Below are 57671 nucleotides of genomic sequence, written 5' to 3' on the forward strand. Positions count from 1 at the left end.
GATTACGCTTGGGAAGAAGCAGATACTACATACGGTAAACTTGGTGTTAAAGTATGGATCTACCGTGGTGAAGTTCTTCCAGCTCGCAAAAACACTAAAGGAGGTAAATAACCAATGTTAGTACCTAAACGTGTTAAACACCGTCGTGAATTCCGTGGAAAAATGCGCGGTGAAGCAAAAGGTGGAAAAGAAGTAGCATTCGGTGAATACGGTCTTCAAGCTACAACTAGCCACTGGATCACTAACCGCCAAATCGAAGCTGCTCGTATCGCCATGACTCGTTACATGAAACGTGGTGGTAAAGTTTGGATTAAAATCTTCCCACACAAATCATACACTGCTAAAGCTATCGGTGTGCGTATGGGATCTGGTAAAGGGGCACCTGAAGGTTGGGTAGCACCAGTTAAACGTGGTAAAGTGATGTTCGAAATCGCTGGTGTATCTGAAGAGATCGCTCGCGAAGCGCTTCGTCTTGCTAGCCACAAATTGCCAGTTAAATGTAAATTCGTAAAACGTGAAGCAGAATAAGGAGAAGGCATGAAACTTAATGAAGTAAAAGAATTTGTTAAAGAACTTCGTGGTCTTTCTCAAGAAGAACTCGCGAAGCGCGAAAACGAATTGAAAAAAGAATTGTTTGAACTTCGTTTCCAAGCTGCTACTGGTCAATTGGAACAAACAGCTCGCTTGAAAGAAGTTAAAAAACAAATCGCTCGTATCAAAACAGTTCAATCTGAAGCGAAATAATAGACTAGGGAAGGAGAAATTTCAATGGAACGCAATAATCGTAAAGTTCTTGTTGGACGTGTTGTATCTGACAAAATGGACAAGACAATCACAGTTGTAGTTGAAACAAAACGTAACCACCCAGTCTATGGTAAACGTATTAACTACTCTAAAAAATACAAAGCTCATGATGAAAACAATGTTGCCAAAGAAGGCGATATCGTACGTATCATGGAAACTCGCCCGCTTTCAGCTACAAAACGTTTCCGTCTTGTAGAAGTTGTTGAAGAAGCGGTCATCATCTAATCAAACCTGAAAGGAGAAAACTGAAATGATTCAAACAGAAACTCGTTTGAAAGTCGCAGACAACAGCGGTGCTCGCGAAATCTTGACTATCAAAGTTCTTGGTGGTTCAGGACGTAAATTTGCAAACATCGGTGATGTTATCGTGGCATCTGTAAAACAAGCTACTCCTGGTGGTGCGGTTAAAAAAGGTGACGTTGTTAAAGCAGTTATCGTTCGTACTAAATCAGGTGCTCGTCGTGCTGATGGTTCATACATCAAATTTGACGAAAACGCAGCAGTTATCATCCGTGAAGATAAAACTCCTCGCGGAACACGTATCTTTGGCCCAGTTGCACGTGAATTGCGTGAAGGTGGCTTCATGAAGATCGTGTCACTTGCTCCAGAAGTACTTTAATTTTTAGAAACAAACTAGTCCCCTAGCTTCAAGCTAGGGTGCCCTTATGGGCGTAAGAAAAATCAAGGAGAAACCTAATGTTTGTAAAAAAAGGCGACAAAGTTCGCGTAATCGCTGGTAAAGATAAGGGAACAGAAGCTGTTGTCCTTACTGCCCTTCCAAAAGTAAACAAAGTTATCGTTGAAGGTGTTAACATCGTTAAGAAACACCAACGTCCAACTAACGAGCTTCCTCAAGGTGGAATCATCGAGAAAGAAGCAGCTATCCACGTATCAAACGTTCAAGTTTTGGACAAAAATGGTGTAGCTGGTCGTGTTGGTTACAAATTTGTAGACGGTAAAAAAGTTCGCTACAACAAAAAATCAGGCGAAGTGCTTGATTGATCACGAAGGAAAGGAGAAGTATAATGGCAAATCGTTTAAAAGAAAAATATCTTAATGAAGTAGTTCCTGCTTTGACAGAACAATTCAACTACTCATCAGTGATGGCTGTACCTAAAGTAGATAAGATCGTTTTGAACATGGGTGTTGGTGAAGCTGTATCAAACGCTAAAAGCCTTGAAAAAGCTGCTGAAGAATTGGCACTTATCTCAGGTCAAAAACCACTTATCACTAAAGCTAAAAAATCAATCGCCGGCTTCCGTCTTCGTGAAGGTGTTGCGATCGGTGCAAAAGTTACCCTTCGTGGTGAACGTATGTACGAATTCTTGGATAAATTGGTTTCAGTTTCACTTCCACGTGTGCGTGACTTCCACGGTGTTCCAACAAAGTCATTTGATGGACGCGGAAACTACACACTTGGTGTGAAAGAACAATTGATCTTCCCAGAAATCAACTTCGATGACGTTGACAAAACTCGTGGTCTTGACATCGTTATCGTAACAACTGCTAACACTGACGAAGAGTCACGTGCATTGCTTACAGGCCTTGGAATGCCTTTTGCAAAATAATATAGGAGGTAAATCTAATGGCTAAAAAATCAATGATTGCTAAGAACAAACGTCCAGCGAAGTTCTCTACTCAAGCTTATACTCGTTGTGAAAAATGTGGTCGTCCACATTCAGTTTACCGCAAATTTAAACTTTGCCGTGTTTGCTTCCGTGAATTAGCTTACAAAGGACAAATCCCTGGTGTAACAAAAGCATCTTGGTAATTCTAACTTTCAATCCCGTCGTGATTCGTCGTTATCTGCTTTTGCCTAACTCAAGTTATGCCTGCAAGCAGATGCCTAGACTCACTTAGGAATTGAAACCTAGAAACATATTCTGAGCCTAGCTCAATCATTAACTAGCAAGTGCAACTTGCAAACTACTAGTAAGAGGAGAAAAACAAAATGGTTATGACTGACCCAATCGCAGACTTCCTAACTCGTATTCGTAACGCTAACCAAGCTAAACACGAAGTACTTGAAGTACCTGCATCAAACATCAAAAAAGGGATTGCTGAAATCCTTAAACGCGAAGGTTTTGTAAAAAACGTTGAAATCATCGAAGATGACAAACAAGGCATCATCCGTGTATTCCTTAAATACGGACCAAACGGTGAGAAAGTTATCACTAACTTGAAACGTGTTTCTAAACCAGGACTTCGTGTCTACAAAAAACGTGAAGACCTTCCAAAAGTTCTTAATGGACTTGGAATTGCTATCCTTTCAACTTCTGAAGGTTTGCTTACTGATAAAGAAGCACGCCAAAAGAATGTTGGTGGTGAGGTTATCGCTTACGTTTGGTAATATTTAGCTCCCAATTTCTTTGTGACTCTTCGTTATCGTCTCTTGTCTAACCCAAAGTTATGCCTGCGAGACGATGCCTAGATTCACTTTGAAATTGAAACCTAAATGTTCCTTTAAATCGAGAAATCGATTTAACCCCGTGAAAACTGGCCGTTCTGGCCTGACAATCTAACAGGAGAAAATAAACATGTCACGTATTGGTAATAAAGTTATCGTGTTGCCTGCTGGTGTTGAAATCACTAACAATGACAACCTTGTAACTGTAAAAGGACCTAAAGGAGAACTTACTCGTGAGTTCTCAAAAGATATTGAAATCCGTGTGGAAGGTACTGAAGTAACTCTTCACCGTCCAAACGATTCAAAAGAAATGAAAACTATCCACGGAACTACTCGTGCCCTTTTGAACAACATGGTTGTTGGTGTATCAGAAGGATTCAAGAAAGAACTTGAAATGCGCGGGGTTGGTTACCGTGCACAACTTCAAGGATCTAAACTTGTTTTGGCTGTTGGTAAATCTCATCCAGACGAAGTTGAAGCTCCAGAAGGAATTACTTTTGAACTTCCAAACCCAACAACAATCGTTGTTAGCGGAATTTCAAAAGAAGTAGTTGGTCAAACAGCTGCTTACGTACGTAGCCTTCGTTCACCAGAACCATATAAAGGTAAAGGTATCCGTTACGTTGGTGAATTCGTTCGCCGTAAAGAAGGTAAAACAGGTAAATAATGTTGAGTGGTTGATTTTCAACCACCAACCTATTTTCCAACTTTGTGCATAGCACACGATTTAAAACTAAAGAGGTGAAAACTGTGATTTCAAAACCAGATAAAAACAAACTCCGCCAAAAACGCCACCGTCGCGTTCGCGGAAAACTCTCTGGAACTGCTGATCGCCCACGTTTGAACGTATTCCGTTCTAATACAGGCATCTACGCTCAAGTGATTGATGACGTAGCGGGTGTAACGCTCGCAAGTGCTTCAACTCTTGACAAAGAAGTTTCAAAAGGAACTAAAACTGAACAAGCCGTTGCTGTCGGTAAACTCGTTGCAGAACGTGCAAACGCTAAAGGTATTTCAGAAGTGGTGTTCGACCGCGGTGGATATCTATATCACGGACGTGTGAAAGCTTTGGCTGATGCAGCTCGTGAAAACGGATTGAAATTCTAATAGGAGGACACTAGAAAATGGCATTTAAAGACAATGCAGTTGAATTAGAAGAACGCGTAGTTGCTGTCAACCGTGTTACAAAAGTTGTTAAAGGTGGACGTCGTCTTCGTTTCGCAGCTCTTGTTGTTGTTGGTGACCACAACGGTCGCGTAGGATTTGGTACTGGTAAAGCTCAAGAAGTTCCAGAAGCAATCCGTAAAGCAGTAGATGATGCTAAGAAAAACTTGATCGAAGTTCCTATGGTTGGAACAACAATCCCACACGAAGTTCTTTCAGAATTCGGTGGAGCTAAAGTATTGTTGAAACCTGCTGTAGAAGGTTCTGGAGTTGCCGCTGGTGGTGCAGTTCGTGCCGTTGTGGAATTGGCAGGTGTGGCAGATATTACATCTAAATCACTTGGTTCTAACACTCCAATCAACATTGTTCGTGCAACTGTTGAAGGTTTGAAACAATTGAAACGCGCTGAAGAAGTTGCTGCCCTTCGTGGTATTTCAGTTTCTGATTTGGCATAAGAAAGGGGATAAAATGGCTCAAATTAAAATTACTTTGACTAAGTCTCCAATCGGACGCATTCCATCACAACGTAAAACTGTTGTAGCACTTGGACTTGGCAAATTGAACAGCTCTGTTATTAAAGAAGACAACGCTGCTATCCGTGGTATGATCACAGCAGTATCTCACTTGGTAACAGTTGAAGAAGTAAACTAATGAATTTTTAGGGGATGTGCACTATACCATCCCCTAAAACTAGATATAGTCATCTATGATGACGTCGTATAGGCGAGTTGATGGGGGAGACAACCTTTTCTCCCTTATCGGCGCTAGCATTTTACAAAAGAGGAGAAAATAAAAATGAAACTTCATGAATTGAAACCTGCAGAAGGTTCTCGTAAAGTACGTAACCGCGTTGGTCGTGGTACTTCATCAGGTAACGGTAAAACATCTGGTCGTGGTCAAAAAGGTCAAAAAGCTCGTAGCGGTGGCGGAGTTCGCCTTGGTTTTGAAGGTGGACAAACTCCATTGTTCCGTCGTCTTCCAAAACGTGGATTCACTAACATCAACGCTAAAGAATACGCAATTGTGAACCTTGACCAATTGAACGTCTTTGAAGATGGTGCTGAGGTTACTCCAGTTGTTCTTATCGAATCAGGAATTGTTAAAGCTGAAAAATCAGGTATTAAAATTCTTGGTAACGGTGAGTTGACTAAGAAATTGACTGTGAAAGCAGCTAAATTCTCTAAATCAGCTGAAGAAGCTATCACTGCTAAAGGTGGTTCAGTAGAAGTCATCTAAGAGAGGTGACCTATGTTTTTTAAATTATTAAGAGAAGCTCTTAAAGTCAAGCAAGTTCGATCAAAAATTTTATTTACAATTTTTATCGTTTTGGTCTTTCGTATCGGGACTAGCATTACAGTTCCTGGTGTGAATGCCAATAGCTTGAATGCTTTAAGTGGATTATCCTTCTTAAACATGTTGAGCTTGGTGTCGGGGAATGCCCTAAAAAACTTTTCGATTTTTGCCCTAGGAGTGAGTCCCTATATCACTGCTTCTATCGTTGTCCAACTCTTGCAAATGGATATTTTACCCAAGTTTGTAGAGTGGGGAAAACAAGGGGAAGTAGGCCGAAGAAAATTGAATCAAGCTACTCGTTATATTGCTCTAGTTCTCGCTTTTGTGCAATCTATCGGGATTACAGCTGGTTTTAATACCTTGGCTGGAGCTCAATTGATTAAAACTGCTTTAACTCCACAAGTTTTTCTGACGATTGGTATCATCTTAACAGCTGGTAGTATGATTGTCACTTGGTTGGGTGAGCAAATTACAGATAAGGGATACGGAAACGGTGTTTCCATGATTATCTTTGCCGGGATTGTTGCCTCAATTCCAGAGATGATTCAGGGCATCTATGTGGACTACTTTGTGAACGTGCCAAGTAGCCGTATCACTTCATCTATCATTTTCGTAATCATTTTGATTATTACTGTATTGTTGATTATTTACTTTACAACTTATGTTCAACAAGCAGAATACAAAATTCCAATCCAATATACTAAGGTTGCACAAGGTGCTCCATCTAGCTCTTATCTTCCTTTGAAGGTAAACCCTGCTGGAGTTATCCCTGTTATCTTTGCCAGTTCGATTACTGCAGCGCCTGCGGCGATTCTTCAATTTTTGAGCGCTACAGGTCATGATTGGGCTTGGGTAAGGGTAGCACAAGAGATGTTGGCAACCACTTCACCAACTGGTATTGCCATGTATGCTTTATTGATTATTCTCTTTACATTCTTCTATACGTTTGTACAGATTAATCCTGAAAAAGCGGCAGAGAACCTACAAAAGAGCGGTGCCTATATCCATGGAGTTCGTCCTGGTAAAGGTACAGAGGAATATATGTCTAAACTTCTTCGTCGTCTTGCAACGGTTGGTTCCCTCTTCCTTGGTGTGATTTCCATTTTGCCGATTGCAGCTAAAGATGTATTTGGTCTTTCTGATGTTGTTGCCTTTGGGGGAACAAGTCTTTTGATCATTATCTCTACAGGTATTGAAGGAATCAAGCAATTGGAAGGTTACCTATTGAAACGTAAGTATGTTGGTTTCATGGATAGAACAGAATAAAAGTATTTACTGATACTCTTCGAAAATCAAATTCAAACCACGTCAGCTTTATCTGCAACCTCAAAGCAGTGCTTTGAGCAACCTGCGGCTAGCTTCCTAGTTTGCTCTTTGATTTTCATTGAGTATGAAGCAGTAAATGCTGAGGGAGTGGAGGTTTAAACTCTGACATTTGTGAGAGTTTGGTCTCCCCTCTTCTATTTTGTTTTTAAATAGGGGTGAAAAGACTTTTTGCTTCTATTTAAAAATAAAATAAGGAGATCAAATCATGAATCTTTTGATTATGGGCTTACCTGGTGCAGGTAAGGGAACTCAAGCAGCAAAAATCGTAGAACAATTCCATGTTGCACATATCTCAACAGGTGATATGTTCCGCGCTGCAATGGCAAATCAAACTGAAATGGGTGTTCTTGCTAAGTCATATATTGACAAGGGTGAATTGGTTCCTGATGAAGTTACAAATGGAATCGTAAAAGAACGTCTTTCACAAGATGATATTAAAGAAACAGGATTCTTGTTGGATGGTTACCCACGAACAATCGAACAAGCTCATGCCTTGGACAAAACATTGGCTGAACTTGGCATCGAACTAGAAGGTGTTATCAACATCGAAGTGAATCCAGACAGCCTCTTGGAACGTTTGAGTGGCCGTATCATCCACCGCGTAACTGGAGAAACTTTCCACAAGGTCTTTAACCCACCAGTTGACTATAAAGAAGAAGATTACTACCAACGTGAAGATGATAAACCCGAGACAGTCAAACGTCGTTTGGATGTGAATATTGCTCAAGGGGAACCAATCATTGCTCACTACCGTGCCAAAGGTTTGGTTCATGACATCAAAGGTAATCAAGATATCAATGATGTCTTCTTAGATATCGAAAAAGTATTGACAAATTTGAAATAAAGCGTTTTTCACACTTGCAAAAATCCGCTACAAATGTTATACTGAGATAGTCTGACTTATAATTGTTGTCTCTGTGTCTAGAGGCATCGAATCGAAATTTATGGAGGTGCTTTTGCGTGGCAAAAGACGATGTGATTGAAGTTGAAGGCAAAGTAGTTGATACAATGCCGAATGCAATGTTTACGGTTGAACTTGAAAATGGACATCAGATTTTAGCAACAGTTTCTGGTAAAATTCGTAAAAACTATATTCGTATTTTAGCGGGAGATCGTGTTACTGTCGAAATGAGTCCATATGACTTGACACGTGGACGTATCACTTACCGCTTTAAATAATCGAAAAACTTGGAGGGATAAGAAATGAAAGTAAGACCATCGGTCAAACCAATTTGCGAATACTGTAAAGTTATTCGTCGTAATGGTCGTGTTATGGTAATTTGCCCAGCAAATCCAAAACACAAACAACGTCAAGGATAAGATAGAAAGGAGAAAACATGGCTCGTATTGCTGGAGTTGACATTCCAAATGACAAACGCGTAGTAATCTCATTGACTTATGTTTATGGTATCGGACTTGCAACATCTAAGAAAATTTTGGCTGCTGCTGGAATCTCAGAAGATGTTCGTGTACGTGATCTTACATCAGATCAAGAAGATGCTATCCGTCGTGAAGTGGATGCAATCAAAGTTGAAGGTGACCTTCGTCGTGAAGTAAACTTGAACATCAAACGTTTGATGGAAATCGGTTCATACCGTGGTATCCGTCACCGTCGTGGACTTCCTGTCCGTGGACAAAACACTAAAAACAACGCTCGCACTCGTAAAGGTAAAGCTGTTGCGATTGCTGGTAAGAAAAAATAATATAGGAGGTAAAAGTCTTGGCTAAACCAACACGTAAACGTCGTGTGAAAAAGAATATCGAATCTGGTATTGCTCATATTCACGCTACATTTAATAACACTATTGTTATGATTACTGATGTGCATGGTAATGCAATTGCTTGGTCATCAGCTGGTGCTCTTGGTTTCAAAGGTTCTCGTAAATCTACACCATTCGCTGCTCAAATGGCTTCTGAAGCTGCTGCTAAATCTGCACAAGAACACGGTCTTAAATCAGTTGAAGTTACTGTAAAAGGTCCAGGTTCTGGTCGTGAGTCAGCTATTCGTGCGCTTGCTGCCGCTGGTCTTGAAGTAACAGCAATTCGTGATGTGACTCCAGTGCCACACAATGGTGCTCGTCCTCCAAAACGTCGCCGTGTATAATCATCGCATTACACTGCTTTTCGTTTAAGAGGGAGTAACTAAATGATCGAGTTTGAAAAACCAAATATAACAAAAATTGATGAAAATAAAGATTATGGCAAGTTTGTAATCGAACCACTTGAACGTGGCTACGGTACAACTCTTGGTAACTCTCTTCGTCGTGTACTTCTAGCTTCTCTACCAGGAGTAGCTGTGACATCTATCAACATTGATGGTGTGTTACATGAGTTTGACACAGTTCCAGGTGTTCGTGAAGACGTGATGCAAATCATTCTGAACATTAAAGGAATTGCAGTGAAATCGTACGTTGAAGACGAAAAAATCATCGAACTAGATGTTGAAGGTCCTGCTGAAGTAACAGCTGGTGACATTTTGACAGATAGCGATATTGAAATTGTAAATCCAGATCATTATCTCTTTACAATCGGTGAAGGTTCTTCGCTAAAAGCGACTATGACTGTTAACAGTGGTCGTGGATATGTGCCTGCTGATGAAAATAAAAAGGATAATGCACCAGTTGGAACACTTGCTGTAGATTCTATTTATACACCAGTTACAAAAGTCAACTATCAAGTGGAGCCTGCTCGTGTAGGTAGCAATGATGGATTTGACAAATTAACCCTTGAAATCTTGACAAATGGAACAATTATTCCAGAAGATGCTTTAGGGCTTTCAGCACGTATTTTGACAGAACATCTTGATTTGTTTACAAATCTTACTGAGATTGCTAAGTCAACTGAAGTGATGAAAGAAGCTGATACTGAATCTGACGATCGTATTTTGGATCGTACGATTGAGGAACTGGACTTGTCTGTGCGTTCATACAACTGTTTGAAACGTGCCGGTATCAATACTGTGCATGATTTGACAGAAAAATCTGAAGCAGAGATGATGAAAGTACGAAATCTTGGACGCAAGAGTTTGGAAGAAGTGAAACTCAAACTCATTGATTTGGGTCTTGGATTAAAAGATAAATAAAGGAGGAATACATGGCTTACCGTAAACTAGGACGCACTAGCTCACAACGTAAAGCAATGCTTCGCGATTTGACAACTGACCTTTTGATCAACGAATCAATCGTGACAACTGAAGCTCGTGCTAAAGAAATCCGTAAAACTGTTGAAAAAATGATTACTCTAGGTAAACGTGGTGATTTGCATGCACGTCGTCAAGCAGCTGCTTTCGTACGTAATGAAATCGCATCTGAAAACTATGATGAAGCAACTGACAAGTACACTTCTACTACAGCACTTCAAAAATTGTTCTCAGAAATCGCACCTCGTTATGCTGAACGTAACGGTGGATACACTCGTATCCTTAAAACTGAACCACGTCGTGGTGATGCAGCGCCAATGGCGATCATCGAATTAGTATAAAATCATCAATTTTGTTGAGTGTTATGATGATGGAGTCTTGTGCTCTTAGTCTAGCTCTGGTCTACCGCTAGGATTTCGGTCCTAGCGGGAACACTCATCATAAGTTGGGATAGTAGACGCTTGTTTACGAAATTGTTTTTTTCTTAAGAACAACTTCGTAAGCAGGCGTTTTTGAGTATTTTAGTTGGAATTATGCTATACTATTTGAAAAGAATCCTGTTTAATGTTCAGGTTTCCTATTAAAAGAAGAATTGGAGTTTGCTTATGAAAGCGATTATAACTGTTGTTGGTAAAGATAAATCTGGAATTGTTGCAGGTGTTTCTGGTAAAATTGCAGAATTGGGTTTGAATATTGACGATATCTCCCAAACTGTCTTGGATGAATATTTCACGATGATGGCTGTCGTCTCTAGCGATGAAAAGCAAGATTTTACCTATCTTCGTAATGAATTTGAAGCTTTTGGGCAAACTTTGAATGTAAAAATCAATATTCAGAGTGCAGCGATTTTCGAAGCTATGTATAATATCTAGGAGGTGCACATGGATATTAGACAAGTTACTGAAACCATTGCTATGATTGAGGAGCAAAACTTCGATATCAGAACTATTACCATGGGGATTTCCCTATTAGACTGTATTGATCCAGATATCAATCGTGCTGCGGAGAAAATTTATCAAAAGATTACGACCAAGGCGGCTAATCTAGTGGCTGTTGGCGACGAAATTGCAGCTGAGTTGGGAATTCCTATCGTTAATAAGCGTGTATCGGTGACTCCTATTTCTCTGATTGGGGCAGCGACAGATGCAACAGACTACGTGGTTCTGGCAAAAGCGCTTGATAAGGCTGCGAAAGAGATTGGAGTGGACTTTATTGGTGGTTTCTCTGCCTTGGTACAAAAAGGTTATCAAAAGGGAGATGAGATTCTCATCAATTCTATTCCTCGCGCTTTGGCTGAAACGGATAAGGTCTGTTCGTCAGTTAATATTGGCTCAACCAAGTCTGGTATTAATATGACGGCTGTGGCAGATATGGGACGTATTATCAAGGAAACGGCAAATCTTTCTGATATGGGGGCAGCTAAGCTGGTTGTATTTGCTAATGCTGTTGAGGACAATCCATTTATGGCAGGTGCCTTCCATGGTGTTGGGGAAGCAGATGTTATCATCAATGTCGGTGTCTCTGGTCCTGGTGTGGTGAAACGTGCCTTGGAAAAAGTTCGAGGAGAGAGCTTTGACGTAGTAGCCGAAACAGTTAAGAAGACTGCCTTTAAAATCACTCGTATCGGTCAATTGGTTGGTCAAATGGCCAGTGAGAGATTGGGTGTCGAGTTTGGTATTGTGGACTTGAGTTTGGCGCCAACTCCTGCGGTTGGAGATTCTGTGGCGCGTGTCCTTGAGGAAATGGGGCTAGAGACAGTTGGTACGCATGGAACGACGGCTGCCTTGGCTCTCTTGAATGACCAAGTTAAGAAGGGCGGAGTTATGGCCTGCAACCAAGTCGGTGGTTTGTCTGGTGCCTTTATCCCTGTTTCAGAGGATGAAGGAATGATTGCTGCAGTGCAAAATGGCTCTCTTAATCTGGAAAAACTAGAAGCTATGACGGCTATCTGTTCCGTTGGTTTGGATATGATTGCTATCCCAGAGGATACACCAGCTGAAACCATTGCGGCTATGATTGCGGATGAAGCTGCAATTGGTGTCATTAACATGAAAACAACAGCTGTTCGTATCATTCCAAAAGGAAAAGAAGGTGATATGATTGAGTTTGGTGGTCTATTAGGAACTGCACCTGTTATGAAGGTCAATGGGGCTTCGTCTTTCGATTTCATCTCTCGCGGAGGACAAATCCCGGCACCAATTCATAGTTTTAAAAATTAAGAAAATAGGAGAAAATGATGAAAAAAGAAATGAAACATGCTTTAGTAGCTTTAGGACTGTCAACTTTACTAGTCCCAACTTTTGCCAGTCAAGTAGTTTCTGCGCAGGAAGAAAGCCATGAAACTACCACTAGTGTGAGTCCAGAAGAGGTTAATAAAAAAATTGAGGAAACGAAGCAATTTTTAATTGATTTGATTAAACAAAATATCTTTGAACAGGTTGATCAAGGAGACTGGGATACAGTTTCTTTTTCCAAGAGTGATGTAAGCTCTATTAGAGATAAATTAAGAGAAGAACTTAATTATAGGTTACAAGATTTCATGGGAGAGTTAGAATATATAAGGAAGTATAGTTTAGAAGGAAAAATTCCTTTGGAAGAGTTACCAAATATTTTATCAGAGTTTAAGAACAAATCTAAAAAAAACTACATTGATCGTTATAGAGAAAAAGATAATTTTTTTGGTCATAGAATGAAGTATATTGTTGCTGAACTTGCTATACTAAAGAAAATGAATCTGGTAATTTCTCAAATAAATAATGATTCTCACTATACAGAATTAGAGAAAAAAGAAATGTTAGCTAGAGTTTCAAGCTACTACGCACCTGGTTTTCATCAATCTGGTTTATATGTTGATAGTGATAAGTATTTAACTTTATTTAATAATCAAGATAATTTAAATACTTATCTTAAGAAAGTTTCTCTATTTTTATCTAACAATCATTATCCGATTTCTACAGTACCTAAGGAAAAAAATATACGGGAAATTAATGCTGTTGCCTTTATGGAGAAGACAGCTATTAGTAATGATGATACACTTTCTAAAGCAGAAAAGGTTTCTATGTTTAGTAAGATTGATGATATAGTTGAAGAAGGGATACATAAAATAAGGAAAGAAGCTGGTCTTTTACATGAGGAGAAACCTGAGTTCGTACACATGCTATCTCCTGAGGAGTTATCTGTATTTACTAAGCGTATCGAAGATGTTTACCAAGGAAAAGCTAAGCCTAAGGTGACAAAAGAAGAGGCTATTCAAGCAGTTTCCACTGTTACATCAGCCACAGTTTCATCTTCATCTCAGTCTATCGTTACCTCTAATGGAGAGGCTAAGAAAAATCATCAAGCAAGTAAGTGGTTTAAAGAGTCTGGCAAATGGTATTATAATGACCTTTCGGGTAACCTTGTAAGAAACCGCTGGGTAGGCCGTTATTATCTAAAAGCAGATGCTTCAATGGCTGCTAGTGAATGGATTTATGATGAAGATTATAAGAGCTGGTTTTATGTAGATTCAACTGGTAGTTATGTGGAGAAAGCTTGGCAGGGCGAATACTACCTAAAACGTGGCGGTTACATGGCTAAGAGTGAGTGGGTATTTGATTCTCAGTATGATAGTTGGTATTATCTGAACCAAGATGGTAAGTACGCTCGTAACCAATGGATTAAGGATGGAGATAAGTGGTATTACTTGTTAGCTGATGGGAAATTGGCAAAAAATATGACCATTAATGGCTATAAAGTAAATGAAAAAGGTGAGTGGGTATAATTTTTTAAGTTCTATTTAAGGTTATCTGTGTATACTATAATCATTAAATAAAGACCTCCTAATATTATTTGAAACAGATAACACTGATTTAGTTTGAATTTGATTTTCATCTAATATCTTTATTTAATAGAACTCCTAAACTTTTTCATAATAATCTCCTGCAAAAGTCACCTGTCTGGGTGGCTTTTGTTTTATCATCCATGATATAATAGAAACAAATGGAGGACGGAAAATGGTAAAAGTACGATTGTATTTGGTACGTCATGGCAAGACTATGTTTAACACGATTGGTCGAGCGCAAGGTTGGAGCGATACTCCCTTAACGGCTGAAGGTGAGAGAGGGATTCAAGAGTTAGGAATCGGTTTGCGAGAATCTGGTCTACAGTTTGAGCGCGCTTATTCCAGTGATTCTGGTCGCACCATTCAGACTATGGGAATTATTCTTGAAGAACTTGGTTTGCAGGAAAAAATCCCTTATCGAATGGACAAGCGGATCAGAGAATGGTGTTTTGGTAGCTTTGACGGAGCTTATGATGGTGATCTTTTCATGGGCATTATTCCTCGTATCTTTAATGTGGACCACGTTCACCAATTGTCTTATGCTGAACTGGCTGAGGGCTTGGTAGAGGTTGATACAGCTGGTTGGGCTGAAGGATGGGAAAAACTCAGTGGCCGCATCAAAGAAGGTTTTGAAGCGATTGCCAAAGAAATGGAAGAACAAGGCGGGGGCAACGCCCTTGTCGTCAGCCATGGAATGACCATCGGAACCATTGTTTATCTAATTAATGGTATGCATCCGCATGGTCTCGATAATGGTAGCGTGACGATACTTGAATATGAGGATGGCCAGTTTAGCGTTGAGGTTGTTGGTGACCGTAGTTACCGAGAACTAGGACGTGAAAAGATGGAGGAAGCCTCTATTTAATACTCTTCGAAAATCTCTTCAAACTGTGTCAACGTCGTCTTGCCGTAGATATGGTTACTGACTTCGTCAATTCTATCCACAACCTCAAAACAGTGTTTTGAGCTGACTTCGTCAGTCTTATCTACAACCCCAAAACAGTGCTTTGAGCAACCTGCGGCTAGTATCCTAGTTTGCTCTTTGATTTTCATTGAGTATAATCAGTCTAGACTTGCTTGCTCTGAACTAGGGATTTGATAAGAATATCAAGATAAGAAAAAACAGCCGAGGGTAATCCTTTCGGCTGTTTTTGATGGGGGAAACTAAAGTGTAATGCTGTTGCTTTTAGAGATTTTCATGAACAAGAGCAAGGAACCTACTGTTAGAACAGTGAGGATAGTTGACAAGGCTGCGGCTACACCGTAATTTCCTCTGAGAACTTCTGTATAAATGGCTACAGTCATTGTTCTTGTTTTGACATTGTAGAGGAGGATAGAAGTAGAGAGTTCTGAAATCATTGTGACCCAAGATAAGATGGCTCCAGAAATAATACCAGATAGCATCATTGGAGTTGTAATCTTGGCAAAGGTATTGAGACGGCTACTTCCTAAGCTTTCAGCGGCTTCTTCAATACTTGGTGCTATTTGTTGCAAGCTAGCAACAGATGAGCGAATAGTATAAGGCAATCTTCTGACAGATAGGGACATAATCAGGATGAAAGCTGTCCCAGTAATCATAAGAAATCCACTTCCAAATAGACCGGTATTGAAGGAAGAAATGAAGGCAATCCCTAGAACGGTTCCTGGTACAATATAAGGAACCATACTGAGGCTGTCAATTAAGTTTGTAAACAAATTCCGTTTTCTAACGGCTAGGTAGGAGATAAATGTTGCAAATAGAACAACTAGAACTAAGGCAATCAAAGGGATACGAATGGTATTGAAAATAGCAGAGCCCATACGATTGAGAGCTACCTTGTAACTGTTTAGAGAATAACCTTTGACAAATACCATACCTGATGTTTTTAGAAAAGAAGTATAAATCAAGTAAATTTGAGGTAAAACAGAGATAAAGATAATTCCGTAGACTGTTGCATAAATGGCAGCCATTTTTCCTTTTGTAGTTTTTTTAGGCTCAATTGGATGGAGCGAATTCATGCTGAAACTGTAGCGATTTGCAATGTATTTTTGGATAAGGAAAATTGCCAAGGCAATGATAATCGCCATAATGGCTAAAGCAGATGCAAAAGCAGAATTTCCTCCAACCTCGCTAATGAATTGGGTATAAATCAAGACGGGGAAAGTCCGATATCCTTCACCAATTAACATAGGCGTTCCAAAGTCTGAGAATGCTCTCATAAATACAAGCAAGGCAGCAGCTAGTAAGGTTGGAACGAGGAGAGGTAAAACAACCGTTACGATACGCTTAAATCCGAAGGACCCCATGCTTTCAGCAGCTTCAAGTAGAGAATTGTCAATACTTTTCATTGTCCCAGCAACGTATAGAAATACCAGTGGGAATAGTTGCAGTGTAAAGACAAGTACAATTCCTTTGAATCCATAAATATCGATAGCTGGAAGATGAAGGGCATTTGTCAGGAATTTAGTAATGACCCCGTTTCGTCCCAGTAAGAGAATCCAGGAGTAGGCTCCCACGAAAGGAGCTGACATGGAAGCAATGATAATCAATATTTGTAGAAATTTCTTTCCTTTGAAATCATACATAGAGAAGAGATAAGCTAATAAGGTTCCTACGACTAAGGAAGTGACAGTAGCGGTAATGGAAACCTTGAAACTGTTGACGAGTGTCTCAGAGTAGTAGGCTTTGCTAAAGAAAGTGACAAAATTAGCTAGTGAAAATTGTCCCTCATGTATGAGTGCTTGCTTGAGCACGGTAACGATAGGATAAACCAGAAAGACAAGATAGGTAAGAAAGATGAAGAAAGAGGAGGCTGTCCAAATATTTAGTTTTTTACGTTCCATGGTTGACTCCTTTTATCAGGTTTTGCGAACCATCTGCAGAAAAGACGTTTAATTTTTGAGTATTGATTCGTAGACGAATACGATCGCCTTTTTGTAGATCTTCTTCAAAAGTTGATTCTTCGCTAACTTGAATTTTTGAGGCAAAACCTGTCTCAATGAAATACTCCGTATTTAGTCCAAGATAGACGCTATCGCTAATAGTTCCTTCAATATCTCCAGATTCATCTTTGATAAACTCTTCAGGACGGATGCTTACATGAATAGCTTGTGCCTCAGCCTGATCAAGGGCTGGCATTCGAAGAGCATAGCCATCTGAAAAAACGATATAAGCGCCGTCACTCCGTTTTTCAAGAGTGGCAGGGATAATATTTGTACGTCCGATAAAGGTTGCTACAAACTCATTAGCTGGTTTATGATAGAGTTCTTTTGGTCGGCCGATTTGTTGGATGACTCCGTCTTTCATAACAGCAATTTGGTCTGAAATAGCCATAGCTTCTTCTTGGTCGTGGGTTACATAAACAGTTGTAATTCCCACTTCGTGTTGGATTTCTCGAATAGCTTGACGCATATCCAAGCGAAGTTTGGCATCTAGGTTGCTAAGTGGTTCGTCCATGAGGAGAACACTTGGATTAACAGCTAAGGCGCGTGCCAAAGCGACCCGTTGTTGTTGTCCACCACTAAGTTTATCGGGCTTTCGATCCGCATATTGAGCAATTTGCATGAGTTCAAGATACTTGTTGGTCTGTTGGACCAATTCTTCTTTTGGAACCTTCTTTTGTTTGAGACCAAAAGCGACGTTATCTCGAACAGTCAAATGTGGGAAAATAGCGTAGTTTTGAAAAACCATTCCGATATTGCGTTTGCTGGGTTCCATATTATTGATTTTTGTATCATCGAAGTAAAATTCTCCGCCTTCGATACTGTTGAAACCTGCAATCATACGAAGAAGGGTCGTTTTCCCACATCCTGAAGGTCCAAGAAGGGTAAAGAGACTTCCTTTTGGAATTGTAATGTTCAAATTCTCAATAACAGGGACATCGTGGTAGATTTTTTTGGCGTTAATAATTTTGATCTCACTCATAGTGAACCTCTTTTACTGTTTAGATTGGATATCTGTAAAGACTTCGTTGTATTTCTTAACGATATCTGATTTATTCTTGATGACATAATCATAATCTTCAGTGAGTGTTTTGATTTTGTCAATTGGTTTCATATTTTCGCTTGTTTTAGCATTTTTACGAACAGGACGGTTAGTAGTGGTTGTACCAAGTGTATCTTGTACTTCTTGAGAGATAATGAAATCGATAAATTTCTTGGCATTTTCCATATTTTTAGCTTTTTTAACGATAGCAGCACTAGCAGGTAGGAAGACGGTTCCTTCTTTTGGATAGACTACCTTGATATTAGCTCCGTCATTTAAGAGTTTAACTGCTGGATCTTCATAAGAGAGACCAACAGCCATTTCTCCGTCAGCGACTGCTTTATAGACACCAGATGAACTTGAACCGATTTTCCCATCAATAAGTGTGAAGAGATCTTTTACATAAGACCAAGCTTTATCGTCTTTGTAACCACCTTGAGCTTGTAGCATATTTGTTAATTGAGCAAAGGCGCTAGAAGAGTTTGCTGGGTCAGCAGTTGCAATTTTTCCTTTTAGTTCAGGTTTGAGAAGGTCGCTATATCCTTCGATGTTCATGCCTTTCGTTAAATCAGGATTGACGATTAAAACACTACCATCTAGTGTATAAGGTGTAGAGTAACCAGTTGTGTTTTGATATTCTTTGATAACATTATCATTTTCTTTTGAAGTATAGTTTTCAAAGAGTTCTCCGTGGGTAGCATATTGTGTATAAGAACCACCAAAGATGACATCAGCTACAGGAGCTTCTTTTTCTGACTCTAGTTTTTTGAAAAGTTCTCCAGTACCAGCTTGAATCAGTTCTACTTTGATACCATATTTTTCTTCAAAGGCAGGAATAGTTGCTCCGATTAAGCCCTCTGAGTTTGGTGAATAAACGACTAGCGAACCGCCGTCTCCTTTATCAGATGAACCGCCATCGGCAGATTCATTAGAAGAACAAGCAGCAAGACCAAAAAGAGCTAGTCCGCAAGCAGCATAATACATCCATTTCTTTTTCATGATGGATACCTCCGTTGTGTTATTTAAGTTTATTTTAAAACAGTGTAAGCGTTTTTAAAACCGACAATTCTATTCTATTAGAGTAAAATTCTCTACAAAAAGAAGAATAGCTTATTTTACTATTCTTCCGAGTGATTTCAATTCCTTTGGGGAAATATGGAGATACTTTTTAAATACTTTAGCAAAATATTTATAGTCTGAAAATCCAACTTGATCAGAGATGTCGCTTAGAGGGGAGTTGGGAGATTCAGCCATCTTATCTATAGCTTGTTTCAGACGATATTGTAAGATATATTCATTTAGAGTCATGGGGAAGTCTTCTTTGATCACTTTATATAGATAGCTTTCGCTATAGCTTAAAGCTTCAGCAATAGTCGCAATCGTAAAATGCTCTGCATAATGCTTGTGGACAAAGGAAATAATTTGTTGAATGATTTGGTTTTGTGTATCAACCTGTTGGATAGAGGTGAGTAAAGTTTGATATTCTTCTAAAAAAGGAGTTTCTTGATAGGTGCTACCTTGTAATCGCAAAACAATGTTTTGAAGACATTCTGTCAATTCCTTGGTATCAATTGGCTTGGATAAGAAATCAACTGCTCCGTATTGCATGGCTTTTTTGGCATTTTGAAAATCGTTATAACCTGATAAGATAACTTTTTCATAGGAAAGGGTACGAGTGGCTTCGAACATCATAAAAGCATCCATAATTGGCATTGTGATGTCTGTTAAGACAATATGAGGTTCTTTTTCTTGGATGAGTTTCATTCCCTCTTGACCGTGACTGGCAGTTCCTACGACTTGGATCCCCAAGGCAGAGTAGTCTACGGCAATCTCTAGCCATTTTCGGATGAGGTGTTCGTCTTCTACGATAATAAGCTTAAACATGAGTTAGTCCTTTCGTTATAAATTTGACCCAAGTTTCTCCTTGGCGATTGACTCCTAGATCTAGCTGGACATTAGAAAAGAAATTGCTCAATCGTTTATAGCTGTTAACGATGCCATGCTGGGTATGAGGGCTTTCTAAAGAGTCTAAAATAGCGAGTCGCTCTTGTTTGGTGAGTCCTCCAGCATTATCCTTGACTAAAAAAGTCAGAGAATCTGCTTCCAAGGTAATTTGGATATCTATATGAAGATCAATACGGTATTGCATCCCATATTTTATAGCATTTTCTACGAGAGGAAGCAAGAAAAGCTTAGGTATAGGCTGATTATCGACAGTTTCTGGACAGACAATATCATAAGAAAAGTGCTCAAAACGAATCTTATGAATAATAAGGTAATCCTCTATAATCTTTAAATCCTGACAAATGGTTGTTTCTTTTTCTAAATCGGTGATACTGTAGCGAAGAATGCGCGTGAGGTTTTGAATCAGATCTTGTGTGAGATCTGCATCCATTAAAGAAGTGATTTTAATCGTCTCAAGTGTATTGTAGAGAAAATGAGGATTGAACTGAGCTTCCAGCATTTTTCTTTCAAAAATCCACTTTTCTTTTTCGATGGTCAACATTTTTTGATGAAGTTGATCTAATTCGTACAACATATTGTTGATTTTTTCTGCCATAAACTCAAACTCATCACCTGTTTGTAGAGAAAGCCTTTTTTCTGCTTGTTTAGGAATTTCTTGAAGTTGGTAAACCAAACTTTCAATAGGAACAGCATTGTGTGTGGCAATTTTATGAGCAATTCGTCTTGCTTGCCAGAAGTAGAGGAAGAATATACATAAGGTGAGGACGGAGGCTAGACCGAGTAAGCTAGGAATGGGAAAAAAGGATTGAAAAGTATAGATTGAAAAAATAGCACCGACTTTTTCTTTTTGAACAATAAGCGGTTCATTCGCATACCAGTGGGTGCGAGAGTGTAGGAGTTTTTCATCCAATTTTTCAAGAGTGGAACGAGTAAACTGATTTGTATTGTTGGAGAACATATTTCCAAAGCTATCGGTAATGATGTATTTGGAATTGATCATTGGGAAACTTGAGATGAAATCATTCTCATTTACGAAAGCAATAGTATAGGCCTTAACTCGTTGGTTTTGAAGTAGTGGTTTGATAAAGAGTGTGTAATGTTGCTTATCTGAAGAAAGTGCAATTTTTTCTGTAACTTTATCTTGAGAAGGATTTTGAATGAGCAGTTTTAGATAGTAGGGAGATAAAATACTTTCTTGATGATTTCGATTGGTACTAAATAGTAATTCACCTGTATCACTTAGGATAATGAGGTCAGAAGTAAGTTTTAATTTAGCTTTTGTCTCGTAAAATAAGCTAAAGACTTCTCTCTCTGTGTGTTTGCCGTCCAAAAATCCAAGAATCATTTTATGGTTCATGGTAGTCAGGAGCTCATTATTGGCTTCTTTCATCTCTTGAACCTGCTTGACAATCTGTCTCGTGTCTTTGGAGAGTTGTTGCTTTTGTAAAAAATAGGAAAAACCAAAAAGTAAAATGAGTAGTAAAAGTGAGGTCACAAAGGCTGCGATAGAGCTTCTATGGAGAATTTCTTTTTGGAGAGATTTTTTAAAGGAATGAGACATCCGCTACCTCCTTGGAAGGGTTTTCTGTTATAAGTATAGCAGTTTAAAAATTCTAGAGCAAGGTAAAATAGAAAAGGTTTGGCTAAAATTTTTGGCTAAACCTTTTGAGAAGTTAAGTATGTATTATAGATGCTTGTTATCTGCAAATAGCTAGAGCATTTCAAGGAAATGAACTAGAAATAACAATTAATATGATGGTTCAGAAATACCTTTTGATAATCAATAAGATCTTCAGGATGAAGTGCGTTGACTCCATCCATTTCATATTTCCGATTTAATAAACGATATTTGTTTTCACCAAATTGATGAAAAGGGAGTAGTTGAACTTGGTCGATATTTAATGAGTTAAATAGAGTAGCGAATTCTTCTGCATCCTCTAAACTATTGTTAAAATCAGGGATAACTGGGATTCTTAAAACGATAGTTTTATGTTGAGAAAAAGCATAATGAATGTTTTTAATAATCATTTGATTAAAAACTCCAGTCACTTTTTTATGTTTTATAGAATTATAATGTTTTAGGTCTGTGTAGATAAAATCCACATATTGGATTAAATCAACAAATTTTTCATGATCAACAAAGGCAGTAGTTTCAATGGCAGTGTGTATGTGATGTTCTTTAGCTGACTTTAAGATGGCTTTAGCAAATTCAAACTGAGCAAATATTTCACCCCCTGATAAAGTTAAACCTCCACCGGATTCTTCGTAAAATTCTTTATCTTTTAATACCTCTGTAATAATTTCTTCTACAGTTTTTTCTTCACCTACTAAAGTGAATTTTTCTCGTTGAGCATCTTTCATTTTTTCAGGTTTCATTCTTTGAGATTCAGGATTAGAACACCATGGACAGCGCAGAGGACATCCTTTTAAAAAAACAGTTGTACGAATACCCGGACCGTCATGAATTGAAAAGTGTTGAATATTAAAAATAATTCCTTTAGATATTTCCATAAGAGTTCCTCCTCTTTATAATTCTATCCTATCACAAAAACGAAAGAAAAACAATTACGAACGAAAGTTTAATTTGTTGTTTTTTGCTTTTTATTTTGGTAGAATAAAACGGAGGTGTAAAATGAAAAGATTGGAACAAATTATTAAATTAGTATCAGAATATGAAAAGATTGATGTTAATACATTATCGGAAAAATTAAATGTATCGAAAGTAACGATTAGAAAAGATTTAGATAAATTAGAGTCAAAAGGCTTATTACACAGAGAGCATGGATATGCTGTGTTAAATAGTGGAGATGACTTAAATGTACGCTTGTCAATTAATTATGAAATTAAGAGAAAAATTGTTCAAGAAGCAGTAAAATTGGTATCAGATAATGAAACAATAATGATAGAATCTGGTTCAACCTGTGCTTTACTTGCTGAGGAAATTTGCAAGCAAAAAAGAAATGTCACTATTGTAACAAATTCATTTTTTATAGCAAATTTTGTAAGAGGTTATGATTCATGTCGTGTTATTGTTCTTGGTGGAGAGTTTCAGAAAGATTCACAGGTTACCGTAGGACCTTTATTAAAAGAAATGATACAGACTTTTCATGTGCGTCAAGCTTTTGTTGGGACAGATGGCTACGATAAAGAGATGGGCTTTACAGGAAAAGATTTAATGCGCAGTGAGGTAGTTCAATATATTTCAGCAGCGTCGGATAAAGTCATTGTGCTAACTGACTCAAGTAAATTTGATAAAAGGGGTACAGTAAGAAGATTTGCTTTAAGTCAAGTCTATGAAGTAATAACAGACGAAAAACTTTCTAAACAAAATATAGCTACATTAGAAAATGCTGGGATAATGGTTAAGGTAGTTTCGTAAGAGGTTAAGTGTATGAATCAAGATAGGAATAAACTGCTCTCTAAAATTGCTTATCTGTATTATATTGAAAACTTAAATCAGTCACAAATAGCAGCAAAATTAGGAATTTATAGAACCTCTATTAGTAGAATGTTAACAGAAGCAAGGAATGCAGGAATTGTTAAAATTGAAATAGAGAATTTTGATACCAATATGTTTAAGTTGGAAAATTATGTAAAAGAAAAATATGGTCTGGAAAGTTTAGAAATTATTCCAAATGAATTTGATGACAATCCAACAATTTTATCTGAAAGAATTTCTCAAGTTGCAGCAGGTGTCCTTAGGAATTTAATTGATGATAATATGAAAATTGGCTTTTCTTGGGGGAAAAGTTTAAGTAATTTAGTAGATTTAATTCACAGCAAAAGTGTCCGAAATGTTCACTTCTATCCTCTAGCAGGTGGTCCTAGTCATATACACGCTAAATACCATGTGAATACACTGATTTATGAAATGTCTAGAAAATTTCATGGAGAGTGTACATTTATGAATGCAACAATTGTGCAAGAAAATAAATTGTTAGCAGATGGTATTTTGCAATCAAGATATTTTGAAGATTTGAAAAACAGTTGGAAAGATTTAGATATAGTTGTGGTTGGGATTGGTGATTTTAGTAATAAAGGAAAACATCAATGGTTAGACATGCTTACAGAGGATGACTTTAAAGAATTGACAAAAGTTAAAACTGTAGGGGAAATTTGTTGTCGATTCTTTGATTCAAAAGGTAAAGAAGTTTATGAGAACTTACAGGAAAGAACGATAGCAATCTCTTTGGAAGATTTAAAAAATATTCCTCAAAGTTTAGCTGTTGCTTATGGTGATACGAAAGTATCTGCGATTCTTTCTGTCTTGCGTGCTAATCTAGTAAATCATCTGATTACAGATAAAAATACAATTTTAAAAGTTTTAGAAGAAGATGGTGATTTTTCTTTTCGAAATATTTTATGAGAGTGAAAATGATAGACTGATATCAGTTTATCGTTTTTTCTTTTTTCTTTTTTCTTTTTAGTTGATTGCACATTTGTGCTTATATAAATAAAAATTGTTTATTTGTTGTTTTTAGATTGACAAGTTTATTATGTAGTTGTATTCTATAGTTACAAAAGAAAATTTTAAAATTTCAAATGAAAAAAGCTTTTTACATAGTGAAATGAGGAGGAATTTATGGAAATGATTGTTCCAGATCAAATTATCATGGGTTTAATTTTATATGCTGGCGATGCGAAACAACATATTTATAAAGCGTTAGATTATATAAAAAACGGTACATGTGAACGATGTGAAGAAGAAATCCAGTTAGCTGATGCAGCTTTATTAGAAGCCCATAATCTACAAACAAAATTCTTGGCCCAGGAAGCGTCTGGTACAAAGACAGAAATAACAGCTCTCTTTGTTCATTCACAAGATCATCTCATGACTAGTATGACGGAGATTAATTTAATCAAAGAAATTATTAGTTTGAGAAAAGAACTTCAAAAAAAATAATACTAGAGTATTGTCATTGTTATTAACATAGAGGAGGAAAATATAATGGTGAAGATTGGTTTGTTTTGTGCAGCAGGATTTTCTACTGGTATGCTTGTAAATAATATGAAAATTGCAGCGCAATCTAGTGGAGTTGAAGCAGAAATAGAGGCGTTTTCTCAGTCTAAATTAGCTGATTATGCCCCAAATATAGATGTCGCACTATTGGGACCGCAAGTTGCTTATACATTAGATAAGTCAAAAGAAATTTGTGATAAGTGTAATGTTCCGATAGCTGTTATTCCGATGATGGACTATGGTATGTTAGATGGGAAAAAAGTATTAGATTTGGCCCTATCTTTGATTAGTGGGTAAGAAAAGGAGTTTTATTATGGCAAAGATGGATGTTCAGAAAATCATTGCACCAATGATGAAATTTGTGAATATGCGTGGTATTATAGCTCTAAAAGATGGTATGTTAGCAATTTTGCCATTGACAGTAGTTGGTAGTTTATTCTTGATTATGGGACAATTGCCATTTGAAGGATTAAACAAGAGCATTGCTAGTGTATTTGGAGCAAATTGGACAGAGCCGTTTATGCAAGTCTATTCAGGAACTTTTGCGATTATGGGTCTAATTTCTTGTTTTTCAATTGCCTATTCTTATGCTAAGAATAGCGGAGTAGAGGCTTTGCCAGCTGGGGTTCTATCTGTATCTGCATTCTTTATTTTGCTAAGATCATCTTATATCCCTAAACAAGGTGAGGCAATTGGGGATGCTATTAGTAAAGTTTGGTTTGGAGGTCAAGGAATTATCGGTGCTATCATTATAGGTTTGGTAGTAGGAAGTATTTATACCTTCTTTATAAAGAGAAAAATTGTTATTAAGATGCCAGAACAAGTTCCACAAGCTATTGCCAAACAGTTTGAAGCAATGATTCCAGCATTTGTAATTTTCTTACTTTCTATGATTGTATATATTTTAGCGAGCTCATTGACTAATGGCGGAACATTCATAGAAATGATTTATTCTGCTATTCAAGTTCCATTGCAAGGTTTAACTGGATCTTTGTATGGTGCAATTGGAATTGCATTCTTTATATCATTTTTATGGTGGTTTGGTGTCCATGGACAATCGGTAGTAAATGGAGTAGTGACAGCTCTGCTTTTATCTAATCTTGATGCTAATAAAGCTATGTTAGCCTCTGGTAATCTATCATTAGAAAATGGAGCACATATTGTTACCCAACAGTTTTTAGATTCATTTTTAATTCTATCTGGTTCAGGGATTACGTTTGGTCTTGTAGTTGCGATGCTTTTTGCAGCAAAATCGAAACAGTACCAAGCGTTAGGTAAAGTAGCAGCCTTTCCAGCAATATTTAACGTAAATGAGCCAGTTGTATTTGGATTTCCAATTGTTATGAATCCAGTTATGTTTGTACCTTTCATTCTTGTTCCTGTACTTGCAGCTGTGATAGTATATGGAGCTATTGCAACAGGTTTCATGCAGCCATTTTCAGGAGTTACATTACCTTGGAGCACCCCAGCTATTATATCAGGATTTATGGTTGGTGGATGGCAAGGAGTTATTACTCAGCTGGTGATATTAGCGATGTCTACATTAGTTTATTTCCCATTCTTTAAAGTACAGGATCGTTTAGCTTATCAGAATGAAGCATGATAATTCTAAAAAAACATTTGTGTATTGTCATTAAACACACACATTTGTGCTAAAAATTAGAGAGTTAAAGTTTTTCTAGTTAAAAGCTTGAAATTCTCTAAAAAATCAGGTATTATATTTTCGAAAGAAACAAAAATATTTTCGAAAGAAAGGTGCTTACGATGGTAAATACAGAAGTAGCAAGAACAACAATCAAGACAGAATATTTTGGCAGCCTTACTGAAAGGATGAACAAATATCGAGAAGATGTTTTAAATAAAAAACCTTATATTGATGCTGAAAGAGCAGTTTTAGCAACACGCGCTTATGATCGATATAAGGAACAACCTAATGTCCTAAAACGCGCCTATATGCTCAAAGAAATTTTGGAAAATATGACTATCTATATCGAAGAAGAATCTATGATTGCGGGAAATCAAGCTTCTTCCAATAAAGATGCTCCTATTTTTCCAGAATATACGCTAGAATTTGTTCTCAATGAGTTGGATCTTTTTGAAAAGCGTGATGGAGATGTTTTCTATATTACTGAAGAAACAAAAGAACAACTTAGAAGTATTGCTCCGTTTTGGGAAAATAATAATTTACGTGCGAGAGCTGGTGCCTTATTACCTGAAGAAGTGTCTGTTTATATGGAAACAGGATTCTTCGGTATGGAAGGTAAGATGAATTCTGGAGATGCTCACTTAGCAGTTAACTATCAGAAATTGTTGCAATTTGGTTTAAGAGGTTTTGAAGAGCGGGCTCGTAAATCGAAAGCAGCGCTAGATTTAACAGATCCAGCAAGTATTGATAAATATCATTTTTACGACTCTATATTTATCGTAATCGATGCTATTAAAGTATATGCAAATCGCTTTGTTGCTCTTGCTAAAAGTTTAGCCGAAAATGCAAATCCTAAACGTAAGAAAGAATTACTTGAGATTGCAGATATTTGCTCTCGAGTCCCATATGAGCCGGCAACTACTTTTGCAGAAGCTATTCAATCAGTCTGGTTTATTCAATGTATTTTACAAATTGAATCTAATGGCCACTCTCTTTCATATGGCCGTTTTGATCAATATATGTATCCATATATGAAGGCTGATTTAGAAAGTGGTAAAGAAACAGAAGATAGCATTGTTGAACGTCTAACAAATCTTTGGATTAAGACAATTACAATTAATAAGGTTCGCAGTCAAGCACATACATTTTCTTCAGCAGGAAGTCCTTTATATCAAAATGTTACAATTGGTGGACAGACTCGAGATAAGAAGGATGCTGTTAACCCATTATCTTATTTGGTATTAAAATCAGTTGCACAAACCCATCTACCGCAACCTAATCTAACTGTACGTTACCATGCAGGTTTAGATGCTCGTTTCATGAATGAGTGTATTGAAGTGATGAAACTTGGTTTTGGTATGCCTGCATTTAATAATGATGAGATTATTATTCCTTCTTTTATTGCAAAAGGAGTATTGGAAGATGATGCTTATGATTACAGTGCCATTGGATGTGTTGAAACGGCAGTTCCAGGGAAATGGGGCTATCGTTGCACAGGTATGAGTTATATGAACTTCCCTAAGGTTCTACTTATCACGATGAATGATGGAATTGATCCGGCTTCGGGTAAACGGTTTGCACCAAGCTTTGGTCATTTTAAGGATATGAAGAACTTTTCTGAATTAGAAAATGCTTGGGATAAAACACTAAGATATTTGACACGAATGAGTGTTATTGTTGAAAATTCTATTGATTTATCATTGGAACGAGAAGTTCCTGATATTCTATGTTCAGCATTGACTGATGATTGTATTGGTCGTGGAAAACACCTTAAAGAAGGTGGAGCAGTATATGATTATATATCAGGTTTGCAAGTTGGAATTGCAAATTTGTCGGATTCATTAGCTGCAATTAAAAAATTGGTATTTGAGGAAGAACGTATAAGCCCAAGTCAGCTTTGGCATGCACTGGAAACAGATTATGCCGGAGAAGAAGGTAAGGTCATTCAAGAAATGTTGATTCATGATGCACCTAAGTACGGTAATGATGATGATTATGCTGACAAATTGGTTACTGCTGCTTATGACATTTATGTTGATGAAATTGCTAAATATCCTAATACACGTTATGGAAGAGGTCCTATTGGAGGAATTCGTTATTCAGGAACATCTTCTATCTCAGCCAACGTAGGGCAGGGACGTGGAACATTAGCAACTCCAGATGGACGCAACGCGGGTACACCGTTAGCAGAGGGTTGTTCACCATCACATAATATGGATCAACACGGCCCTACATCTGTTTTAAAATCTGTTTCAAAATTACCAACAGATGAAATCGTAGGTGGGGTTCTCTTAAATCAGAAAGTAAATCCTCAAACCTTAGCCAAAGAAGAAGATAAATTAAAACTAATTGCTTTGTTACGAACATTCTTTAATCGTTTACATGGGTACCATATTCAATACAATGTTGTTTCCAGAGAGACGTTGATTGACGCTCAGAAACATCCTGAAAAACACAGAGACTTAATTGTTCGTGTTGCAGGATACTCTGCATTCTTCAATGTTCTTTCTAAGGCAACCCAAGATGATATTATAGGACGTACTGAGCATACTTTGTAAAATAAAGAGGTTCTTTTTATGGAATTTATGCTTGACACATTAAATTTAGATGAGATTAAAAAGTGGTCTGAAATTTTACCGCTAGCTGGGGTAACTTCAAATCCCACTATTGCAAAAAGAGAGGGTTCTATTAATTTTTTTGAACGAATCAAAGATGTAAGAGAATTGATTGGCTCTGCACCCTCTATTCATGTTCAGGTGATTTCTCAAGATTTTGAAGGCATCTTAAAGGATGCTCATGAAATTCGGAGACAAGCAGGAGATGATATATTTATCAAAGTACCTGTTACTCCAGCTGGATTACGTGCAATAAAGGTGCTAAAAAAAGAGGGCTACCCTATCACTGCAACAGCTATTTATACAGTTATTCAGGGATTATTAGCTATCGAAGCAGGAGCGGATTACCTAGCTCCATATTATAATAGAATGGAAAATCTGAACATTGATTCAAATTCTGTCATTCGTCAATTAGCTCTTGCTATTGATAGACAGAACTCTCCTAGTAAGATTTTAGCTGCATCCTTTAAAAATGTAGCACAAGTAAATAATGCTTTAGCTGCAGGTGCGCATGCTGTTACAGCAGGAGCAGATGTTTTTGAATCAGCTTTCGCCATGCCATCTATCCAAAAGGCGGTTGATGATTTTTCTGACGACTGGTTTGTTACTCAAAATAGTCGTTCCATTTAGATAGAGAGGAAACAAACATGAGAATTTTTGCTAGTCCTTCGAGATATATTCAAGGGGAAAATGCCTTGTTCGAAAATGCCAAATCAATATTGGATTTGGGAAATCGTCCGATTCTATTATGCGATCAGTTGGTTTATGATATTGTTGGAAAACGATTTGAAGATTACCTACATAGGTATGGTTTCCATATTGTTCTAGCCCAGTTTAATGGTGAAGCTTCTGACAATGAAATCAATCGAGTTGTTGCCTTGGCTGAGAAAGAAAATTGTGATAGTATTATCGGGCTCGGTGGTGGAAAGACGATTGATAGTGCAAAAGCTATTGCAGATTTGATTGAAAAACCTGTTATTATTGCTCCAACAATTGCATCGACCGACGCACCTGTATCTGCTTTATCTGTTATTTATACAGATGAAGGTGCATTTGATCATTATCTATTTTATTCTAAAAATCCAGATTTAGTTTTGGTTGATACAAAAGTTATTTCACAAGCTCCTAAGCGTTTATTAGCGTCTGGTATTGCAGATGGTTTAGCAACTTGGGTTGAGGCGCGTGCAGTTATGCAGGCAAATGGAAAAACTATGTTGGGACAAGAACAAACGTTGGCTGGAGTTGCAATTGCGAAGAAATGTGAAGAAACGCTGTTTGCAGATGGTTTACAGGCTATGGCAGCTTGTGAAGCTAAAGTGGTGACACCAGCATTAGAAAATATTGTTGAAGCTAATACTCTATTGAGTGGCCTAGGTTTTGAAAGTGGAGGATTGGCTGCGGCGCATGCAATTCATAATGGTTTTACTGCATTGACGGGTGACATTCATCATTTAACACATGGTGAAAAAGTAGCTTATGGAACTTTGGTACAACTTTTATTGGAAAATAGACCTAAAGAAGAACTTGATAAGTATATTGAGTTTTACAAAAAAATTGGTATGCCAACAACTCTAAAAGAAATGCATTTGGATCAAGTTGGATATGATGATTTAATAAAAGTTGGTAAACAAGCAACTATGGAGGGTGAGACAATCCATCAGATGCCGTTTAAGATTTCGCCTTCAGATGTTGCACAAGCCATTATCGCTGTAGATGCATATGTAAATTCGCAATAAACAATAGAGACTACTGTTTTACAAATGGTAGTCTTTTATTTATCCTCATATTGTATCCGAAGCTCTTTATAAATCAGGAAGTAATACAGGTTGTCAGCTATTTATTGTAAATACATTAATTAGTATTCCAGTCTTATCTTCGGTCTAAAATAAGTATTTTGTGCTATACGAGATAAGCTTCTTGGTTTACTCCTTGATTTTCTGCATAACAATGGGATAAAAAGTGGGAGATAGGGCAAGTCATAGTAATCAAAATTAATGAAATACAGTATACAGTTTTTTCTTTTAACACATTTCAAATTCCCTCAAAAATGGTATAATAGTAACATCACAAAATTGGAGAGAGACCATGAGTTTTTACAATCATAAAGAAATTGAGCCTAAGTGGCAGGGCTACTGGGCAGAACATCATACATTTAAGACTGGAACAGATGCGTCAAAACCTAAGTTTTATGCGCTTGATATGTTCCCTTATCCATCTGGAGCAGGTCTGCACGTAGGACACCCAGAAGGTTACACAGCAACGGATATCCTCAGCCGTTACAAACGTGCGCAAGGCTACAATGTCCTTCACCCAATGGGTTGGGATGCTTTTGGTTTGCCTGCAGAGCAATACGCTATGGATACTGGTAATGACCCAGCAGAATTTACAGCTGAGAACATTGCCAACTTCAAACGCCAAATCAATGCGCTTGGATTTTCTTATGACTGGGATCGTGAAGTCAATACAACAGATCCAAACTACTACAAATGGACTCAGTGGATCTTCACCAAGCTTTACGAAAAAGGCTTGGCCTATGAAGCGGAAGTGCCAGTAAACTGGGTTGAGGAATTGGGAACAGCCATCGCCAACGAAGAGGTTCTTCCTGACGGAACTTCTGAGCGTGGAGGCTATCCAGTTGTCCGCAAGCCAATGCGCCAATGGATGCTCAAAATTACGGCCTACGCAGAGCGCTTGCTCAATGACTTAGATGAACTTGATTGGCCAGAGTCTATCAAGGACATGCAACGCAACTGGATTGGGAAATCAACTGGTGCCAATGTAACTTTTAAAGTTAAGGGAACCGACAAGGAATTCACCGTCTTTACCACTCGTCCTGATACCCTTTTCGGTGCGACTTTCACTGTTTTGGCTCCTGAGCATGAACTAGTAGATGCCATCACAAGCACAGAGCAAGCAGAGGCAGTAGCAGACTACAAACACCAAGCTAGCCTTAAGTCTGACTTGGCTCGTACAGACCTTGCCAAAGAAAAAACTGGTGTTTGGACTGGTGCTTATGCCATCAACCCTGTCAATGGCAAGGAAATTCCAATCTGGATTGCGGATTACGTTCTTGCTAGTTATGGAACAGGTGCCGTTATGGCTGTACCTGCCCATGACCAACGTGACTGGGAATTTGCCAAACAATTTGACCTTCCAATCGTAGAAGTACTTGAAGGTGGAAATGTAGCAGAAGCTGCCTACACAGAGGATGGTCTTCATGTCAATTCAGACTTCCTAGATGGACTCAACAAAGAAGACGCTATTGCCAAGATTGTGGCTTGGTTGGAAGAAAAAGGCTGTGGACAAGAGAAGGTTACCTACCGTCTCCGCGACTGGCTCTTTAGCCGTCAACGTTACTGGGGTGAACCAATCCCAATCATTCATTGGGAAGATGGAACTTCAACAGCTGTTCCTGAAAATGAACTGCCGCTTGTCTTGCCTGTAACCAAGGCTATCCGTCCTTCAGGTACTGGTGAAAGTCCACTAGCTAACTTGACAGATTGGCTTGAAGTGACTCGTGAAGATGGTGTCAAAGGTCGTCGTGAAACTAACACTATGCCACAATGGGCAGGTTCAAGCTGGTACTACCTCCGCTATATTGATCCACACAATACTGAGAAATTGGCTGATGAGGACCTTCTCAAACAATGGTTGCCAGTAGATATTTACGTGGGTGGTGCAGAGCATGCCGTTCTTCACTTGCTTTACGCTCGTTTCTGGCATAAATTCCTCTATGACCTCGGTGTCGTTCCAACTAAGGAACCATTCCAAAAACTCTTTAACCAAGGAATGATTTTGGGAACAAGCTACCGTGACCACCGTGGGGCTCTTGTGGCAACCGATAAGGTTGAAAAACGTGACGGTTCTTTCTTCCATGTGGAAACAGGGGAAGAGTTGGAGCAAGCACCAGCCAAGATGTCTAAATCTCTAAAGAACGTTGTCAACCCAGACGACGTGGTGGAACAATACGGTGCTGATACCCTTCGTGTCTATGAAATGTTTATGGGACCGCTTGATGCTTCAATCGCTTGGTCTGAAGAAGGTCTGGAAGGAAGCCGTAAGTTCCTTGACCGTGTTTACCGTTTGATTATGAGTAAGGAAATCCTTGCGGAAAACAATGGCGCTCTTGACAAGGTCTACAATGAAACAGTCAAATCTGTCACTGAGCAAATCGAGTCTATGAAATTCAACACAGCTATTGCCCAACTCATGGTCTTTGTCAATGCGGCTAACAAGGAAGACGAACTCTATGTGGACTACGCCAAAGGATTTATCCAATTGATTGCACCATTTGCTCCTCACTTGGCAGAAGAACTCTGGCAAACAGTTGCGGCAACAGGTGAGTCAATCTCTTACGTGGCTTGGCCAACATGGGACGAAAGCAAATTAGTTGAAGACGAAATCGAAATCGTTGTCCAAATCAAAGGTAAAGTCCGTGCCAAACTCATGGTCGCTAAAGATCTATCACGCGAAGAATTGCAAGAAATTGCTCTCGCTGATGAAAAAGTCAAAGCAGAAATTGACGGTAAGGACATCGTGAAAGTGATTGCAGTACCTAACAAACTCGTTAATATCGTCGTTAAATAACGAGTTTATTAGCTCTATCTGCCACCTTCAATAGTCCACTGGACTATTGAAGCTAACTAAATTGGTTAATATTGTTGTGAAATAAGATAGGAATCCTTTAGAGTAGAATCTGGGGGATTTTTTGAATCTTCTTATGAAAGTATGATATACTATGGGCAACTATAAAGTTTGGAAAGCAAAACAAGGGGAAAGTTATGCCAGTAAATGAATATGGTCAAATGATTGGTGAGTCAATGGAAGGTTATACACCAGGTGAATTGCCTTCTATTGATTTCTTAGAAGGGCGATATGCTCGAATAGAAGCTCTTTCAGTGGAAAAGCATGCGGAGGATTTGCTAGCTGTTTATGGTCCGGATACTCCTCGGGAGATGTGGACATACCTCTTTCAGGAACCAGTGGCAGATATGGAGGAGTTGGTTACCCTTTTAAATCAGATGTTGGCTCGTAAGGACCGTTTTTACTATGCAATCATAGATAAGGCAACTGGTAAGGCTTTGGGAACTTTTTCTCTAATGCGTATTGACCAGGATAACCGAGTAATAGAAGTGGGAGCTGTCACTTTTTCTCCAAAACTCAGGGGGACACGGATAGGGACAGAAGCCCAGTATCTCTTGGCTTGCTATGTCTTTGAGGAGCTTAACTATCGTCGCTATGAGTGGAAATGCGATGCTCTTAACCTGCCATCAAGGCGAGCTGCAGAACGTTTGGGCTTTATTTATGAAGGAACCTTCCGTCAGGCAGTGGTTTATAAGGGGCGTACGAGGGATACGGATTGGTTGTCTATGATTGATAAGGACTGGCCAAAAGTCAAAGCTCGATTGGAATCATGGCTGACTCCTGAAAATTTTGATAAAAATGGACGACAGTACAAGAGCTTGAGAGAATTTTAAGAGGTGGTGACATGATTACTATTAAAAAGCAAGAAATTGTCAAGCTAGAGGATGTTTTGCATCTCTATCAGGCTGTCGGTTGGACAAATTATACAAATCAACCTCAGATGCTGGAGCAGGCCTTGTCTCATTCATTAGCGATTTATGTGGCACTTGATGGTGATGCTGTGGTGGGCTTGATTCGTTTGGTTGGAGATGGATTCTCATCAGTATTGGTTCAGGATTTAATCGTTTTACCAATCTATCAGCGCCAAGGGATTGGTAGTGCCCTAATGAAAGAGGCTTTAGAGGATTACAAAGATGCCTATCAAGTCCAGCTGGTGACAGAAGAGACAGAAAAAAACGTGGGATTTTATCGTTCTATGGGCTTTGAAATCTTATCCACCTATAATTGTATAGGAATGACTTGGATGAATCGAGAAAAATAATAAAACCTGTTTTTCTTAAGCAAAGTTTAAGGATGATCTAGTATTATATAGTTATTAAATAAAGACCTCCTAACTTTATTTAATGAAATCCTAAAACTTTTTTCATCATAATCTCCTAATGAAGCCACCCAATCAGGTGGCTTTTTTGTGGGGTGAGGTGATGGTAATAGAAATTTTTTGAAAAATGGTAGAATTTGAAAAAAGTTAAGCTAGTTTTAAGCTTCGTCTTGTATCATATAGTTATTAAATAAAGACCTCCTAACTTTATTTAATAAAATCCTAAACTTTTCTTTTTCATCATAATCTCCCTTAACTTCACCCAATCAGGTGGAGTTTTTTGGCTCTATTTCAGGCTTTTGAGGAGTTTTCTAAACATCATTTTCCGATATTTTCCGGTATTTTTCGGATTTTGGTTGGGGAATTGGCGGGGACTTTTTAGGAAATATGACTAAGAAATAGGTTTGCTGTTACTTCAGCTACTTCAAACTCAATTTGATTGTAAGTGACTGTTAATTGAAGGACTGGAACTGCTGTAATAATGATTTTGCTTGTCCAGTAGTGGCGTATTAAATGAGGAGTGACATGTAAGATTTTCTATTCGTTTACTAAATCAAAATTTCTATGAAATTGATAGAATCCCTAACTTTCTCTTAAACTTGAAAGTCTTGTTGTAAAGCGGTTAAAGCTTGAGAAGCTGAGAATATAAACCTTTGACAAATTTTGTGAACTATGGGATAATAAAAGGGAATTGAGTACTAGTTCTATATCATAGGCTAGAAAAGACCCCAAGCTCACGACCAAATAAGCTTGAGGTCTTTTTTGACACTATTTGTCCTTGTTTAGCCATTTATCTACTAAGCGAAGAACGACACCGACCACAATTGGTCCGATGATAGTTTTGAGTACTAATTCCATCATGGGCTATCTCACCTCCTTTCGTAGGCGGTGTAGCAGTGCCGTATAATATTATACCACATAAATGTTAAACTCGGGAGTCACCCAATCAGGTGGAGTTTTTTGGCTCTATTTCAGGCTTTTCGGGAGTTTTCTAAACATCATTTTCCGATAACTTTCGCAATCTTGAAAGTCTTGTTGTACAGAGGTTTAAGAGAATATAAACCTTTGACAAATTTTGTGAACTATGGGATAATAAAAGGGAATTAAGTATTGTGTCTATATCATAGGCTAGAAAAGACCCCAAGCTCACGTCCAAATAAGCTTGGGGTCTTTTTGACACTATTTATCCTTGTTTAGCCATTTATCGACTAAGCGAAGAACGACACCGACCACAATTGGTCCGATGATAGTTTTAAGTATTGTATCCATCATGGGCTATCTCACCTCCTTTCGCAGGCGGTGTAGCAGTGCCGTATAATATTATACCACATACGTGCTAAACTCGGGAGTCACCCAATCGGGTGGCTTTTTTGTTTGTGGCTTGGTTTTTTGATATAATAGAGCCATGAGTAGAATTTTAGACAATGAGATAATGGGGGATGAAGAGTTAGTAGAACGCACGCTCCGTCCTCAGTATTTACGTGAATATATCGGGCAGGATAAGGTCAAGGATCAGCTCCAAATCTTTATCGAAGCTGCCAAAATGCGGGATGAAGCGCTGGATCATGTCCTTTTATTTGGACCTCCAGGTTTGGGGAAAACGACCATGGCCTTTGTTATTGCCAACGAACTGGGTGTCAATCTCAAGCAGACGTCTGGGCCTGTCATTGAAAAAGCCGGAGATCTAGTAGCGATTTTGAATGACTTAGAGCCTGGGGATGTTCTCTTTATTGATGAGATTCATCGCTTGCCCATGTCGGTGGAAGAGGTGCTTTATAGTGCCATGGAGGACTTTTACATTGACATCATGATTGGTGCTGGTGAAGGTAGTCGCAGTGTTCATTTGGAGTTGCCACCTTTTACCTTGATTGGTGCGACGACTCGGGCTGGTATGCTCTCAAATCCGCTACGGGCACGTTTTGGAATTACAGGTCATATGGAGTATTATGCCCATGCTGATTTGACGGAAATTGTTGAGCGGACGGCAGATATTTTTGAGATGAAAATCACTCATGAGGCAGCATCCGAGTTGGCCTTGCGTAGTCGTGGAACCCCTCGTATTGCCAATCGTCTCCTCAAGCGCGTGCGTGATTTTGCCCAGATAATGGGGAATGGGGTGATCGATGATCTTATTACCGATAAGGCTTTGACCATGCTGGATGTTGACCATGAAGGTTTGGACTATGTGGACCAAAAAATCCTTCGGACCATGATTGAGATGTACGGTGGTGGCCCTGTTGGTCTAGGAACTCTTTCTGTTAACATAGCAGAAGAGCGTGAGACAGTGGAGGACATGTATGAGCCCTACTTGATTCAAAAAGGTTTTATCATGCGTACGCGGTCTGGACGGGTGGCGACTGCTAAGGCATATGAGCATTTGGGGTATGAGTACAGTGAAAAATAAGCAAGAAATTCTAGAGGCTTTTAGAAAAAATCCAGATATGATGACTATTCTGACTATCATCCGAAACCTGGAGTTGACAGATTCCTGGTTGGCAGCGGGTTCTGTCAGAAATTTCATCTGGAATCTCTTGTCAGACAAATCCCCTTTTGACTGTGAAACAGATGTAGATGTGATTTTCTTTAATCCAGATATTTCTTATGAGGAAACCTTATTACTGGAGAAAAAGCTACGAGAGGATTCTCCTCAGTACCAATGGGAGTTGAAAAATCAGGTCTATATGCATCAGCACAGTCCTCACACTGCTCCCTATACCAGTTCTCGTGATGCTATGAGTAAGTATCCAGAACGATGTACGGCTGTTGGACTACGCTTGAATGAAGAATCCGCTTTGGAACTCTATGCACCTTATAGTTTGGAGGATATTTTGAATTTTCAAGTTCGTCCAACTCCTCATTTTTTAGAGAATCAAGACCGAATGAAGCTCTATCAAACACGATTATCCAAGAAAAATTGGCAGGAGAAATGGAAAAATTTGATTTTTAAAAATACTTAAGGAAACTTTAAGCTAGGAAGTGTATACTAAGTCCATAAGTTAAGAAGACCTTAACTTAAACTCCTAAAACTTTTTCATAATAATCTCCCTATAAAAAATAAAGTCGCCAAATCAGGCGGCTTATTTTTTTGGAAATGGGCTTTGTGCCTGAGAATAATACTCAATGAAAATCAAAGAGCAAACTAGGAAGCTAACCGCAGGTTGCTCAAAACACTGTTTTGAGGTTGCAGATAGAGCTGACATGGTTTGAAGAGATTTTCGGGTAAATTCCCAAACTAACTTCCACCGTTAATCCAAGTGGAAGTTAGTCTGATAAAAATCGTAAAAACCAGTGGAAATCCGTGTCAGGGTAAGTTCCACTGGTTTTAATCATGCTTGATTTTATTGCTTTTGTAACCAAAATGAATCGAAAAAAAGAGCGCACAAAATCCCCTTATCTGAAAGCGTTTCAGATTAAGTTCCGCTATGGTGGAAGTTAGTGTGAGACGTTTGAATGCGGTTAAAGATTAGTTTTTAGAACTTATGTTGGAGTAATGTAGAAGACTGACAAACGTCTTCTGCAGGTATTTTAGAAATGCCTAGAAGCTTAGGAATTTCTTCTCCATAGGTAAAGACAAAGAGTTCATAGGCTGACTTTCCATTCAAAGCAGCACGTTTGACGCTGTTGACATGCGAACAAACGAGATTGATGTCCTCTTGAGTTAAGTTGTCAAAAGAAGTTCCTTTAGGTAGAATGTCGCGAATCAGCGTGTGATTTTTCTCAATTCTGCCTTTCTGGTCAGAGCGATTAGGGTCACAAAAGAATAGCTTACTCTCTCCTCGCACATCCATTTCGATGTCATCAACCCTTGCAAACTCTCCACCATTATCGGTAAGAATGACAGGAAAGAGTTGGAAGAAATCTTTGTCCGCTTGGTGAAGAGTGTTCTTAATATCATAGAGGTGTTTGGTAACCTCAAGGGCAGTTTTATTATCCAGAAGTCTAGCGAAGATAAAGTTACAGAAAGATAGATTGAAGGTGAGTAGGACTTTACCTCCCATTCTACCCATAACCGTATCCATTTCCAGCCAAGAGTCTAGTTGATTCAGTGCTAAATAGTTTTGGAAATCCTCATAGGAACGGCCTTTTTTAGCTTCTTTAGGGATGGAAGGTAGCTTACTTTTCCGTCTTTCTTTGAATTTAACGGCTCTGGCAAGATCAATCGGAGCGATAGACAGGTAACCTTTTCGGATGTGTCGATAGACAGTCGAGGAGCTAACATCAAGGTTATGAGTTTTCAGAATATGATAGATGTGTTGTCCTTTTTTAACCCCATCAGAAATGATTTTGTCCATATCCCAGAAAGTCTGAGAATTAAGAGGAGTTCCTTCACGAGATTCAACAAGAGTTTGTTCGTACTGTTTTTGAGCTTGTTTAGCGAGGTAGAAGATCTTCTTATAGCCACAATTCTGTCTTCTTTTAGGACATCCATTACAGACAAAGGGAGCCTTATCGAGTAAAGGGCAAGGAAGGTTGTTAGAGGTAGAGTATCTAATTTGTTTGTTTCGTTTGACTTCTTTAGAAACAGTAGTCGGGTCTTTTAGAACAAGTTGCCCGATAGCTTTGAAGGTTTCACCGCGCTCTAAGCCCAATTGGATATCATTACGGTCTGAAAGGGTAAGGTGTTTATGTTTTGTCATAGTGAGCCTCGTTTCTAACTCAAACGTCTCATACTTAATTCCACCATAAAAATCCGTTTTAGACTAATTTCCACTTTGGTTAGGCAAGTGGAAGTTACTTTGAGAAGTTAGCGAAGAGATTTTCGAAGAGTATAAATAGCTTAGTGATAGAAGAAAATGAGGAAATATGGTATAATGAAACGATAGATTTTTGAATAGGAATAAGATCATGTTTGGATTTTTTAAGAAAGATAAGGCTGTGGAAGTAGAGGTTCCGACACAGGTTCCTGCTCATATCGGCATCATTATGGATGGCAATGGCCGTTGGGCTAAAAAACGTATGCAACCGCGAGTTTTTGGACACAAGGCGGGCATGGAAGCATTGCAAACTGTGACCAAGGCAGCCAACAAACTGGGCGTTAAGGTTATTACGGTCTATGCTTTTTCTACGGAAAATTGGACCCGTCCAGATCAGGAAGTCAAGTTTATCATGAACTTGCCAGTAGAGTTTTATGATAATTATGTTCCAGAACTACATGCGAATAATGTTAAGATTCAAATGATTGGGGAAACGGACCGCCTGCCTAAGCAAACTTTTGAAGCTCTGACCAAGGCTGAGGAATTGACTAAGAACAACACAGGTTTGATTCTTAATTTTGCCCTCAACTATGGTGGACGTGCTGAGATTACACAGGCTCTTAAGTTGATTTCTCAGGATGTTTTAGATGCCAAAATCAACCCAGGTGACATCACAGAGGAATTGATTGGCAACTATCTCTTCACCCAGCATTTGCCTAAGGACTTACGAGATCCGGACTTGATTATCCGGACTAGTGGGGAATTGCGTTTGAGTAATTTCCTTCCATGGCAGGGAGCCTATAGTGAGCTCTATTTTACGGACACCTTGTGGCCTGATTTTGACGAGACAGCCTTGCAGGAAGCCATTCTTGCCTACAATCGTCGTCATCGCCGATTTGGAGGAGTTTAGGAGGAAATATGACACAGGATTTACAGAAAAGAACCTTGTTTGCAGGAATTGCCCTGGCTATTTTCCTACCGATTTTGATGATTGGGGGACTCTTGCTTCAGATAGCAATTGGAATCATAGCTATGCTAGCCATGCATGAACTTTTGAAGATGAGAGGTCTAGAGACCATGACGATGGAGGGCCTCTTGACCCTCTTTGCAACCTTTGCCTTGACCATTCCCTTGGAGAATTACCTGACTTTTTTGCCAGTTGATGGGAATGTGGTTGCTTATAGTGTTTTGATTTCAATCATGTTAGGAACGACCGTTTTTAGCAAGTCTTATACAATTGAGGATGCTGTTTTCCCGCTTGCTATGAGTTTCTATGTGGGCTTTGGTTTTAATGCTCTATTAGATGCTAGAATTGCAGGTTTAGATAAGGCATTATTAGCCTTGTGTATTGTTTGGGCAACAGACAGTGGTGCCTATCTTGTTGGGATGAACTATGGGAAACGAAAATTAGCTCCGACAGTTTCTCCAAATAAAACCTTTGAGGGGGCCTTGGGTGGTATTTTAGGCGCTATTTTAGTAACTATCATCTTTATGATTGTTGACAGCACAGTCGCTCTTCCGTATGGAATTTACAAGATGTCAGTCTTTGCTATTTTCTTTAGCATTGCTGGACAATTTGGTGACTTACTAGAAAGTTCGATTAAGCGTCACTTTGGTGTTAAGGATTCTGGGAAATTTATCCCTGGACATGGTGGTGTTTTGGATCGTTTCGATAGTATGTTGCTTGTATTTCCAATCATGCACTTGTTTGGACTCTTTTAATCAAAAGACGGAGGAAATACTATGCTCGGAATTTTAACCTTTATTCTGGTTTTTGGGATTATTGTAGTGGTGCACGAGTTCGGACACTTCTACTTTGCCAAGAAATCAGGGATTCTAGTGCGTGAATTTGCCATTGGCATGGGACCCAAGATCTTTGCTCATATTGGCAAGGATGGAACGGCCTATACCATTCGCATCTTGCCTCTGGGTGGCTATGTTCGCATGGCTGGTTGGGGTGATGATACAACTGAAATCAAGACAGGAACTCCTGTCAGTTTGACGCTTACTGATGATGGTAAGGTTAAACGCATCAATCTTTCAGGTAAAAAATTGGATCAAACAGCTCTTCCTATGCAGGTGACCCAGTTTGACTTTGAAGACAAGCTCTTTATCAAGGGCTTGGTTCTGGAAGAAGAAAAAACATTTGCAGTGGATCACGATGCAACGGTTGTGGAAGCAGATGGTACTGAGGTTCGGATTGCACCTTTAGATGTGCAATATCAAAATGCAACTATCTGGGGCAAACTGATTACCAACTTTGCAGGACCTATGAATAACTTTATCTTAGGTGTCGTTGTTTTCTGGATTTTAATCTTCATGCAGGGTGGTGTCAGAGATGTCGATACCAACCAGTTCCATGTCATGCCTCAAGGGGCTTTGGCTAAGGTGGGAGTACCAGAAACGGCACAGATTACCAAGATTGGTTCACATAAGATTAGCAACTGGGAAAGTTTGATTCAGGCTGTGGAATCAGAAACCAAAGATAAGACGGCCCCAACCTTGGATGTGACTATTTCTGAAAAGGGTAGTGACAAACAAGTTACGGTTACTCCGGAAGAAAGTCAAGGCCGTTACCTTCTAGGTGTTCAACCGGGGATTAAGTCAGATTTTCTATCCATGTTTGTAGGTGGTTTTACAACTGCTGCTGACTCGGCCCTCCGAATTCTCTCAGCTCTGAAAAATCTGATTTTCCAACCGGATTTGAACAAGCTAGGTGGACCTGTTGCCATCTTTAAGGCAAGTAGTGACGCTGCTAAAAATGGAATTGAGAATGTCTTGTACTTCTTGGCAATGATTTCCATCAATATCGGGATTTTTAATCTTATTCCGATTCCAGCCCTGGATGGTGGTAAGATTGTGCTCAATATCCTAGAAGCCATCCGCCGCAAACCATTGAAACAAGAAATTGAAACTTATGTCACCTTGGCCGGAGTGGTCATCATGGTTGTCTTGATGATTGCTGTGACCTGGAATGACATTATGCGACTCTTTTTTAGATAATCGAGGAATATTATGAAACAAAGTAAAATGCCTATCCCAACGCTTCGCGAAATGCCAAGCGATGCTCAAGTTATCAGCCATGCTCTTATGTTGCGTGCTGGTTATGTTCGCCAAGTATCTGCAGGTGTTTATTCTTACCTACCACTTGCTAATCGTGTGATTGAAAAAGCTAAAAATATCATGCGCCAAGAATTCGATAAGATTGGTGCAGTGGAGATGTTGGCTCCTGCCCTTCTCAGTGCAGAATTGTGGCGCGAATCAGGTCGTTACGAAACTTATGGTGAGGACCTTTACAAACTAAAAAACCGTGAAAAATCAGACTTTATCCTAGGTCCAACTCACGAAGAAACCTTTACAGCTATTGTCCGTGATTCTGTTAAGTCTTACAAGCAATTGCCACTTAACCTTTACCAAATCCAGCCTAAGTATCGTGATGAAAAACGCCCACGTAATGGACTTCTTCGTACACGTGAGTTTATCATGAAGGATGCTTATAGTTTCCACGCTAACTATGATAGCTTGGACAGTGTTTATGATGAGTATAAGGCTGCTTATGAGCGTATTTTCACTCGTAGTGGTTTAGACTTCAAGGCTATCATTGGTGACGGTGGAGCCATGGGTGGTAAGGACAGCCAAGAATTTATGGCCATTACACCTGCTCGTACAGACCTTGACCGCTGGGTTGTCTTGGACAAGTCAGTTGCCTCATTTGACGAAATTCCTACAGAAGTGCAAGAAGACATCAAGGCAGAATTGCTCAAATGGATGGTCTCTGGTGAAGATACCATTGCTTACTCAAGTGAATCTAGCTATGCGGCTAACTTGGAAATGGCAACAAACGAGTACAAACCAAGCAACCGTGTTGTCGCTGAAGAAGAAGTGACTCGTGTTGCAACACCAGATGTTAAATCAATCGATGAAGTTGCAGCCTTCCTCAACGTTCCAGAAGAACAAACGATTAAAACCCTCTTCTACATGGCAGATGGTGAGCTTGTTGCAGCCCTTCTAGTTGGAAATGACCAACTCAACGAAGTCAAGTTGAAAAACCACTTGGGAGCAGATTTCTTTGACGTTGCTAGTGAAGAAGAAGTGGCAAATGTTGTTCAAGCAGGATTTGGTTCACTTGGCCCGGTTGGTTTGCCAGAGAATGTTAAAATCATTGCAGATCGTAAGGTGCAAGATGTTCGCAATGCAGTTGTCGGTGCTAACGAAGATGGCTACCACTTGACTGGTGTGAACCCAGGCCGTGATTTTACTGCAGAATATGTGGATATCCGTGAAGTTCGTGAGGGTGAAATTTCTCCAGACGGGCAAGGAGTCCTTAACTTTGCGCGTGGTATTGAAATTGGTCACATCTTCAAACTCGGTACTCGCTATTCAGCAAGCATGGGAGCAGATGTTTTGGATGAAAATGGCCGTGCTGTGCCAATCATCATGGGATGTTACGGTATCGGTGTCAGCCGCCTCCTTTCAGCAGTGATGGAACAACACGCTCGTCTCTTTGTTAACAAAACGCCAAAAGGTGAATACCGTTACGCATGGGGCATCAACTTCCCTAAAGAATTGGCACCATTTGATGTGCATTTGATTACTGTCAATGTCAAGGACGAAGAAGCACAAGCTCTGACAGAAAAACTTGAAGCAAGCTTGATGGGAGCTGGTTACGAAGTCTTGACAGACGACCGTAATGAACGTGTCGGAGTCAAATTCAGCGATAGTGACTTGATTGGATTGCCGATTCGTATCACTGTTGGGAAGAAAGCGGCTGATGGCATCGTAGAAGTGAAGATTAAAGCGACTGGTGATACCATCGAAGTTCATGCAGATAACTTGCTCGAAACGCTTGAAATTCTCAGCAAGAAATAAAAACTATAATCAGAAGAAAAACAAGGAAAAAATGTAACTAGTTTTTACCTTGTTTTTTCTGTATAATGGGAAAAATGAGTAGATAAAGAGGTAAATGTATGCTAAGATTTCCAAAGGATTTTGTCTGGGGATCCTCTACTTCTGGACCACAAACAGAAGGACGTGTAGCTGGTGACGGTAAGGGAGATAATCTCTGGGATTATTGGTACCAAGTGGAGCCAAATCGTTACTATAATGGGATTGGTCCAGATAAGACATCGACCTTTTATGAAAATTGGGAACAGGATATTGAGCTACTGGTAGAAACTGGTCACACAGCCTTTCGGACTTCTATTCAATGGTCACGGATTTTTCCACAAGGGCGTGGGGAAGTCAATGCTCAAGGTGTGGATTTCTATCGTAAGGTTTTTGAGGCTATTAAGGCTAAAGGAATTCGTCTTTTAGTCAATCTCTATCATTTTGATCTGCCTTTTGCTCTTCAAGAAGATGGGGACGGTTGGGAAAATAAGGCGACTGTCTCAGCCTATGAAGACTATGCTCGTTTTTGTTTTGAGACTTATGGAGATTTAGTGGATCAATGGATTACCTTTAACGAGCCAATCGTTCCAGTAGAATTTGGATATTTTTACGATGCCCATTATCCACATAAGGTGGATGCAGAAGCGGCGGTTAAAGTAGCTTATCATACACAATTGGCCAGCAGTCAGGCGGTTAAGGCTTGTCATGAACTTTTGCCAGATTCCAAGATTGGGATTGTCCTCAACTTGACACCGGCTTATCCACGTAGCCAGCATCCTGCTGATGTCAAGGCTGCTCGTATTGCGGATCTCTTTCAGGCCCAATCTTTCTTAGATCCGTCTGTTTTGGGGACTTATCCACAGGAGTTGGTAGAAATCTTGCATGAACACGGTCTCTTGCCTGATACTACGGAGGAAGAGTTGGAGCTCATTCGTGAAAATACAGTGGATTTCCTTGGTGTCAACTACTATCAGCCTTTGCGTGTTATGGCACCTCGATTTGCTAAGCATCCAGAGAGTCCACTCTTACCCGAACATTTTTACGAGCCTTATGTGATGCCTGGACGTAAAATCAATCCTCATCGTGGCTGGGAGATTTATGAGCAAGGGATTTATGACATTGCCCAAAATATCAAGGAAAATTATGGTAATATCGAGTGGATGTTGACAGAGAATGGTATGGGTGTTGAAGGAGAGGAAAAATTCCGTCAAGATGGGATGATTCAAGATGATTATCGTATTGACTTTGTAAAAGGTCATCTTCGTGAACTGCACCGTGCCATTGAAGACGGAGCCAATTGTAAGGGCTACTTAATTTGGACCTTTATCGATTGCTGGTCATGGCTCAACAGCTATAAAAATCGCTATGGTTTGGTCGAATTAGACTTGGAAACGCAAGAACGTCGTCTGAAGAAATCAGGGCACTGGTTCAAGGAATTAAGCGATAATAATGGATTTTAAAAAGGACTCTGACTGATTATCCTAATTGGTCAGAGTTTTTTGCTTACAGGAGATGAATTTTAACTATACCAATTTTAACTCTTGACAAGTGAAAGAAACAAGTATATACTGTTTTTGCTGATTCTATAAAAGAGGAATTAGACTATACCAATTTAAGGAGAAAGCACAGCTTGCCTGTGTCGTATATACTATGTGTGGAATTGTTGGTGTTGTTGGAAACACAAATGCAACTGATATTTTGATTCAAGGGCTTGAAAAGCTCGAATACCGTGGCTATGATTCTGCGGGGATTTTTGTCTTAGGTGGTGCTGAGAACCATTTGGTGAAGGCTGTTGGTCGTATTGCAGAATTGTCTGCTAAGACAGCTGGTGTTGAGGGAACAACTGGTATCGGACATACTCGTTGGGCAACTCACGGGAAACCAACTGAGGACAATGCTCACCCACACCGCTCTGAGACTGAACGTTTTGTTTTGGTGCACAATGGGGTGATTGAAAACTACCTTGAAATCAAGGAAGAATACCTTGCAGGTCACCATTTCAAGGGGCAAACAGATACTGAAATCGCCGTTCATTTGATTGGAAAATTTGCGGAAGAAGAAGGCCTCTCAGTTCTTGAAGCCTTCAAAAAAGCTCTTCACATCATCCGTGGTTCTTATGCCTTTGCCTTGGTTGACTCACAAGATCCTGAAGTTATCTACGTAGCTAAGAATAAATCACCACTTTTGATTGGTCTTGGGGAAGCCTACAACATGGTCTGCTCAGATGCGATGGCTATGATTCGTGAAACCAACCAATATATGGAAATTCATGACCAAGAATTGGTAATCGTCAAGGCTGATAGTGTCGAAGTTCAAGACTATGATGGCAACAGTCGTGAGCGTGCTAGCTATACTGCAGAACTTGACTTGTCAGATATCGGTAAAGGAACTTACCCTTACTACATGCTCAAGGAAATTGACGAGCAACCAACGGTTATGCGTAAACTCATCCAAGCCTACACAGATGAGGCTGGTCAAGTTGTCGTAGACCCAGCTATCATCCAGGCTGTTCAAGACGCAGACCGTATCTACATTCTTGCAGCTGGAACATCTTACCACGCAGGATTTGCTTCTAAGAAGATGTTGGAAGAATTGACAGATACACCAGTTGAACTGGGAATCTCATCTGAGTGGGGCTACGGTATGCCACTTCTCAGCAAGAAACCACTCTTCATCTTTATCAGCCAGTCTGGTGAAACAGCGGATAGCCGTCAGGTTTTGGTTAAGGCTAATGAAATGGGAATCCCAAGCTTGACAGTGACAAACGTCCCAGGTTCAACTCTTTCTCGTGAAGCTAACCATACCATGCTTCTTCATGCAGGTCCTGAAATTGCCGTGGCATCAACAAAGGCTTATACAGCACAAATCGCAGCCCTTGCCTTCCTGGCAAAAGCAGTCGGAGAAGCAAATGGCAATGCTAAAGCGCAAGCCTTTGACCTGGTTCATGAGTTGTCAATCGTAGCTCAGTCTATCGAATCAACTCTTTCAGAGAAAGAAACCATTGAAGCCAAGGTTCGTGAGCTTCTTGAAACAACTCGCAATGCCTTTTATATTGGGCGTGGTCAAGATTACTATGTAGCCATGGAAGCAAGTCTCAAACTTAAAGAGATTTCTTACATCCAGTGTGAAGGCTTTGCGGCAGGAGAACTCAAGCATGGAACCATTGCCTTGATTGAAGAAGGAATACCTGTTTTGGCCCTCTTGTCAGATCCAGTCCTTGCCAACCATACTCGTGGAAATATCCAAGAGGTCGCAGCCCGTGGTGCCAAGGTTCTCACTATCGCAGAAGAAAATGTTGCTAAAGAGACAGATGATATCGTCCTTACGACTGTACACCCTTACCTCTCACCAATTTCAATGGTCGTGCCAACGCAATTAGTCGCTTACTTTGCAACACTTCACCGTGGTCTCGATGTGGACAAACCACGTAACCTTGCTAAATCAGTAACGGTAGAATAAGCTAAAAAAGTCTAGTTATCTAGGCTTTTTCTTGTGAGCAAATTGGTTGCCTGTACTCAAGATTCGTGTTAGAATAATTTTTCAAATTGAAGGACAGAAATAGACAGGGAGAATCACAATGGTAGAATTGGGAATTTCAACATTTGGGGAAACAACGGAGCTTGAAGGGACTGGGCAAACTTACAGTCATGCCGAACGCATTCGTCAGTTGGTGGCAGAGATTGAACTAGCTGACAAGGTTGGCTTGGATGTATATGGGATTGGTGAGCACCATCGAGAGGATTTTGCGGTATCTGCGCCAGAGATTGTCCTGGCAGCTGGGGCAGTCAATACCAAGAAAATTCGTTTGACCAGTGCAGTCAGCATTCTCTCGAGCATGGATCCGATTCGCTTGTTCCAACAGTATGCCACTATCGATGCTTTGTCAAATGGACGTGCGGAGATTATGGCCGGAAGGGGTTCTTTCACGGAATCTTTTCCCTTGTTTGGATATGATTTGAAAGACTACGAAGCCCTCTTTGATGAGAAATTAGACTTGCTTCAGTTAGTCAATGAAAAGACCAAGCTAGACTGGAAAGGGCGATTGACCCAAACACTCTCTGGCAAAGAAGTCTATCCTCGTCCAGTTCAGGACAAATTACCCTTGTGGATAGCGACAGGTGGTCATGTCGAATCAACAGTGAAGATTGCTCAGGAAGGCCTACCGATTGTCTATGCCATTATTGGTGGCAACCCTCGTTATTTTAAAAAGTTGATTCAGGCTTATCGTGAGATTGGGAGCGAAGCGGGTTATGCTAGCCAGGAACTAAAGGTTGGAGCTCATTCTTGGGGTTGGATTGCTGAAGATAGCGAGCAGGCTGTAAAAGATTATTTCCATCCGACCAAGCAAGTGGTGGATGCAATTTCCAAAGACCGTCCACACTGGCATGAATTGAGTTATGAGCAATATTTGGAGCAAGTTGGGCCAAATGGTGCTATGTTTGTGGGAAATCCAGATCAGGTGGCAGAAAAATTGATTCGCATGATTGAGGATTTAGATTTGGACCGTTTCATGCTCCATCTACCGCTTGGTTCCATGCCTCATGACCAAGTCCTGAGAGCTATTGAACTCTTCGGCACGCAAGTGGCTCCAAAAGTACGGGCTTATTTTGCCATGAAAGAGGCTTAATAAAAAATCCTAATCAGGCTGATTAGGACGACAAATATTGTACAAAAAATAATCCCCCGAGCGTTAATGCTTGGGGGATTTTTCTATAGGAGGGCTAGTTTAGTTCTCTTTTTTGTTTTTTAGCAAGAAGCCGAGACCTAGAAGGGCAAGGAGACTAATTCCTGTAAACAGGAGTTTGTTATCGTTGTGCTTAGTTATATCTAGTTATATCTAGTTATATCTAGCTATGCAAAGGTTATACAGTAGCAGTTTTAGCTAACCCATTCACCGTTTTCATTGACCAAATAGCCTTCAACTCTTGTATTAACTGCAAGTTTACCTGATGAATCAACATAGTACCATTTGCCAGAAACTTCAAACCATTGATTTTCTTTCATAGCTCCTGATGGCTCAAGATAGTACCAAGTATCTCCATCCTTAACCCAACCGGTTGACATAGAACCGTTACTATTTAGGAAGTACCAAACATTGCCATCTTTGACCCATCCAGTTACCATAGAGCCATCATCTTTTAGATAATACCAAGTATCTCCATCTTTTATCCAACCAGTAGCTAGAGAACCGTCTGCTTTATGGAAATACCAGATGCCATTTTCTTGTTTCCAACTAGCTTTAGTTGTCTGATTTGGAGTTTCCGATTTCTTATTTGTATAAGCTGGAGTATAGGAAGTGACAATAGTTTGAGTAGGCGTAGATGGAAGTGATTGAGTATTATTGTCCTTATGTGGTTGTTGAGCTTGTGAATCAGTTGTAGCTTGGCTAGGTTTATTTTCTGCATCAGCTACTTTGGCATCTGGTTTAGTAGAATCAGGTCTAGCTTGTGGAGCTGGATCTTGATGTGCAGGGTGAGAAGCTTCATTTTGATGTTCAGGCTTGGAAGGGGTTGAGTCTGGTTTCTCTTCTGCAGTTGACTCATGACTAGTTCCATTTTGAGAGACTCGAAGAACGGTAGCTGTAAGGGCATTCAATTTCAAGCCTTTTTCAGTCCATTCAAGTCCTTGAGGGTTGGCAATTCCGACTGACCCTGCTTGGTTTTCATCTGCTAAAACTTCAGCATTTCTGAGGTGGGCGAAGGCAGTTCCCAAGTTAAATTCGCGAGCTTTTTCGTCCGCATTGACAAAGACTGCGTAGATATCACCGTTTGGAGCAGTAATTTGGTAGCCAATTACTACATCCTCTTTTTCTACACCGTTTTGACCTGGGACAGTGATGAGGTGGACACGGTCTTTGATATCTTGGAGACTCTTAAGTCGGAAGGCATCTGTAGATTGACGAAGGGCAATCAACCCTTTCATATAGTCACGGCTCTTGACATTTTCAGGATATGCTTTTCCATCTGTAGCCTTAGTCCAGTCAAACTTGTTGACTGCATCGCTAGAATCGTAAGAGTCATGGATGAAGTAAGGGTAGTCAAATGGATTGCCATCCTTATCACGCAACAAGTGAGATTTGTTTGGTTGTTTGTCCTCTGCTACTGGAGTCTTGTAGGCTGGGTCACGGAATTGTTTAGTACGTCCATATTCCTGACCGGAGTGGATAAATGGAGTTCCTTGAGCTGTCAAGACCATGAGGTTTCCAAGTCGCAAACGACGGTGGATTTCAGCATAGTTCTCAGCCTTGCTTGGGTCTTTTTTAATAGACTGAGCGATAATGTCAAAGAGGGTCAAGTTGTCATGGGCTGCGATGTATTGGATGACATCTCCAGGGCTGTCTGCTTCAAAGTTGGTTGGTTGAGCAATCAGATTTTTGAAGATAGTGTTGATATCACGTTTGCCACCTGTGATAAAAGCAGGTTGACCTTCATTTGGATAACCAGATTTGAGGTTGTTACGGATGTCATCTGAGAAGACAGCGACAGTATCGGTATGTTTCATCCAATCTTGATCAGCAGCTCTAGTAGGCATATTTTCATCACCAGCATAGGTTCTCCAACCTTCGCCTAACATGATGAGGTTTGGATTGAGGGCGCGTGCAGCCTTGTAAGCTTCTTCGATAGAAGCCGCATCATGGTCTCCCATCATATCGAAGCGGAATCCATCTACTTTGTAGGTATCAACTAGGTATTTGATAGAATCAACTAGTAGGCGTTTGGTCATATGGTGGGTTGTCCCCAAACGTCCACCACCAAAGCTAGTTCGAGGTGTTCCGTCAGCATCCATAAAGTGGTAGTAGTTTGGCTCTAGGTCTTCAAAGATATCGACTTTGGCTGTATGGTTATACACTACGTCCAGGATAGCTCCCATGCCACGTTTGTGGATCTCGTTGATGAGGTTTTTAAATTCTGCGATTCGTTTTTCTGGATTTTTAGGATCGCTTGAGTACATACCAGTCAATGAGAAGTAGTTTTGAGGGTCATATCCCCAGTTATAGTTGCTGTTGCTTGAAGCATAGTCAGACAAGCGTTCATGGTTTTTCAATTCATTGACAAAGTAGTAAGACAAGACTGGAAGGAGCTGGATGTGGGTCACACCTAAGTCTTTGAGATAGTCTAGTTTTTCGATAAAGGCTTCAAAAGTACCAAATGGCTTAGTCAAATCTTTTGCGATGGCAGGATCTGAAGTGAAGTCACGCACATGAGCTTCGTAGATAACGGCATCTTCACGAGTCTTGAAGTTGTGAATCTTACCATAAGTCAAGTCTTGAGGTCCGAGTTTGGCTGGATTTACAAAGGCAGCTTTAGCCACTTTATGGGCATCGTCTGTTTTTGCAAGATCGCTGTTCCAAGCAGCGAGAGATTTAGCGTAAGGATCGAGTGCAAGAACAGTTTTCCCTTGACGCTCGATTTGGTATTGATAATAGTATCCAGTGAAATCTTTGATGCCTAATTTGTTTGTGCTATCTAGAGTTTGTTTCCAAGTTCCTCTTTCCCCTTTTTCAAGAGCGACAGTTCCAACTACTTTGTCAGGGTCATTCTTGTCGTAGACAACAACAGAAACCTTATCAGCACTTGGTGACCAAAGGGTCAAATCAACTTGTTTTCCTTCTTCTTTTAAGTCAGCTCCAAGTTTGCCATCATAGCTGTAAGTCTCATCTTTAAGGCGCCAGCTTGTTTTGGTAGTGAATTGGTCGGAATTGTAGCTAACGGTATAAGGATGTTTTGTGTCAGAGAAATCTCCGCTGTAGGTCACTTTCTTACCAGCTTCATCGATTGCAACATCGGTGATAGTTACTTTGTTTCCTAGGTGATTAGTGATGTTGGAGTGTTTGAGGATATCCTCTTTTTTAGCACCGACTAGTGTTGAAAAACTACTTTCAATGCTAGATGTTCCTACGTGTTGGGCTCCTGTCATACGGATATCATGGACATAGTATGGATTTGTGTAAATCGATTCGTCATCGTCTTTTAGAAAAATTTGGCTATGATTTTTCAAATCTGTGAACTTATAATCTTCTTTACGGATTTTCACGTCGTCTCCTTGTTTGCTCTCATCTAGTAATAAAAAGCCAAATTCTTTGGCGGCATCCTTAAGAGGGATGTCGATATAGCGACCATATTTGCCTGTAGCCGTAAAGTCTGTTCCGTCAGGCCATTGAGCGCTACTTGGATTTTTCACATCTCCCCAGTACCAGAGAGATTTCTTGTCATAGTTGCCATCCGTGCGGTAGTAGTTGACGCGAACAGTTCCTGCAGGTTGTGGTTCGTAAGAGAAAACCTTGTAATCTTGGTCCAACCAAGCCTCGTTCATTTTTGGAACTAGTTTTTCTACAGATTTATCGCCGGTTAGATTTTTTCCAGCTGTATTGTTGATGAGGAAGCTAATTTTCTTGGCTTGTTCTCCCTTTAATTTGACATCTAGGTAGTAGCCATAGTCATCTTTTTTGGCATCCTTAAAGGACAAGGCTCCGTTAGGCCAGTTTTCAGATGGTTTTTCAACATCGTCCCAAGTCCATAGTCCTTGAGCATCCTTGTTTTCTTCAGGAAGTTTTTTGACATGGATACGGAAGTAATTGTCTTCGATTGGCTCTTCTGCCTTAGTTTCAGTCGTTACTGGACTAGCAGAAGTGGTTGGCTCATTTGAACGATCTTGTCCGGTTTGTGGTGCTGAATCGGCTAGGCTTGCAACAGGAGTTGTTGGCTCTGTTGCAGGTTTTTCTTCTTTTTTCTCTAGGGAAGCGTTTGCATTTTCGGGTGAAGAAATATCACTTTCTTTCTTACCAGAGCCAGCTGCTGTATCAGTGAGAGGTTGGGCAAGGATGGTTGTATTTCCGTTGCTGGGTTCGTTAGTGGTTGTTGTACTTTCGTCGGCTGAGATAGTTGGCGTAGCCATAGCAAGTAGGACAAGGCTTGCGCCGATAAGGACAGAACCAGTTCCATTTTTGAGGGAACGGATGCTGTAGACCATTTTTTTCTCAGTTTGAGCTGGTGTTTTTCTCATAATGATTCTCCAATCAATAAATTTCTATATCAGTATAGCATGTAGCAAAATAATATGCAAGCGTTTTCTTTGGTTTGTCAAAGAAATTCTTACTTTTGAGAAGTTTTCCGTATTATTTTATATATCAGTATAAATGGTGGAGATAAAAATGTCACATAAGACAAGACGTATTATTAGGAAGAGGATGTGTTCTCAGATATTTTTATTCAGAAATTGATCTCTAATATTTCTTTTAAAAAGTTCATCTAGCGAAACTATAAATAGGAAGAGAAAAAGCTAGCGCTTCTCAAGTTTTATCTAGTTTCCAAACTATAGTATTTACTGGAAATCTAAAGAAAATATCAGAAAAATTCAGCAAACGTTTTCTTCTTATTTTCTTGACTTTTTTGCTGGTTTGTGCTTGACTTTTACTTGAAATTTGATAGACTATAGACAAATAGGAAAACGTATTCATTTAAAAACGGAGGAATAAGGAATGAATCAAGAAAAACGTTTGCATCGCTTTGTCAAAAAGTGTGGACTCGGTGTGTGTAGTGCTGTTGTTGCGGCCTTTTTATTGAACGCTCAGGGAGTAGCTTTGGCTACAGAGCAAGGGAATCGTCCAGTTGAGACAGAAAACATCGCTCGTGGAAAACAAGCTAGTCAAAGTTCTACTGCTTATGGAGGAACTGCTATACGAGCAGTGGATGGTAATGTTGATAGTGACTATGGGCACCATTCTGTAACGCACACAAACTTTGAAGACAATGCTTGGTGGCAAGTTGATCTTGGAAAAACAGAGAATGTTGGAAAAGTTAAACTTTACAATCGTGGAGATGGGGATGTAGCTAATCGTCTTTCCAATTTTGATGTTGTTTTGTTAAATGAAGCAAAACAAGAAGTTGCTCGTCAACACTTTGATAGTTTGAATGGGAAGGCAGAACTTGAAGTTTTCTTCACCGCCAAAGACGCTCGTTATGTAAAAGTGGAGTTGAAAACTAAAAATACCCCATTGAGCTTGGCAGAAGTGGAAGTATTCCGTTCAGCAACAACTCAAGTTGGACAGGATAGAACTGCACCAGTAGTAGATCAAACATCAGCATTGAAAGACTACCTTTTTGGCTTAACTTATAATCCTTTGGATATTTTAACTCGCAAGGGAGAAACCTTAGAAAATCGCTACAACACAAGTGCTAAGGAACAAAATGGAGAGTTTGTCGTTGTAGAAAAAATCAAGAAAACCCTCTCTACAGGCACAGCAGATGTTTCCATCAATGGAAATCAAAATGTCTTCCTAGGTGGCTTGTATAAGGCAAACCAAAATCTGCTAGAAAATCAGCCAGAATTGATTAGTCTTGCCCGTGCAAAGGGGACAGTCAGCGTCGATTTACCTGGTATGATTCAGTCTGACAGCCGAATTGAAGCAGATCCTACAACTAGTGGTATGCAGTCTGCGATGAATACCTTGGTTGAAAGATGGACAAAGAATTACTCATCTAGCCATTCCGTTCCTGCCCGTGTTCAGTATGAATCAACTACAGCCTATAGCATGAACCAATTGAAAGCAAAATTTGGTGCAGACTTTGAAAAAGCAGGTGCACCGCTCAAGATTGACTTTGAGGCTGTGCAAAAGGGTGAAAAGCAAATTGAAGTTGTAAACTTCAAACAAATCTACTATACAGCGACATTTGATGCACCGACCAATCCAGCGGCTGTATTTGACAAGAGTGTGACACCTGAAGATTTAAAACAAAGAGGCGTTGATTCACAAACTCCACCTGTATATGTATCAAACGTTTCTTACGGACGTCAAATCTATGTTAAGTTTGAGTCAACAAGTAAGTCTACTGAATTAAAAGCAGCTATCAATGCGGTTATCAAAGGCGCAACAATTGCTCCAAATTCTGAATGGAGCCGTCTATTGAAGAATACTTCTGTAACAGCGGTAATTGTAGGAGGTAATGCTAGCGGTGCCGCCAAAGTTGTCACAGGAACAGTCGAAAACTTGAAGGAACTCATCAGAGAAGGAGCTAACTTTAGCGCTCAAAGTCCAGCTGTGCCAATCTCATATAAGACTGCCTTCCTAAAAGATAATGCCCAAGCAACTTTACAAAATAGTACAGACTATATCGAAACGAAGGTTACTTCTTACAAAAATGGCTTCTTGAAACTTCATCATAAGGGTGCTTATGTTGCGCGTTACTACATCTATTGGGATGAAATTACATATGATGAACAAGGAAATCCAGAAATCCGTTCACGTCAATGGGAAGATAACGGAAAAAACAGAACTTCAGGCTTCCAAACAGAGATTCAATTTAAAGGAAATGTCCGTAATCTTCGCATCAAGGTTCAAGAAAAGACGGGTCTTGTATGGGAACCATGGCGTACAGTTTACAACCGCACAGACTTACCACTAGTACAACAGCGTACAATTACACATTGGGGAACAACTCTAAACCCTAAAGTTGATGAAAAAATTGTGAATGAGTAACGATTTGATTTACTTGATTCGATAGTAAACAGTGAAGAGGAGAAACTTCGATTTCTCCTCTTTTATGATTGACTTTTGAGAGAATGAAAAGGGTAACTTCTATAGCAGATTGAAACTAGAATAGTACGTTGTTGCTATTAAAACATTTCTAGAAATTAAGTTGACTTTCCCAATAGATTTGTTCATGTCTTATTTCAATTCAATATAAAACTAACTTCCAGTTTTCCACAACCTAGCTTTTAGTATGAGAAAAAATGCGTTGTTACAGACATAAGGAGCTTTTTGAGAAGTGGGCAATCCGTGCAATCAGATTTGACGGATGTTGGATGCATGATGCGATTGCGCTTAATTTCCTTTGAAATCGTTGACGGGCCTTTTCCCATATTCTCAACGATGGAACGGAAAGTCTCACACTTAATTCCACCATAAAAATCCGTTTTAGACTAATTTCCACTTTGGTAAGGCAAGTGGAAATTACTTTGAGAACTTACCCCCAGCTAAAAATAACAATAAAAAAGAAAAATATCTTGACAACCAAGGGAAAATTTTGTTACAATAATAGACAGTACTTTTTACTTTTGGTCTCTCAAGAGTGTACAGGGACGTGCTGACAAATGTTGCAAAAGTACACACAGATGATAGCTGTCACCAAGTGTATCATCACCAAAAATAAAAAAACACAGGAGAATGTAGATGCCTACAATTAACCAATTGGTTCGCAAACCGCGTAAATCAAAAGTAGAAAAATCTAAATCACCAGCTTTGAACGTTGGTTACAACAGTCATAAAAAAGTTCAAACAAACGTTTCTTCACCACAAAAACGTGGTGTTGCAACTCGTGTTGGAACAATGACACCTAAAAAACCTAACTCAGCCCTTCGTAAATTCGCTCGTGTACGTTTGAGCAACCTTATCGAAGTTACTGCCTACATCCCAGGTATCGGACACAACTTGCAAGAGCACAGCGTGGTGCTTCTTCGTGGTGGACGTGTAAAAGACCTTCCAGGGGTACGTTACCATATCGTCCGTGGTGCACTTGATACTGCAGGTGTTAACGATCGTAAACAAGGCCGTTCTAAATACGGTACTAAACGTCCAAAAGCATAAGGAAAGGGGATAAAGAGAAATGAGTCGTAAAAATAGAGCTCCAAAACGTGACGTATTGCCAGATCCGCTTTACAATTCACAACTAGTTACTCGTCTTATCAACCGCGTTATGCTTGACGGTAAACGTGGTACAGCTGCTTCAATCGTTTACGGTGCTTTTGAGCAAATCAAAGAAGCTACTGGCAACGATGCACTTGAAGTATTTGAAACAGCTATGGAAAACATCATGCCTGTACTTGAAGTACGTGCACGTCGTGTTGGTGGTTCTAACTACCAAGTCCCAGTTGAAGTTCGTCCAGAACGTCGTACAACACTTGGACTTCGTTGGTTGGTAACAATCGCTCGTCTTCGTGGTGAACACACAATGCAAGACCGTCTTGCAAAAGAAATCTTGGATGCTGCTAACAACACTGGTGCAGCTGTTAAGAAACGTGAAGACACTC

The 57671-nt window shown here is 39.6% G+C and carries 60 protein-coding genes and 1 pseudogene (2 of these 61 only partly in view); 49 read left to right on the forward strand and 12 right to left on the reverse strand.

Going from position 1 to position 57671, the window contains the following annotated elements:
- The 26 genes from rpsC to OVN23_RS03905 form a co-directional block, all read left to right on the forward strand.
- Positions 1-111: the end of a 30S ribosomal protein S3 gene (gene rpsC, locus OVN23_RS03780; protein WP_000529936.1), read on the forward strand. 543 nt of this gene lie to the left of the window's left edge; only the last 111 of its 654 coding nucleotides appear in the window; its start codon lies off the left edge, out of view; its stop codon occupies positions 109-111.
- Between the two features lie 3 nt (positions 112-114).
- Entirely contained in the window at positions 115-528 is a 414-nt protein-coding gene (gene rplP / locus OVN23_RS03785) for a 50S ribosomal protein L16 (protein WP_000960946.1), read from the forward strand.
- Positions 529-537: 9 nt separating this feature from the next.
- Positions 538-744, forward strand: a complete 207-nt coding sequence (rpmC, locus tag OVN23_RS03790) for a 50S ribosomal protein L29 (RefSeq protein ID WP_000772918.1) — start codon at positions 538-540, stop codon at positions 742-744.
- 24 nt (positions 745-768) lie between these two features.
- Positions 769-1029, forward strand: coding sequence for a 30S ribosomal protein S17 (rpsQ, locus tag OVN23_RS03795; protein WP_000440801.1), 261 nt, complete (start codon positions 769-771; stop codon positions 1027-1029).
- Positions 1030-1054: 25 nt separating this feature from the next.
- Positions 1055-1423, forward strand: a complete 369-nt coding sequence (gene rplN / locus OVN23_RS03800; protein WP_000616545.1) for a 50S ribosomal protein L14 — start codon at positions 1055-1057, stop codon at positions 1421-1423.
- A gap of 77 nt (positions 1424-1500) precedes the next feature.
- Entirely contained in the window at positions 1501-1806 is a 306-nt protein-coding gene (rplX, locus tag OVN23_RS03805) for a 50S ribosomal protein L24 (RefSeq protein WP_000497691.1), read from the forward strand.
- Between the two features lie 23 nt (positions 1807-1829).
- Positions 1830-2372, forward strand: coding sequence for a 50S ribosomal protein L5 (gene rplE, locus OVN23_RS03810; protein ID WP_000013542.1), 543 nt, complete (start codon positions 1830-1832; stop codon positions 2370-2372).
- Between the two features lie 17 nt (positions 2373-2389).
- The gene (locus tag OVN23_RS03815; RefSeq protein WP_001085697.1) at positions 2390-2575 is read left to right on the forward strand and encodes a type Z 30S ribosomal protein S14; all 186 of its coding nucleotides are present in this window, start codon (positions 2390-2392) and stop codon (positions 2573-2575) included.
- 180 nt (positions 2576-2755) lie between these two features.
- Positions 2756-3154: a 30S ribosomal protein S8 gene (rpsH, locus tag OVN23_RS03820; RefSeq protein WP_000245504.1), complete on the forward strand. Its 399-nt coding sequence runs from the start codon at positions 2756-2758 to the stop codon at positions 3152-3154.
- 187 nt (positions 3155-3341) lie between these two features.
- Positions 3342-3878, forward strand: a complete 537-nt coding sequence (rplF, locus tag OVN23_RS03825) for a 50S ribosomal protein L6 (protein ID WP_000086622.1) — start codon at positions 3342-3344, stop codon at positions 3876-3878.
- Positions 3879-3961: 83 nt separating this feature from the next.
- Complete coding sequence (gene rplR / locus OVN23_RS03830) at positions 3962-4318, forward strand: 50S ribosomal protein L18 (protein WP_000624044.1); 357 nt, start codon at positions 3962-3964, stop codon at positions 4316-4318.
- A gap of 17 nt (positions 4319-4335) precedes the next feature.
- Positions 4336-4830 (forward strand): 30S ribosomal protein S5, encoded by a 495-nt coding sequence (rpsE, locus tag OVN23_RS03835; RefSeq protein WP_000874202.1) that lies wholly within the window; start codon positions 4336-4338, stop codon positions 4828-4830.
- Between the two features lie 13 nt (positions 4831-4843).
- Positions 4844-5026: a 50S ribosomal protein L30 gene (rpmD, locus tag OVN23_RS03840; RefSeq protein ID WP_000057241.1), complete on the forward strand. Its 183-nt coding sequence runs from the start codon at positions 4844-4846 to the stop codon at positions 5024-5026.
- Positions 5027-5170: 144 nt separating this feature from the next.
- Complete coding sequence (gene rplO, locus OVN23_RS03845; RefSeq protein WP_000766090.1) at positions 5171-5611, forward strand: 50S ribosomal protein L15; 441 nt, start codon at positions 5171-5173, stop codon at positions 5609-5611.
- 12 nt (positions 5612-5623) lie between these two features.
- The gene (gene secY, locus OVN23_RS03850) at positions 5624-6934 is read left to right on the forward strand and encodes a preprotein translocase subunit SecY (RefSeq protein WP_049511466.1); all 1311 of its coding nucleotides are present in this window, start codon (positions 5624-5626) and stop codon (positions 6932-6934) included.
- A 265-nt stretch (positions 6935-7199) separates the two neighbouring features.
- Positions 7200-7838, forward strand: a complete 639-nt coding sequence (locus OVN23_RS03855; RefSeq protein ID WP_173219266.1) for an adenylate kinase — start codon at positions 7200-7202, stop codon at positions 7836-7838.
- Between the two features lie 116 nt (positions 7839-7954).
- Positions 7955-8173, forward strand: coding sequence for a translation initiation factor IF-1 (gene infA, locus OVN23_RS03860; RefSeq protein ID WP_001029883.1), 219 nt, complete (start codon positions 7955-7957; stop codon positions 8171-8173).
- Positions 8174-8197: 24 nt separating this feature from the next.
- Positions 8198-8314 (forward strand): 50S ribosomal protein L36, encoded by a 117-nt coding sequence (rpmJ, locus tag OVN23_RS03865; protein ID WP_001808836.1) that lies wholly within the window; start codon positions 8198-8200, stop codon positions 8312-8314.
- Positions 8315-8331: 17 nt separating this feature from the next.
- Positions 8332-8697 (forward strand): 30S ribosomal protein S13, encoded by a 366-nt coding sequence (gene rpsM / locus OVN23_RS03870; RefSeq protein ID WP_000090781.1) that lies wholly within the window; start codon positions 8332-8334, stop codon positions 8695-8697.
- A 17-nt stretch (positions 8698-8714) separates the two neighbouring features.
- The gene (rpsK, locus tag OVN23_RS03875; protein WP_001118385.1) at positions 8715-9098 is read left to right on the forward strand and encodes a 30S ribosomal protein S11; all 384 of its coding nucleotides are present in this window, start codon (positions 8715-8717) and stop codon (positions 9096-9098) included.
- A 42-nt stretch (positions 9099-9140) separates the two neighbouring features.
- A complete protein-coding gene (locus OVN23_RS03880) occupies positions 9141-10076 on the forward strand; it encodes a DNA-directed RNA polymerase subunit alpha (protein ID WP_061746340.1) in 936 nt (311 codons plus the stop codon).
- An 11-nt stretch (positions 10077-10087) separates the two neighbouring features.
- Positions 10088-10474: a 50S ribosomal protein L17 gene (gene rplQ, locus OVN23_RS03885; RefSeq protein ID WP_000331493.1), complete on the forward strand. Its 387-nt coding sequence runs from the start codon at positions 10088-10090 to the stop codon at positions 10472-10474.
- Positions 10475-10738: 264 nt separating this feature from the next.
- Complete coding sequence (locus OVN23_RS03890; protein ID WP_000644124.1) at positions 10739-11005, forward strand: ACT domain-containing protein; 267 nt, start codon at positions 10739-10741, stop codon at positions 11003-11005.
- Between the two features lie 9 nt (positions 11006-11014).
- Positions 11015-12352, forward strand: coding sequence for a PFL family protein (locus OVN23_RS03895; RefSeq protein ID WP_173219269.1), 1338 nt, complete (start codon positions 11015-11017; stop codon positions 12350-12352).
- A gap of 17 nt (positions 12353-12369) precedes the next feature.
- Positions 12370-13893, forward strand: coding sequence for an N-acetylmuramoyl-L-alanine amidase family protein (locus OVN23_RS03900; protein WP_173219272.1), 1524 nt, complete (start codon positions 12370-12372; stop codon positions 13891-13893).
- 232 nt (positions 13894-14125) lie between these two features.
- Positions 14126-14818 (forward strand): histidine phosphatase family protein, encoded by a 693-nt coding sequence (locus OVN23_RS03905; protein WP_173219275.1) that lies wholly within the window; start codon positions 14126-14128, stop codon positions 14816-14818.
- Here the strand turns inward: OVN23_RS03905 and OVN23_RS03910 are convergent.
- From OVN23_RS03910 to OVN23_RS03940, 7 genes are all read right to left on the reverse strand, one after another.
- Complete coding sequence (locus OVN23_RS03910) at positions 14815-15006, reverse strand: hypothetical protein (protein ID WP_267240604.1); 192 nt, start codon at positions 15004-15006, stop codon at positions 14815-14817. The two genes, OVN23_RS03905 and OVN23_RS03910, sit on opposite strands and share 4 nt — an antisense overlap.
- 111 nt (positions 15007-15117) lie before the next feature.
- The gene (locus OVN23_RS03915) at positions 15118-16776 is read right to left on the reverse strand and encodes an ABC transporter permease (RefSeq protein WP_173219278.1); all 1659 of its coding nucleotides are present in this window, start codon (positions 16774-16776) and stop codon (positions 15118-15120) included.
- Complete coding sequence (locus OVN23_RS03920; RefSeq protein WP_049521551.1) at positions 16766-17857, reverse strand: ABC transporter ATP-binding protein; 1092 nt, start codon at positions 17855-17857, stop codon at positions 16766-16768. The genes OVN23_RS03915 and OVN23_RS03920 overlap by 11 nt, the downstream gene beginning before the upstream one ends.
- Before the next feature lie 12 nt (positions 17858-17869).
- Complete coding sequence (locus OVN23_RS03925; protein ID WP_000731166.1) at positions 17870-18916, reverse strand: ABC transporter substrate-binding protein; 1047 nt, start codon at positions 18914-18916, stop codon at positions 17870-17872.
- A 111-nt stretch (positions 18917-19027) separates the two neighbouring features.
- Positions 19028-19801 (reverse strand): response regulator transcription factor, encoded by a 774-nt coding sequence (locus OVN23_RS03930; RefSeq protein ID WP_173253140.1) that lies wholly within the window; start codon positions 19799-19801, stop codon positions 19028-19030.
- Positions 19794-21443 carry a sensor histidine kinase gene (locus OVN23_RS03935; protein ID WP_267240605.1) on the reverse strand — a complete coding sequence of 550 codons (1650 nt, stop codon included), beginning with the start codon at positions 21441-21443 and terminating at the stop codon, positions 19794-19796. Before OVN23_RS03935 ends, OVN23_RS03930 begins: the two co-directional genes overlap by 8 nt.
- A gap of 173 nt (positions 21444-21616) precedes the next feature.
- A complete protein-coding gene (locus OVN23_RS03940) occupies positions 21617-22393 on the reverse strand; it encodes a glycyl-radical enzyme activating protein (protein WP_000406173.1) in 777 nt (258 codons plus the stop codon).
- Between the two features lie 121 nt (positions 22394-22514).
- Here OVN23_RS03940 and OVN23_RS03945 point away from each other — a divergent pair, with 121 nt between their 5' ends.
- The 11 genes from OVN23_RS03945 (at position 22515) to OVN23_RS03995 (ending at position 35007) form a co-directional block, all read left to right on the forward strand.
- Positions 22515-23261 carry a DeoR/GlpR family DNA-binding transcription regulator gene (locus OVN23_RS03945; protein WP_000824973.1) on the forward strand — a complete coding sequence of 249 codons (747 nt, stop codon included), beginning with the start codon at positions 22515-22517 and terminating at the stop codon, positions 23259-23261.
- Between the two features lie 12 nt (positions 23262-23273).
- Positions 23274-24248: a sugar-binding transcriptional regulator gene (locus tag OVN23_RS03950; protein ID WP_173213318.1), complete on the forward strand. Its 975-nt coding sequence runs from the start codon at positions 23274-23276 to the stop codon at positions 24246-24248.
- A gap of 216 nt (positions 24249-24464) precedes the next feature.
- The gene (locus OVN23_RS03955) at positions 24465-24785 is read left to right on the forward strand and encodes a PTS lactose/cellobiose transporter subunit IIA (protein WP_173213320.1); all 321 of its coding nucleotides are present in this window, start codon (positions 24465-24467) and stop codon (positions 24783-24785) included.
- Between the two features lie 45 nt (positions 24786-24830).
- Entirely contained in the window at positions 24831-25139 is a 309-nt protein-coding gene (locus tag OVN23_RS03960; protein ID WP_173213322.1) for a PTS sugar transporter subunit IIB, read from the forward strand.
- A 16-nt stretch (positions 25140-25155) separates the two neighbouring features.
- Complete coding sequence (locus tag OVN23_RS03965) at positions 25156-26445, forward strand: PTS sugar transporter subunit IIC (protein WP_153210277.1); 1290 nt, start codon at positions 25156-25158, stop codon at positions 26443-26445.
- A gap of 161 nt (positions 26446-26606) precedes the next feature.
- The gene (locus tag OVN23_RS03970) at positions 26607-29045 is read left to right on the forward strand and encodes a glycyl radical protein (protein ID WP_173249794.1); all 2439 of its coding nucleotides are present in this window, start codon (positions 26607-26609) and stop codon (positions 29043-29045) included.
- Between the two features lie 18 nt (positions 29046-29063).
- Positions 29064-29732, forward strand: coding sequence for a fructose-6-phosphate aldolase (locus tag OVN23_RS03975; protein ID WP_049524614.1), 669 nt, complete (start codon positions 29064-29066; stop codon positions 29730-29732).
- Positions 29733-29749: 17 nt separating this feature from the next.
- Positions 29750-30838 (forward strand): glycerol dehydrogenase, encoded by a 1089-nt coding sequence (locus OVN23_RS03980; RefSeq protein ID WP_173213327.1) that lies wholly within the window; start codon positions 29750-29752, stop codon positions 30836-30838.
- A 349-nt stretch (positions 30839-31187) separates the two neighbouring features.
- Positions 31188-33689, forward strand: a complete 2502-nt coding sequence (gene leuS, locus OVN23_RS03985) for a leucine--tRNA ligase (protein WP_267240606.1) — start codon at positions 31188-31190, stop codon at positions 33687-33689.
- Between the two features lie 194 nt (positions 33690-33883).
- On the forward strand, positions 33884-34579 hold the full coding sequence (locus OVN23_RS03990; protein WP_173213331.1) for a GNAT family N-acetyltransferase: 696 nt from the start codon (positions 33884-33886) through the stop codon (positions 34577-34579).
- A gap of 11 nt (positions 34580-34590) precedes the next feature.
- Positions 34591-35007, forward strand: a complete 417-nt coding sequence (locus OVN23_RS03995) for a GNAT family N-acetyltransferase (RefSeq protein ID WP_173213333.1) — start codon at positions 34591-34593, stop codon at positions 35005-35007.
- An 825-nt stretch (positions 35008-35832) separates the two neighbouring features.
- On the opposite strand, the gene OVN23_RS04000 is transcribed toward OVN23_RS03995, so the two are convergent.
- Entirely contained in the window at positions 35833-35925 is a 93-nt protein-coding gene (locus tag OVN23_RS04000) for a type I toxin-antitoxin system Fst family toxin (RefSeq protein WP_000970382.1), read from the reverse strand.
- Positions 35926-36243: 318 nt separating this feature from the next.
- A complete protein-coding gene (locus OVN23_RS04005) occupies positions 36244-36336 on the reverse strand; it encodes a type I toxin-antitoxin system Fst family toxin (protein WP_000969509.1) in 93 nt (30 codons plus the stop codon).
- Between the two features lie 133 nt (positions 36337-36469).
- On the opposite strand from OVN23_RS04005, the gene ruvB reads away from it, so the two are divergent.
- Together ruvB and OVN23_RS04015 are read left to right on the forward strand one after the other, a co-directional pair.
- Complete coding sequence (gene ruvB, locus OVN23_RS04010; protein ID WP_319946277.1) at positions 36470-37468, forward strand: Holliday junction branch migration DNA helicase RuvB; 999 nt, start codon at positions 36470-36472, stop codon at positions 37466-37468.
- On the forward strand, positions 37449-38021 hold the full coding sequence (locus tag OVN23_RS04015; protein WP_173213335.1) for a nucleotidyltransferase family protein: 573 nt from the start codon (positions 37449-37451) through the stop codon (positions 38019-38021). The genes ruvB and OVN23_RS04015 overlap by 20 nt, the downstream gene beginning before the upstream one ends.
- A gap of 513 nt (positions 38022-38534) precedes the next feature.
- Here OVN23_RS04015 and OVN23_RS04020 read toward each other — a convergent pair.
- Positions 38535-39701: an IS30 family transposase gene (locus tag OVN23_RS04020; RefSeq protein ID WP_173214493.1), complete on the reverse strand. Its 1167-nt coding sequence runs from the start codon at positions 39699-39701 to the stop codon at positions 38535-38537.
- A gap of 208 nt (positions 39702-39909) precedes the next feature.
- Here OVN23_RS04020 and OVN23_RS04025 point away from each other — a divergent pair, with 208 nt between their 5' ends.
- From OVN23_RS04025 to OVN23_RS04055, 7 genes are all read left to right on the forward strand, one after another.
- A complete protein-coding gene (locus OVN23_RS04025) occupies positions 39910-40668 on the forward strand; it encodes an isoprenyl transferase (protein WP_166736646.1) in 759 nt (252 codons plus the stop codon).
- A gap of 8 nt (positions 40669-40676) precedes the next feature.
- Positions 40677-41480 carry a phosphatidate cytidylyltransferase gene (locus OVN23_RS04030; protein WP_049524343.1) on the forward strand — a complete coding sequence of 268 codons (804 nt, stop codon included), beginning with the start codon at positions 40677-40679 and terminating at the stop codon, positions 41478-41480.
- Positions 41481-41501: 21 nt separating this feature from the next.
- On the forward strand, positions 41502-42761 hold the full coding sequence (gene rseP / locus OVN23_RS04035; protein ID WP_173213337.1) for an RIP metalloprotease RseP: 1260 nt from the start codon (positions 41502-41504) through the stop codon (positions 42759-42761).
- A gap of 12 nt (positions 42762-42773) precedes the next feature.
- Complete coding sequence (locus OVN23_RS04040) at positions 42774-44627, forward strand: proline--tRNA ligase (protein WP_173213339.1); 1854 nt, start codon at positions 42774-42776, stop codon at positions 44625-44627.
- 98 nt (positions 44628-44725) lie between these two features.
- Positions 44726-46105 carry a 6-phospho-beta-glucosidase gene (gene bglA, locus OVN23_RS04045; RefSeq protein WP_173213341.1) on the forward strand — a complete coding sequence of 460 codons (1380 nt, stop codon included), beginning with the start codon at positions 44726-44728 and terminating at the stop codon, positions 46103-46105.
- A 190-nt stretch (positions 46106-46295) separates the two neighbouring features.
- Complete coding sequence (glmS, locus tag OVN23_RS04050) at positions 46296-48104, forward strand: glutamine--fructose-6-phosphate transaminase (isomerizing) (RefSeq protein ID WP_173213343.1); 1809 nt, start codon at positions 46296-46298, stop codon at positions 48102-48104.
- A 118-nt stretch (positions 48105-48222) separates the two neighbouring features.
- Positions 48223-49272 carry an LLM class flavin-dependent oxidoreductase gene (locus tag OVN23_RS04055; protein WP_173213345.1) on the forward strand — a complete coding sequence of 350 codons (1050 nt, stop codon included), beginning with the start codon at positions 48223-48225 and terminating at the stop codon, positions 49270-49272.
- A 251-nt stretch (positions 49273-49523) separates the two neighbouring features.
- Here the strand turns inward: OVN23_RS04055 and spuA are convergent, their stop codons facing one another.
- Complete coding sequence (gene spuA, locus OVN23_RS04065; protein WP_413777632.1) at positions 49524-53648, reverse strand: LPXTG-anchored pullulanase SpuA; 4125 nt, start codon at positions 53646-53648, stop codon at positions 49524-49526.
- Positions 53649-54123: 475 nt separating this feature from the next.
- Here spuA and OVN23_RS04070 point away from each other — a divergent pair, with 475 nt between their 5' ends.
- Positions 54124-56121 (forward strand): thiol-activated cytolysin family protein, encoded by a 1998-nt coding sequence (locus OVN23_RS04070; RefSeq protein ID WP_173213347.1) that lies wholly within the window; start codon positions 54124-54126, stop codon positions 56119-56121.
- Positions 56122-56379: 258 nt separating this feature from the next.
- On the opposite strand, the pseudogene OVN23_RS04075 reads toward OVN23_RS04070, so the two are convergent.
- Positions 56380-56531: pseudogene (locus OVN23_RS04075) on the reverse strand (IS30 family transposase); the annotation flags it as partial.
- Between the two features lie 283 nt (positions 56532-56814).
- On the opposite strand from OVN23_RS04075, the gene rpsL reads away from it, so the two are divergent.
- Positions 56815-57228: a 30S ribosomal protein S12 gene (rpsL, locus tag OVN23_RS04080; protein WP_001142332.1), complete on the forward strand. Its 414-nt coding sequence runs from the start codon at positions 56815-56817 to the stop codon at positions 57226-57228.
- 19 nt (positions 57229-57247) lie between these two features.
- Positions 57248-57671: the 5' portion of a 30S ribosomal protein S7 gene (rpsG, locus tag OVN23_RS04085; RefSeq protein ID WP_000087873.1), read on the forward strand. Its footprint extends 47 nt past the window's final position; only the first 424 of its 471 coding nucleotides appear in the window; its start codon is at positions 57248-57250; its stop codon lies beyond the right edge, outside the window.

The organism is Streptococcus sp. Marseille-Q6488 (assembly GCF_946902925.1).
Classification (GTDB): domain Bacteria; phylum Bacillota; class Bacilli; order Lactobacillales; family Streptococcaceae; genus Streptococcus.

What these genes read in the sequence shown, in the direction of transcription:
- OVN23_RS03880 (WP_061746340.1), top strand. Translation starts at nt 9,141, where the DNA reads ATGATCGAGTTTGAAAAACCAAATATAACAAAAATTGATGAAAATAAA.
- rplO (WP_000766090.1), top strand. Translation starts at nt 5,171, where the DNA reads ATGAAACTTCATGAATTGAAACCTGCAGAAGGTTCTCGTAAAGTACGT.
- OVN23_RS04020 (WP_173214493.1), bottom strand. Translation starts at nt 39,701, where the DNA reads ATGACAAAACATAAACACCTTACCCTTTCAGACCGTAATGATATCCAA.
- OVN23_RS03995 (WP_173213333.1), top strand. Translation starts at nt 34,591, where the DNA reads ATGATTACTATTAAAAAGCAAGAAATTGTCAAGCTAGAGGATGTTTTG.
- OVN23_RS04040 (WP_173213339.1), top strand. Translation starts at nt 42,774, where the DNA reads ATGAAACAAAGTAAAATGCCTATCCCAACGCTTCGCGAAATGCCAAGC.
- OVN23_RS03895 (WP_173219269.1), top strand. Translation starts at nt 11,015, where the DNA reads ATGGATATTAGACAAGTTACTGAAACCATTGCTATGATTGAGGAGCAA.
- ruvB (WP_319946277.1), top strand. Translation starts at nt 36,470, where the DNA reads ATGAGTAGAATTTTAGACAATGAGATAATGGGGGATGAAGAGTTAGTA.
- OVN23_RS04015 (WP_173213335.1), top strand. Translation starts at nt 37,449, where the DNA reads ATGAGTACAGTGAAAAATAAGCAAGAAATTCTAGAGGCTTTTAGAAAA.
- rpsH (WP_000245504.1), top strand. Translation starts at nt 2,756, where the DNA reads ATGGTTATGACTGACCCAATCGCAGACTTCCTAACTCGTATTCGTAAC.
- rplP (WP_000960946.1), top strand. Translation starts at nt 115, where the DNA reads ATGTTAGTACCTAAACGTGTTAAACACCGTCGTGAATTCCGTGGAAAA.
- rplN (WP_000616545.1), top strand. Translation starts at nt 1,055, where the DNA reads ATGATTCAAACAGAAACTCGTTTGAAAGTCGCAGACAACAGCGGTGCT.
- OVN23_RS04030 (WP_049524343.1), top strand. Translation starts at nt 40,677, where the DNA reads ATGACACAGGATTTACAGAAAAGAACCTTGTTTGCAGGAATTGCCCTG.
- rplE (WP_000013542.1), top strand. Translation starts at nt 1,830, where the DNA reads ATGGCAAATCGTTTAAAAGAAAAATATCTTAATGAAGTAGTTCCTGCT.
- OVN23_RS03945 (WP_000824973.1), top strand. Translation starts at nt 22,515, where the DNA reads ATGAAAAGATTGGAACAAATTATTAAATTAGTATCAGAATATGAAAAG.
- rpmJ (WP_001808836.1), top strand. Translation starts at nt 8,198, where the DNA reads ATGAAAGTAAGACCATCGGTCAAACCAATTTGCGAATACTGTAAAGTT.
- OVN23_RS03955 (WP_173213320.1), top strand. Translation starts at nt 24,465, where the DNA reads ATGGAAATGATTGTTCCAGATCAAATTATCATGGGTTTAATTTTATAT.
- OVN23_RS03925 (WP_000731166.1), bottom strand. Translation starts at nt 18,916, where the DNA reads ATGAAAAAGAAATGGATGTATTATGCTGCTTGCGGACTAGCTCTTTTT.
- rpsL (WP_001142332.1), top strand. Translation starts at nt 56,815, where the DNA reads ATGCCTACAATTAACCAATTGGTTCGCAAACCGCGTAAATCAAAAGTA.
- OVN23_RS03940 (WP_000406173.1), bottom strand. Translation starts at nt 22,393, where the DNA reads ATGGAAATATCTAAAGGAATTATTTTTAATATTCAACACTTTTCAATT.
- rpsM (WP_000090781.1), top strand. Translation starts at nt 8,332, where the DNA reads ATGGCTCGTATTGCTGGAGTTGACATTCCAAATGACAAACGCGTAGTA.
- secY (WP_049511466.1), top strand. Translation starts at nt 5,624, where the DNA reads ATGTTTTTTAAATTATTAAGAGAAGCTCTTAAAGTCAAGCAAGTTCGA.
- rseP (WP_173213337.1), top strand. Translation starts at nt 41,502, where the DNA reads ATGCTCGGAATTTTAACCTTTATTCTGGTTTTTGGGATTATTGTAGTG.
- bglA (WP_173213341.1), top strand. Translation starts at nt 44,726, where the DNA reads ATGCTAAGATTTCCAAAGGATTTTGTCTGGGGATCCTCTACTTCTGGA.
- OVN23_RS03915 (WP_173219278.1), bottom strand. Translation starts at nt 16,776, where the DNA reads ATGGAACGTAAAAAACTAAATATTTGGACAGCCTCCTCTTTCTTCATC.
- spuA (WP_413777632.1), bottom strand. Translation starts at nt 53,648, where the DNA reads ATGAGAAAAACACCAGCTCAAACTGAGAAAAAAATGGTCTACAGCATC.
- OVN23_RS03960 (WP_173213322.1), top strand. Translation starts at nt 24,831, where the DNA reads ATGGTGAAGATTGGTTTGTTTTGTGCAGCAGGATTTTCTACTGGTATG.
- OVN23_RS03965 (WP_153210277.1), top strand. Translation starts at nt 25,156, where the DNA reads ATGGCAAAGATGGATGTTCAGAAAATCATTGCACCAATGATGAAATTT.
- rpmC (WP_000772918.1), top strand. Translation starts at nt 538, where the DNA reads ATGAAACTTAATGAAGTAAAAGAATTTGTTAAAGAACTTCGTGGTCTT.
- OVN23_RS03950 (WP_173213318.1), top strand. Translation starts at nt 23,274, where the DNA reads ATGAATCAAGATAGGAATAAACTGCTCTCTAAAATTGCTTATCTGTAT.
- OVN23_RS04000 (WP_000970382.1), bottom strand. Translation starts at nt 35,925, where the DNA reads ATGATGGAATTAGTACTCAAAACTATCATCGGACCAATTGTGGTCGGT.
- OVN23_RS03855 (WP_173219266.1), top strand. Translation starts at nt 7,200, where the DNA reads ATGAATCTTTTGATTATGGGCTTACCTGGTGCAGGTAAGGGAACTCAA.
- OVN23_RS03935 (WP_267240605.1), bottom strand. Translation starts at nt 21,443, where the DNA reads ATGTCTCATTCCTTTAAAAAATCTCTCCAAAAAGAAATTCTCCATAGA.
- OVN23_RS03905 (WP_173219275.1), top strand. Translation starts at nt 14,126, where the DNA reads ATGGTAAAAGTACGATTGTATTTGGTACGTCATGGCAAGACTATGTTT.
- OVN23_RS03815 (WP_001085697.1), top strand. Translation starts at nt 2,390, where the DNA reads ATGGCTAAAAAATCAATGATTGCTAAGAACAAACGTCCAGCGAAGTTC.
- OVN23_RS03890 (WP_000644124.1), top strand. Translation starts at nt 10,739, where the DNA reads ATGAAAGCGATTATAACTGTTGTTGGTAAAGATAAATCTGGAATTGTT.
- OVN23_RS03920 (WP_049521551.1), bottom strand. Translation starts at nt 17,857, where the DNA reads ATGAGTGAGATCAAAATTATTAACGCCAAAAAAATCTACCACGATGTC.
- OVN23_RS03930 (WP_173253140.1), bottom strand. Translation starts at nt 19,801, where the DNA reads ATGTTTAAGCTTATTATCGTAGAAGACGAACACCTCATCCGAAAATGG.
- OVN23_RS03970 (WP_173249794.1), top strand. Translation starts at nt 26,607, where the DNA reads ATGGTAAATACAGAAGTAGCAAGAACAACAATCAAGACAGAATATTTT.
- rpmD (WP_000057241.1), top strand. Translation starts at nt 4,844, where the DNA reads ATGGCTCAAATTAAAATTACTTTGACTAAGTCTCCAATCGGACGCATT.
- OVN23_RS04005 (WP_000969509.1), bottom strand. Translation starts at nt 36,336, where the DNA reads ATGATGGATACAATACTTAAAACTATCATCGGACCAATTGTGGTCGGT.
- OVN23_RS04070 (WP_173213347.1), top strand. Translation starts at nt 54,124, where the DNA reads ATGAATCAAGAAAAACGTTTGCATCGCTTTGTCAAAAAGTGTGGACTC.
- OVN23_RS03980 (WP_173213327.1), top strand. Translation starts at nt 29,750, where the DNA reads ATGAGAATTTTTGCTAGTCCTTCGAGATATATTCAAGGGGAAAATGCC.
- OVN23_RS04055 (WP_173213345.1), top strand. Translation starts at nt 48,223, where the DNA reads ATGGTAGAATTGGGAATTTCAACATTTGGGGAAACAACGGAGCTTGAA.
- rpsE (WP_000874202.1), top strand. Translation starts at nt 4,336, where the DNA reads ATGGCATTTAAAGACAATGCAGTTGAATTAGAAGAACGCGTAGTTGCT.
- rplF (WP_000086622.1), top strand. Translation starts at nt 3,342, where the DNA reads ATGTCACGTATTGGTAATAAAGTTATCGTGTTGCCTGCTGGTGTTGAA.
- OVN23_RS04025 (WP_166736646.1), top strand. Translation starts at nt 39,910, where the DNA reads ATGTTTGGATTTTTTAAGAAAGATAAGGCTGTGGAAGTAGAGGTTCCG.
- leuS (WP_267240606.1), top strand. Translation starts at nt 31,188, where the DNA reads ATGAGTTTTTACAATCATAAAGAAATTGAGCCTAAGTGGCAGGGCTAC.
- OVN23_RS03910 (WP_267240604.1), bottom strand. Translation starts at nt 15,006, where the DNA reads ATGAAAATCAAAGAGCAAACTAGGATACTAGCCGCAGGTTGCTCAAAG.
- rpsQ (WP_000440801.1), top strand. Translation starts at nt 769, where the DNA reads ATGGAACGCAATAATCGTAAAGTTCTTGTTGGACGTGTTGTATCTGAC.
- OVN23_RS03975 (WP_049524614.1), top strand. Translation starts at nt 29,064, where the DNA reads ATGGAATTTATGCTTGACACATTAAATTTAGATGAGATTAAAAAGTGG.
- rplQ (WP_000331493.1), top strand. Translation starts at nt 10,088, where the DNA reads ATGGCTTACCGTAAACTAGGACGCACTAGCTCACAACGTAAAGCAATG.
- glmS (WP_173213343.1), top strand. Translation starts at nt 46,296, where the DNA reads ATGTGTGGAATTGTTGGTGTTGTTGGAAACACAAATGCAACTGATATT.
- OVN23_RS03900 (WP_173219272.1), top strand. Translation starts at nt 12,370, where the DNA reads ATGAAAAAAGAAATGAAACATGCTTTAGTAGCTTTAGGACTGTCAACT.
- OVN23_RS03990 (WP_173213331.1), top strand. Translation starts at nt 33,884, where the DNA reads ATGCCAGTAAATGAATATGGTCAAATGATTGGTGAGTCAATGGAAGGT.
- rplX (WP_000497691.1), top strand. Translation starts at nt 1,501, where the DNA reads ATGTTTGTAAAAAAAGGCGACAAAGTTCGCGTAATCGCTGGTAAAGAT.